The following is a 57,671-nucleotide window of genomic DNA, read 5'->3' as shown; positions in this document are numbered from 1 at the left end:
CGCGGGACATCACCACCGACGATCACCGCTACCAGTCGATCTTCGCCTCGCGGTGGGGTTATCCGTGGCTGCTCGCCCCGTTCGTGGGGGTCTTCGGGCTCGGCGCCGGACTGCGGGCGTGCGCGCTGCTCATCGCCGCGGCGTGCGTGCTTCTGGTGTATCCGGTGCTGCGCGCAGCGGGCGCCGGGCGCCGGGCCCCAGTCGCCGGTCAAGTCGCGCTGGCCGCAAGCCCGTTGGGCTGGTGGGCCGTGCAGCCGCTCACGGAGGGTCCCGTGCTCGCGTGCGTACTGGGTGCGCTGTGGGGGGTGGTCCGTCTTGTCCGCGGGCAGGGCGCGCGGGCCACGAGCGCCGCGGTCATCGGCCTGGCACTCGGCGGCTGCTTCCTGCTGCGGTACTCCAGCGCGCTGCTGCTCGCGGGGGCGCTGGCCGTGGCCGCGGCGGCTACCGCAGTCCGCAGGCGCAGGAGGAGGGCGACAGGCACCGCAGGGACAACGGAGACCACAGGGACAGCAGGAGCCTGGCACGCAGCCGCGGTCACCGGCGCGGCGGCCGTGGCGATGGCCGCCGCCATCGCGGTGCTGCGGCTCCCGACTGCGGAGATCACCTTGCAGGACACCTTCACGGTGCACTTCCGGCGGCCGCCGGTGCCGGACCCGTGGGCCCGGCTGTGGGACCTGAACGTCGAGCTGTGGCGGCACTGGTGGGGCGAGCAGGCGGCCCGCCCCTACTTCCTGGCGCTGACCGCACTCGCCTCCTGGGCACTCCTGCGCCGGGCACCGTCCCTGGCGGTCCCGGCGGCGGCCTGCGCCCTCGTCGGGGTGGCGCAGGTGGCCGGGCATCCCCTCCTGTCGGAGGCGGACCGGCTCGGTGCCCTGATGTGGCTGCCGGTCGTCCTCGGGCTGCCGCTGCTGCCCGCGGCCTGGGCCGCCCGTGCCACGCCTTCGCAGGTGCCGGTCCAGGAACAGCGCTCTGCGTCCGCCCCGTTGAGTGTGCGCTGAGCCTCTGAGTCAGGCGCGCCGCGCCCCGGCGAGTGACCTGGCCCCGTCGGCCGCCGCCCGATCCGCGTGCTCCGCCTGCTGCGTCACCGACAACCGCACCGTCGCGCACCGCTGCGCCGCCGCGAGCACCGCATCCGCGACCTCGACGGTGCGCAGCCCCTCGGCCAGCGTGACGATCCCGGTGCCGCAGTCGCCGCCCGCACCGCTCTTGCCGGCCACACCGCTCTTGCCGGCCACCGCGTCACGGAAGGCCTCGTGCTCCACGAGCAGCGGCTCCCGCTTGGCCGCCGCGAAGCGGATCATGTCGCCCTCGCTGACGCCGCGGAAGGCGGCGATGGCCTCCCACTCGGTGGCGACGGCGCCGTTCGCGTGGAAGGTCAGGTCCGCCGTGAGGGTGTCCGCGACGAAGCAGCCGCGCTCGCCCGTCACCGCGGCGAAGCGCTCCTTGAACGGGCTGAGCCAGTTGACGAGATGGCTGACGAGCGTGCCGTCGGCGAGATCCCCCGTGACCGTCACCATGTCCTCGTGCGGACGGCCGGACTTGGTGAGCGTACGGGCGGACACACTCGCGTACGGCTGTCCGGTCACCCAGGCCGTGAGGTCGATGTCGTGCGTGGCGAGGTCCTTGACCACGCCGACGTCGGCGATGCGGTGCGGGAAGGGGCCCTGGCGGCGCGTGACGACCTGGAACAGTTCGCCGAGTTCGCCCGCCTCCAAGCGGCGGCGCAGGTTCTGCAGCGCCGGGTTGAAGCGCTCGATGTGCCCGACCCCGGCCACGAGTCCGGCCCGCTCGAAGGCCTCGACGAGGCCGCGCGCCGCCGCCGGAGTGTGCGCGAGGGGCTTCTCGATCAGGGCGGGGACCCCGTGCGCGGCGAGCGCGAGCCCGATTTCCTCATGCAGGGCCGTGGGGCAGGCGACGACGGCGTAGTCGAGCCCGAGGGCGAGCAGTCCGGGAAGATCGGCGACGACGGGCGCCCCGCGGGCCGCGCCGTGCGGATCGCCCGCCGGGTCCATGACGCCCGCCAGCTCGACACCGTCCAGGCCGGACAGGACGCGGGCATGGTTGCGGCCCATGGCGCCCAGGCCGACGAGGCCGGCACGCAACGGGCTCACGCGTCCGCCTCCAGGTCCGCCATGACCTCGTTCACGGCCTCGGCGATCCGCCTCAACTCGCCTTCGCCGACCCCTGGATGGACCGGCAGCGAGAGCACCGCCTCGCACGCCCGGTCCGTCTCGGGCAGCGGCGGGCGCGCCGGGTCGTTGTACGGGCGCAGCCGGTGGATCGGCGTCGGGTAGTAGACGGCGCAGCCGATGCCGCGCTCCCGCAGCGCGTCGGCCAGCGCATCCCGGTGCCCGCCCGGGACCCGCACCGTGTACTGGTGGTACACGTGCTGGACACCGTCCCCGGCCTGCGGGGTTCCTACGGATTCCAGGAGCGAGTCGAGGGTCTTGGCGTTCGCCCGGCGCCGCTCGGTCCACTCGGGCAGCTGCCCGAGCTGCACACGCCCGATCGCCGCGGCCACGTCCGTCATCCGCATGTTGGCGCCGACGATCTCGTTGGCGTAGCGCTCCTCCATGCCCTGGTTGCGCAACAGGCGCAGGGTGCGGGCGAGTTCGGAGTCGTCGGTGGCGATCATGCCGCCTTCCAGGGCATGCATGTTCTTCGTCGGATAGAAGCTGAAGGCCGCCGCGCTGCCGAAGCCGCCGACGGGCCGGCCGTGCAGGAGCGCGCCGTGCGCCTGGCAGGCGTCCTCGACGATGGCGAGGTTGTGCCGCCCGGCGAGCTTCATGATCCGGTCCATGTCGGCGGGGTGGCCGTAGAGATGGACCGGCATCACGGCCACGGTGCGCGGGCCGATCACGGCGGCCGCGGCGCTCGGGTCCAGGCAGTACGTGACGGGGTCGATGTCCGCGAAGACGGGTTCGGCGCCGACCAGGCGTACGGCGTTGGCGCTGGCCGCGAAGGAGAACGACGGCACCACGACCTCGTCGCCGCGGCCGATGCCGAGTGCCATCAGGCTCAGCTGGAGCGCGGAGGTCCCGGAGTTCACGGCGACGCAGTGCAGCCCGTCCACGAGCTGCTCGCCGAACTCCTCCTCGAAGGCGGCCACTTCGGGCCCCTGGACGACCCGCCCGCTGCGCAGCACCCGTACGGCGGCTTCGATCTCGGCTTCACCGATCACCGGCCGGGCGGCCGGAACGGCTGGGGCTGACCCGCTCATGGATTGGGCTCCATTCGGCAGCAAGGAGAGCTGGGAAACTGGCGAGCTCTCAACTGCCGCCGAGCACCGGATGTTTTGACCGCTGTCATCCGATCCACCCCAATTGATGATGCATACGATGAAACGACCTGACCGGGCCCCACCGCCCCGGGATCACACCCCGAACACCGCCCGCACCACCCGCTCGGAGGCCCGCCCGTCCTCGTACGGGCAGAAGCGCGCGCGGAACGCCTCGCGCAGTTTCGTCGTCTCCTCGGTGTCCCAGGTGCCGTCCCGCAGCAGCCCGATCAGCTCGTCCTCGGTCTGCGCCACCGCGCCCGGGGTCTCCCCCGCCGCCCCCGACAGAAGGTCGAAGTAGGCGCCGCGGGCGAGCCGGTAGGCCTGCCAGTCGGGGGCATAGGTGATGACGGGGCGGTCCAGGCACGCGTAGTCGAACATCAGCGAGGAGTAGTCCGTGATCAGCGCGTCGGCGGCCAGGCACAGGTCCTCGACCCGGGGATGGCCCGTGACGTCGAGGATCTGCGGATGGGCGGCGAGCTCCGCCGACGAACCGTAGAAGTAGTGGGCGCGGACCAGGACCACGTACGAGGGGCCGAGCGCGCGCACTAGGCGGAGCAGGTCGAGGCGAGGCAGGAAGCCCTTCTGGTAGTCGCGGTGGGTCGGCGCGTAAAGGAGAACCTTGCGGCCGGGCTCGATGCCGAGCGAGGTGCGGATCCGCGCCAGGTCGTGCGCGGTCGACGTGAAGTAGACGTCATTGCGCGGATAGCCCAGCTCCAGGGCCTGGTACGCGGAGGGGTAGACCCGCTCCCAGATCTCCGTGGAGTGCGGGTTGGCGGAGAGGCTGTAGTCCCACTGGTCGGTGTGGTCGAGCACCTTCTGGAAGCTGATGCCGTGCGTGCCCGCCGGGTAGCGGCGCTGGTCGAGGCCCATCTTCTTGAGCGGGGTGCCGTGGTGGGTCTGCAGGTAGACCTGGCCGGGGCGCTTGACGAAGCCGCCGGGGAAGGACGCGTTGTTGATCAGGTACGTGGCCCGGGCCATCGTCTGCCAGTAGCGGCGCGAGCCCTCGATCACATACGGGACGCCGGTGGGCACCTTGTCGCGGTGGCGGCTGCTGACCACCCAGACGCCCTTGATGTGCGGGGCGAGTTCGCGGGCCTTCTCGTAGATCGCCAGGGGGTTGCAGGCCGGGCCGCGGTTCCAGTACGCGCTGTAGACGGCGAGGTGCGGGTCGAGTGCGCGGCGGCGGTCGGCGCGGTAGGCCAGCTTCATCACCCGTGCGCGCAGCCGCTTCTTGTGCCGCGCCATCGCCGAACGGGCCGCCCGCACCCGCCCGTTGGCCGTACGCAGCGTCTCGAACGCGGTGTACGAGCCGGCGGCGAGCGCCCGCTGGGCGTCCCCGGACGGTTCGTGCCCGGCCGAGCGGTAGGTGCGGTGCAGACGGGCCGCGGCGCGGAAGAAGTCGGCGCGGTCGCCGGGCCGGATCCGGCCCGGGTCGGCCAGGACGGCGAGCAAGTGCTCCATGGCGTACGGGAAGAGGCGCGGCCCGTACGGGGAGCCCAGGAGCCGCTCGTACCGGTCGGTGATCGCGAAATGGGCGCGGCCCGGCGTGGTGGAGTGGCTGCCGCCGCGGCGCAGGCGCCAGCGCACACAGATGCGGTCGAGCAAGCGCAGGCGTTCGCCCGCCAGGAGCGTGGCGCGGTGCACGGGGATCACGTCCTCGTACGGGCCGTCGTCGAAGCGCAGCGCGTGGGTCACCCAGAAGGAGCGGCGGATCACGCGGTTCCAGGCCGCGGGAGTCACCGCCAGCGGATCCGCGCCCTCGGCGAGCCGGTCGCCGCCCGGCCGTACCGTCTCCCACCAGTCGACCCGGTCGTGACCGAAGAGCAGCACATCGGCCATCACGTCCAGGGCGTCGTCGATCGCGTCGAGGGCGCCAGGAAGCAGCAGATCGTCGCCGTCGAGGAAGAGCAGGAACTCGCCCTCGGCGTGCTCGGCCCCCGCGTTGCGCGCGGCGCCGGTGCCGCCGTGCCGTTCGAGCCGGACGATCCGGACGCGTGGATCACGTTCCGCATACTCGCCGGCGATGGCGGCCGAGGCATCCGGCGAACAGTCGTCGACGACGATCAGTTCGAGATCGCGAAAGGACTGCTCCAGGACGGATTCCAGGCATTCGCGCAGGTAGCCCTGGACTCGATAGGCGGGTACGACAACAGAGAAGCGGGCCATGCCTCACGAAGGTAGTCATGTCCACGGGCACTGTCGAAGACATCGCAGGCCGTTGCGGAAAGGTTCCACTACGGAATGCGGCGGCTGCGGTGTGCCTAATACGGCAATAGACCTCCGTTCTCTCACTCGATCCAGGGAATGCGCGACACGGAGTTGACGGAAACGGGCAAACAGGGCGAACGGCACCACCGGTCTCGCTCTGCGCAGAAAGGTCCGCCCCGTGCAGCACAGCCCCGCCTCCGCACACCCCCCGCACACCTCCGCCGCATCCCTGCCCCGCCTCACCGTCGTCGTCCCGATCTTCAACGTCGAGGAGTACCTCGACGACTGTCTGCGCTCGATCGCGGCACAGACCCTCAAGAGCCTCGACGTCGTGCTCGTCGACGACGGCTCCACCGACGGCAGCCCGCGAATCGCCCAGGCCTTCGCGGCCCGCGATCCGCGCTTCCGCTATGTGCGGCAGGAGAACGCGGGCCTGAGCGCGGCCCGCAACACGGGAGTGCGCCGGGCGGATCCGCAGGTGGAATTCCTGACCTTCGTGGACAGCGACGACATCGTGCCGCCCGACGCGTACGAGCGGATGGTCGCGAGCCTGGACGCCTCGGGCTCCGACTTCGTCAGCGGCAACGTATGGCGGCTGAACGAGCGCGGCCGGCAGCAGGCCTGGCAGTACAAGTGGCTGACGAAGGACCGCACCCGCACCCACATCACGCGCGACCCCGAGCTGCTCGCGGACCGCGTCGCCTGGAACAAGGTGTTCCGCCGCGCGTTCTGGGAAGCCCACTCGTTCACCTTCCCCGAGGGCCGGCTCTACGAGGACACCCCGGTGATGATCCCGGCGCACTTCCTCGCGGGCGCCGTCGACGTACTCGCCAACCACGTCTACTACTGGCGCGTGCGCGAGGGTTCGATCACCCGGCGGCGCACCGAGGTCAAGGGCGTACGGGACCGGATCCACGCGTGCGACACGGTGAGCCGGTTCCTGGGCGAGCGATTCCCGCAGCACAAGCGGACCTACGACCTGTCCTGCCTGCGCGACGACTTCGTCTACTTCCTGCAAGGGCTGCCGATGGGCGGCCCCGAGTACCGCGCGGCCTTCCTCGAGGACACCGCCGCCTTCCTCGACCGCGCGAACTCCTCCCTGATCCGTGAACTGCCGGTCGACCTGCGGATCAAATGGCAGCTCGTACGCGAAGGACGCACCGCCGAACTCATCGAGCTGCTCTCCTTCGAGCAGCGCAACGGCACCGCGTTCGAGGTGCGCGGGGGCCTGCGCCGACGGGCCGCGTACCCGGGCATCGAGGGTGTGCCGCGGCGGCTCTCCGGCCTCAGGAAGGGCGAACTGCCCGTCGTGGCAAGGGTGAGCGAGGCCCACTGGGACGAGGACGGCAAGCTGCGGATCAGCGGATACGCGTATGTCCGCAACCTCGAAGCCACCCGCCCCGGCCACTCCGTCAAGGCAGGCCTTCTCAAGTCCGCGCACAGCCGCGGCCAGTTCCGGCGCGTGCCGACGCGAACCGTCCCGCGCACCGAGGCGACCGTCAACTCCGGCCAGCAGCTGCACTGTTACGACTACTCCGGCTTCGAGATGAGCATCGACCCCGAGCAGCTGAAGACCGGTGGCCGCTGGCGCCCCGGCAACTGGCTGCTCGGCGTGGTCGTCGCGGGCCACGGCGTCGTGCGCCGCGCGGCGGTGCGCGCCCTGGACGGAGCGTCCGCGCAGTCCGTCGTACGGGAAATCGGCGACGGGCAGCGCCTGGTGCTCGGCTACTCGCAAGGACGTCTGGTGCTGCGCGTCCAGGAGTACGCCGCCCGGGTCGAGGGCCATGAACGCGACGGCGACGACCTGGTGCTGCGCGGCCGGCTGCGCGGGCAGGCGCGGCCCGAGCAGCTGCGCCTCACGCACGGCGAGCACTCCTTCGACTACCCGCTCACCAGGGCCGGTGACGCGTTCACCGTTCGCGTACCGCTGATGGACCTGGAGCAGGTGCCGCCCACCCCGCACCGCGCGCCCAAGGAGGTCGAACCGCAGCACGGCGACCGCTGGAGCGCCAACCTCGTCCTGCCGGACGGCACCCTCAAGTCCCTTGCCGCGACCGCCGATCTGCCGCCGGGCCGCTATGCCACCGGCCGCGCCCGCTACGCCGTCGGCCGCGAACTGTGCGCCACCGCCAACGACAACGGACAGCTGGTCCTCGAACTGACCCGGCAGCCCGTGGCCGACGTGGCGCACTGGTCCGACGAGGGCGTCCTGGTCGTCGAGGGCACCGCGGCGCAGGACAGCTGGGGCCCGGCGGACCTGATCCTGCGGCACAGCACCGACCTCACCGAAGTGACCGTCCCCCTCGAACGCCCCCGCACTCCCGGCGCCGCGCGCGCGGAGGGCGCCCCCACGGCCGGCCGCTTCCGCGCCCGGATCGTGCCGGCCACCGCGCACAGCGGCCTGCCGCTGCCCGAGGGCCGCTGGTACCTGTTCCTGCGCGAGAAGCACGAGGCGACGGGCGACGGCGTGCCGGTGCGCGTCCTCGCCTCGCTCGGGGCCGCGCTGCCGGCCGCGCAGGAGTGCGACGGCCGGGAGTTCAGCATCGGCCGGCGCTTCGGCGACCGGCTGCTCATCGACTCGGGCCCGGCCCTCGCCGCCACCGAACGCGGCGCCTACCGCCAGGCGAAGCTGCGCACCCGTCACTACCCGGTCCAGCGCGCCCTGCCCCTGCGCGACGCGATCCTCTACCTGGACGGCGAGTCACCCCGCGCCGTCCACGAGGAACTCCTGCTCCGCGGCGCCGACTTGGAGCACCTCTGGGTCACCGACGACCAGCAGACCAAGGTCCCGCCGGCCGCCCGCGGCATCGCCCGCGGCAGCCGCGAATGGTACGAGGCGCTGGCCCGCGCCCGGGTGATCGTCGCCTCGGACCACCTGCCCGACTGGTTCGAGCGCCGCGAGGGCCAGCGGGTCGTGCAGACCTGGCACGGCACCCCGCTCAAGCGCATCGGCCTCGACCTCACCGACACCCTCTACGCCGACCACTCCCACCTCGACGCCCTGCCCCGCCTGTCCGCGCAGTGGAGCGTCCTCGTCTCGCCCAGCCGGCACGCCTCCTCCGTACTGCCGCGCGCGCTCGCATACGAGGGCGATGTCCTGGACGCCGGATCGCCGCGCAACGACGTCCTGTTCGCCGAGGACCGCACAAAGATCGCGGACCGGGTGCGCGCCGAACTGGGCCTCTCGCCCGAAGACGACCGCCGGATCGTTCTGTACGCCCCCACGTACCGCGACCATCTCGCCCACGCAGCGGGCCGCTTCCGCTACGAGGCGGCGCTGGACTTCCCGGCCCTGGAGCGCGCACTCGGCGAGGACCACATCCTGCTCGTCCGCCGCCACCCGCTCGCCGCGGGCCGGCTCCCCGGCGCGCACGCCCCCTTCGTACGGGACGTGACCACCTACCCGAACGCGGCCGAACTCCTCCTGATCGCGGACGTGTTGATCACCGACTACTCGTCACTGATGTTCGACTTCGCGCACACCGGCCGCCCGATGCTCTTCCACACCCACGACCTGGAGCACTACCGCGACACGGTGCGCGGCTTCACGCTCGACTTCGAGGCGGCCGCACCGGGCCCGCTGCTCACATCCACCGGCGAGATCGTGGACGCCCTGCGCGATCTGGACGCGATGGCGGCCCGGCACGCGGACGCGTACGCGGCATTCCGCCAGGCGTACGGCGATCTGGACGACGGGCAGGCGGCGGGACGGGTCGCGGACTGGATCCTGGCGTGAAGTCGGCGCGTGTGGGAGGGGAGACGGAGCCACGGGTGGGCGGGGGGACGGAGCCTGGCGACCTGGATAGCCGGACAGACCCCTCCCGCCCGGGGGCCGAGCCCTTCCAAGGCTATCGGCGCCCACTGACAATCGGCCCTCCCCACGGAGCGACCGCCGTCCTCGGCGGGCTGCGGTCTCTGCGCCCGAGTCCGTATCTCGTGTTCGGGACGCTGTTCTGGGTCCTGATGTCGGCCGCCGCGTGGCGCGTGCCGATCTGCTGCGACTTCGGCCAGCACGCGGCGGTGGTCGAACGCCTCAAGGCCGACCTCCTCGACCCCGCGCACCCGATGGCCGCGGCACCCGGCGACGGCAGCGCGTACTACTCCCCGTACGCCGTCCTGCAGGGCCTGTTCGCCAAGGTCACCGGGCTCGCGGGCTGGCAGGTCGTCAAACTCTCCGGACCGGTCAACCTCCTGGTGCTGCTCACCGGCATCGGCCGCTTCGTGAGGACGCTCACCCCCAGCCGCTGGGCGCCGCTGCTCGCGCTCGCCTGCATGGTGCTGCTCTGGGGCACCAAAATGGCCTGGTGGAGCGGGTACTTGGGCCTGATGTCCATGACCGGGCATCTGCCGTTCCCGTCGACCTTCGCGATCGGCCTGATGTTCTGGGCCTGGGCCCTGACGGCCCGGCTCGCGCGCGACGGCGGCCCACTTCTCTCGTACGCGGGGCTCGGCGCCCTGTGCGGGGCGATCCTGCTGATCCATCCGATCTCGTCGGTGGCGGCGATGATCGGCGTGGTCGCGTTCGTGCTCGGCTGGTCCCGGCGGCCGGCTCCCGGGTGGGCCCTGACGGCCGCCGCAGCGGCGGTCGTCGTCCTGGCCTGGCCGTACTACTCGGTCTTCGCCCTGCTCGGCGACGGCAGCGTGGACGGCATCCACCGCCAGCTGTACGACGCGATGCCGCAACGTTTCTGGCTGGCCTTCCTCGGGCTCCCCGCACTCGTCGCGCGCTTTCGGCGCGACCGGCGCGATCCGCTGGTGCTGATGTTCGTGCTCGGCGCCGCGACCATCGCGTACGGCTGGGTCTCGGGGCAGTACACGTACGGGCGGATCATGGGACTCACGCTGGTCCCGCTCCAGTTCGCCCTCGCCGTCGAGCTGACCGGACCGCGGCCCTGGACCTGGGGGCGACGGGTGCTCGCCGCTCTGTGCGCCGCCGCGCTCGCGCTGAGCCTCTTCTCGGTGCAGGCCGGCGCGGTGGTGCCGCGGGCGTGGGATCCGGTGGGCTTCGACCAGCCGCCGCGCTGGCCCTCGTACAGCTGGGCGGCGCAGCGCATCGCGCCGGGCGAGGTCGTCCTGACCACCAGCTACCGCGCCACGCGCTCCCTGCCCGGATACGGTCCGAACCTGGTGGCGCCCGCCTGGCCCGACGCCTCCATGACGGAGCCGGAACGGGCCCGGCGCTCGCGTGCGGTGGCCCGCTATCTGGCTTCCGATGCGACACCTGCCGAACGTGCCGCGATCGTCCGGCAGTTCAAGATCCGCTGGCTGCTGCTCACCCCCGACCAACGCGTACCCCGCGAGGCGCGCGTCGTGGCATGGGGGCCGCGGACGGGTGAGGTGCTGGCGCGGGTGGGGTGAGGTGAGGTGCAGGCGCGGGTGGGGTGAGGTGCCGACGTCGGGCGGGGTGAGTGGATGCTCACGGGGTGGGTGGGTGAGTGCTCACTGAGGTGGGTGAGTGCTCACTGAGCTCAGTGAATGCTCACCCACCTCGGTGAACACTCACTCACCTCGCCCGCGCCGAACGCCCACTCCGGTCAGTGAACACTCGCCGACCCCACACTCAGTGCCCCTGCAACGGCGGCAGCTCAACCTCCCCGGGCGCACCGGCCGAGCCCACCCCGGGCGCACCCGCCGACCCCACCTCCGGCTCGCCCGAGCCCACACCCGGCGCACCCACCGACCCCACCCCCGACTCACCCGAGCCCACACCCGGCGCACCCACCGACCCCACCCCCGACTCACCCGAGCCCGCCCCCGACGCCTCGCCCCGCCCCCGGCTCTTGTCGTACGCCTCGAGTACCGGATCCACCACCGGCACCGGCTTGCCCGCAGGCCAGTCGATCGGACGCTCAGGGGCCCTGCGGACGTACATCCGCAGCACGCCACTGCGCTCGGGGAACTCCCCGCGCAGCACGAACTGTTCGTTGATCACGGACAGCTTCGCGGCCTCCGTGGCCGACGACGGGTTCCAGGCCGCGTCCGTCGCACCGCGCTCCGCGAGCAGCCAGACCCGGTCCACCTTGGCCAGCCTGCGGCGCAGTTCGATCGCGTCGGTCTCCTTGCCGTACGGCGCCCCGGACGCGGACGGCGGCGTCTGCAGCGCCAGGTCCTTCGTGCCGGCGAAACCGGCCGGGTAGGTCAGCGCGTGCCGGCGGACCTCCGCCGGCAGGAACAGGACCGGGTCGCCGGGCACCAGTTCCCGCGCCGCGAGCCGGGCCACCGCGGCCATGTCGTCCGGCCGCCCTTCGGCCGTGGCCTGCGCCCGGTGCTGCGGCAGCTGCCACAGGCAAGCCGCGGCCACCGCCGCCGCCCCGGCCAGCGCGGCGGCCGCGCGGTGCGGCGCCCGGCCCGGCGGCAGCAGCCGGCGGACCACCGCGGCACAGCGTTCGCCGCCCGCCGCCGTGAGCAGCGGCACCCCGGCGAGGGCGAACAGCACGGAGCCGGGCCGTACGGTCTGCGCGGTCGCGAGGAGCAGCGCGGGTGGCACCAGGGCGAGGGGCAGCGCGAGCGTGTTGAGGGAAATCCGGCCGGTGCGCGGCAGCGGTGCGTTGAGCGCGATGCAGCCCAGGAGCAGGACCGCGGTGATCACGAGCGGCGCGGGACCGGCGAAGCTCCGGAACAGCCCTTCGGCGCCGCCCACGCCCGCCTCAGTTGAAACGGCCTCACCCGAACCCGCCCCGCCCGTCCCCCCGTACAGCAGACCGATCAGCGGGAGCAGCGCGGTGAGTGCGGCCGCGCCCGCGACCGTCCAGCCGCGCCACAGGTCCGCGGAGATCCGGCGCCACGAGACGAGCAGCGTGACGGCGTGCGCGGCGAGCAGCAGCGCCGCGAGCGGATGCAGATACGCGGTGCAGCCGACGACCGCGCCGTAGCGGCACCAGTCACGGGGCCGGCCGTGTTCCACCGCGCGCAGGAACAGCCAGGTCGCCGCGGCGGCCCCCGCGCAGACCAGGGCGTACGGGCTCCCGTCGGTGGCGTAGTACCCGGTGGCCGGCGTGACCGCGTAGAGCAGACCGGCCCAGAGCCCGACCCGGGCGCGCACGAGGCGGGCGCCGATCGCGGCCACGAGCCCGGCGGTCAGCGCCACCGCGAGCACCGACGGCAGGCGCAGCATCACCTCGCCCGGGTGCAGCTGCAGCACGAAGTGCATCAGGACGTAGTAGACGCCGTGCACCGCGTCGGCCGAACCGATCAGCTGCGCGAGCTCGGGCAGCGAGCGCTGCGCCGCCTGGAACGTGACGCTCTCCTCCCGCCACATCGACCCCCGGTCGAGCCCCCACCAGCCGACCGCGAGCGCCGCCAGCGAGGAGGTCACCACGGCGGTGACGGCCGGGCGGACGAACAGCAGCCGGGCGAGAGTGCGCAGATGACCGGACGGCACGGCCCCGGTCAGGGCGGCGGCCGGGGCCGCACCCGGGTACGTGTGGTGCGCGGAGGCGGACGGAGTGCCGGTGAAAGCGGAGGCCTGCGAGCGGTACATGGGGTGGAGTTTGTGCGATTAACGCACGATTACCGCGCATTGACGTCACCTTTACTAGGACAATTCATGCTTGCGGCTAGCATTTCGGACCATGGAACGCGTGCCATCTCCCCCGCCACACCCCCTGGAGCCCCAGGTCTGCGTGGTGGTCATCGGCTACAACGACTCCGCCCATGTGGCCGACGCGGTCCGCTCCGCCCTCGCCCAGGGCCCCGCCGTGCGCGAGGTGATCGCGGTCGACGACTGCTCGGTCGACGACAGCCGCGAGGTCCTGCACCGGCTCGCGGCCGAGGAGCCCCGGGTCCGGGTGATCGCCCGCAGCACCAACAGCGGCGGCTGCGGCACCCCGCGCAATGACGGGATCGACGCCTGTACGTCCCCGTATGTGATGTTCCTGGACAGCGACGACGTGCTGCCGCCGGGCGCCGTGGACGCGCTGCTCACGGCCGTGACCGAGCACGACGCGCAGGTCGCGGCCGGTCTGTGTGTGCGTCGTGAGCTGCCGTCGGGCCGCGAGGTGCCCTGGGAGCCCGATCTGTACGACACCCCGGCGATCGTCGAGCACCCCTCGCGGCGGCCGCGCCTGGTGCATGACACCCTCTGCGTCAACAAGCTCTACCGCACGGACTTCCTGCGCGAGCACGGCATCCGCTTCCCCGACGGCCGCTATGTCTACGAGGACTTCGTGTTCAGCGCACGGATGCTCGCGGCCGGGCCGAGGGTCGCGGTGATCTCCAACCACGTCTACGTCTGGCATGTGCGCCGCGCGGCCGCCAAACTGTCGATCTCCCTCGACCGCGCCGGGATCGCCAACTGGCAGGCGCGGATGGACGCGCACCGTGAGGCGGTCGGGATCCTGACCGACGCCGGCGAGAAGGAGCTGGCGAAGGCGGCGCGCGCCAAGTTCCTCGATCGCGGCCTGCGGATGTACACGCGCGAGCTCGACCAGCGCACACCCGAGTACCGCGCCGAGTGGTGGCGGCTCACGCGCGCCTATCTCGCCACCTTCGACGAGGCCGACCTCGAACGCACACCGGCTCCCGGACGGGTGATCGCGCGCGTGATCCTGGCCTCGCCGGTCCCGGTCGATCTGCCGCGCCTGAAGCAGGTAGCGGCCCGCCCCGCCCGTCTCGTACCGCCGTACGCACGGGACACCGACGGCCGGCCCCTGTGGTCCGAGCAGCTCCCCCAGGTCGGCTTGGAGCATCTCCTTGTGCGGCCGATGCGGCTGCTCCCGCTCACCGTCGACGCCGGTCTGCTGCCGCGGGCGCGGGGCTCGGTGCTCACGCTGCGGCTTTACGAGCTGTACGGACGCGTCGCCGCGGCCGGTCCCACCACCGTGGACGTCGACCTGCGGGACCGGGCGGGCGTGGCGCGCGGGATGCGGCGGACGGCGGCCTGGCGCCCGGAGGCCGCTTCGCCCGCACCGGACGGGAGTTGGACCGCCGAGGTGCTGCTCGACCTCGGCGCGCTCGACCCCTCGGCCACCGTGTGGGACCTGCGGCTGCGGGTGCGGTTCGCGGACGGCACGTACCGCGAGACCGCCGCACGCGCGGTGGCCGGACCCGGGGTGCTGCGCCGTACCGCCGTACGCGATCTGCGGCGGGGCGTGCGCCTGGTGCAGCCGTACGCGACGAACGGCGGGAACCTCGCGGTGCGGGTCGCGCCCGGGGTGCGCGGGGTGGCCCAGGTGGTGCGGCGGCGGGTGCGGCGCGTGCTCAGCCGGTGAGGTGCAAGGGCGGGTAGCGCGCCGAAGCCTGCGGCGCGCGGGGGCCCGGAGCGCGGAGGCCGGAAGCGAGAAGGGGCCGGAAGCGAGAAGGGGCCGCGCCCCTTGCGGGCTGCGGCCCCTTCAGCAGGTGCGGGACACGCTACTTGCGCGCCGCCTCCGGGTGCAGGCGCACCCAGCCCGCCCAGGCCGACGTGATCATGTCGCGGACGTCATGACGGGCCTTCCAGCCCAGCTCGGCGGTGATGCGGTCGGCCGAGGCGACCACACGGGCCGGGTCGCCGGCGCGGCGCGGGGCGATCTCGGGCTCGACCTCGTGGCCGGCGACCTCGCCGATCAGGTCGACGAGCTCGCGGACCGAAACGCCTTCGCCGCGGCCGATGTTGACCGTCAGATCGCTGCCGGGCGCCGCGGCGAGCTTGCGGGCGGCGGCCACATGGGCGTCGGCCAGGTCGGCGACGTGGATGTAGTCGCGGACGCAGGTGCCGTCCGGCGTCGGGTAGTCGGCGCCGAAGATCCGCGGGGCCGCGCCCTCGGTGAGCTTCTCGAAGACCATCGGGACCACGTTGAACACGCCGGTGTCGGCGAGTTCGGGGCTCGCCGCGCCCGCCACGTTGAAGTACCGCAGGGACGCGGTCGCGATGCCGTGGGCGCGGCCGGCCGCGCGGACCAGCCACTCGCCCGCCAGCTTGGTCTCGCCGTACGGGCTCATCGGCAGGCAGGGGGTGTCCTCGGTGACGAGGTCCACGTCGGGCATGCCGTACACCGCGGCCGACGAGGAGAAGACGAAGGAGCGCACACCGGCGGCGGCGACGGCCGCGAGCAGGACGCGCAGGCCCTCGATGTTCTCGTGGTAGTAGTGCAGCGGCAGTTCGACGGACTCGCCGACCTGCTTCTTGGCCGCGAGGTGGACGACGCCCGTGATGCCGTGCTCGGCGATCGCCCGGTCGAGCTTCTCCCGGTCGAGCACGGTGCCCTCGACGAACGGCACACCCTCGGGCACGCGCTCGGCGATCCCCGACGACAGGTCGTCGAAGACCACGGCCTGCTCGCCGGCCGCGAGCAGGGAACGCACGACGTGCGCCCCGATGTAACCGGCGCCGCCGGTGATCAGCCAGGTCATGCTCACCCTGCTTCCGTAGCGTTTTGTTCCAGTTTGTTCGACGCTTGGCGCGCGCCCGGGGTTCCGGACTCGACGCTTTGCGTGTGCCCGGGGTTCCGAACGCCCGCGCTCGGCGCGCGCCCGGTGTTCCGGACGCGCGCCCTCAGGTCCCGGACCCCGGTCCCTGCATCACGCCCGGCCCCTGCATCGCCCGCAGCCCCGCCGCGGTGGCCGCGGTCAGCCGGTCCAGATAGCCCTTCGGCAGTGGCACGCGCGTGACCACCGAGCGCCAGTAGAGGGGCCCCGAGATCAGATCGAGCGCGAGCTCCTCGTCCACGGACTCGCTCAGCTCGCCACGGGCGACCGCGGCCTGGACGATACCGCTGGCCACCGAGTGCTGGCCCTCGCGCAGCGCCTTCTCCAGGGCCTCGCGGATCTCCGGATTGCGGGCCGCCTCGGCCTGCAGGTCCGGGATGATCTGGCCGGCCACGGGGTGGCGCAGGGCGCGCGAGGTGACCTCGTAGAGCAGGCGCAGATCGCCTTCGAGCGAGCCGGTGTCGGGGGCGGGCAGACCCTGGACGGCGACCGCCGAGACCAGGTCGAGCACCAGGTGCAGCTTGGAGCGCCAGCGGCGGTAGACGGCGGTCTTGCCGACGCCCGCGCGGCGCGCGACGCCCTCGATCGACATCCGGCCGTACCCGACGGCGGCCAGCTCCGCGAAGACCGCCGCACGAATGGCTTCGGTCACATCCTCGCGCAGCACCGCGGCCCCGGCCGGAGCCCGGCGACGGGCCGGCTTGGCCGCTGCGGCACCGGCCGAGGCGGGGTCCGGGTCGGCGGTGGAGTTCGAGAACTGCTCGGCGGTCATGCGGCACAGCATACGTCCGATACGACGAAACGGTTGCGTTCCGACGTCGATTCGTCCTACGCTCCACGCAGCGACGATACGGGTCCGTCCCGACGTAAAAGCGAGGTAAGTCAGTGAGTCAAGTGCTCGAGGCGCCGCCGGAACGCACGGCCACGCCCCCGACGCCGTCCGCGCCCTCCGCGCAGGAGCTCGCCGCGCGTTACGGGCTCTCCGTGAGCAACGCCCGCCCCTCACTGGGCAGTTATGCGAGCCAGCTGTGGCAGCGCCGGCACTTCATCACGGCGTTCGCCACGGCCAAGCTGACGACGCAGTACAGCCAGGCGAAGCTCGGCCAGCTCTGGCAGGTGATGACCCCGCTGCTCAACGCGGCCGTGTACTACCTCATCTTCGGCGTCCTGATGGGCGTCAAGCGCGGGGTGCCGGACTACATCCCGTTCCTGGTCACGGGCGTCTTCGTGTTCACCTTCACGCAGTCGTCGATCATGGCGGGCACCCGGGCCGTGGCCGGCAATCTGGGCCTCGTACGGGCGCTGCACTTCCCGCGGGCCGCGCTGCCGATCTCGTTCTGCCTCCAGCAGCTGCAGCAGCTGCTCTTCTCGATGGTCGCCCTCGTCGTGATCGTCCTGGGCTTCGGACTGCCGGTCACGCCGAGGTGGCTCCTGGTGTTCCCGGCCCTGGTGCTGCAGTCCGTGTTCAACGCGGGCCTCGCGATGATCGTGGCCCGGCTGTGCGCCAAGACCCCCGACATCGGTCAGCTGATGCCGTTCGTGCTGCGCACGTGGATGTACGTGTCCGGCGTGATGTTCTCGCTGCAGCAGGTCACCAAGGGCAAGCACGTACCGCACGCGGTGCACTTCGCGCTGGAGCACAATCCGGCGACCCTCTTCATCGACCTGATGCGGTACGCCCTGATCGACAGCTTCCACGCGAACCAGCTCCCGCACCACGTATGGGCCTGGGCCCTCGGCTGGGCCCTGTTCGTGGGCATCGGCGGGTTCGTCTACTTCTGGAAGGCAGAGGAGACCTACGGCCGTGGCTGACACCTTGCTCAATCCCCAGGTCAAACGCTCCGACGTCCCCGCACAGCGGACCGGCGAGCGCACACCGACCGTCATCGCCGACGGAGTCGACATCGTCTACCGGGTCGTCGGCTCGGGCACCGGGCGCGGCAGCGCCACCTCCGCACTGAGCCGGATCATCGGCCGCGGCAAGCGCCCCGGCGTGCGCGAGGTGCACGCCGTCAAGGGCGTCACCTTCACCGCGTACCGCGGCGAGGCCATCGGCCTGATCGGCACCAACGGCTCCGGCAAGTCCACCCTGCTGCGCGCCGTCGCCGGCCTGCTGCCCTGCGAGAACGGCCGGATCTACACCGACGGCCAGCCCTCCCTGATGGGTGTGAACGCCGCCCTGATGGACGATCTGACCGGCGAGCGCAATGTGACCCTCGGCTGCCTGGCCATGGGGATGTCCCGTGAGCAGGTACGGGAGCGCTATGACGAGATCGTCGACTTCTCGGGGGTCAACGACAAGGGCGACTTCATCTCGCTGCCGATGCGCACGTACTCCTCCGGCATGAAGGCACGGCTGCGGTTCTCGATCGGCGCGGCCAAGGACCATGACGTCCTCCTGATCGACGAGGCGCTCGCGACCGGCGACGCCCGCTTCCAGAAGCGCTCGGAGGCCCGCATCCGCGAGCTGCGCGCCAAGGCGGGCACGGTCTTCCTGGTCAGCCACAGCAACAAGTCCATCCGCGACACCTGCGACCGGGTCCTGTGGCTGGAGAAGGGCGAGCTGCGCATGGACGGGCCCACCGAGCAGGTCCTCCAGGAGTACGAGCGCTTCACGAGCAGGTGACCCTGCCCGCGATCCAGGGCCGCGACGTCCACCACCTTTGAGCCGTGACCGCCGTCACCCACGACTCGTAGAACCCAAATAGGACAATTAGCCTCTTCTTGTCGGGGGCAGCCCTCGCCCCCAGCAAGGAACGCACCCGATGGGACTCACCAGCAAGACGCTGCTGCTGCTCACGGTCCTCGTGGCGATCGCGCTCTTCGCGCTCACCATGTGGCTGTGGCCGCGCCTGGCCAGGCGCAGCGTCCGCGCGCTGCTCGGCCGCTTCGCGCTGCTCGTCTGCACGCAGCTCGCGGTGCTTTCCGTGGTCCTGCTCTATGTGAACGACAAGTTCGAGTTCTACGCCTCCTGGGACGACCTCTTCGGCGACGACCAGGGCCAGGGCGTGGTCCAGGAGGTGGGGCCGGGCGGCAAGCTCGTGTCCCTCCAGTCGGACCAGGCCCTCGCCGGCGGCGGCCGCCTGGAGTCCGTGAAGATCACCGGACCGACCACGAGGATCGCCGCGGACGCCAAGGTGTATCTGCCTCCGCAGTACTTCCAGAAGGGCAACAAGGACAAGAAGTTCCCGGCCATCCTCGCGATCACCGGCTACCCGGGCACGGTCGACGGGATGATCAACCAGCTGGGCTTCGTGGACACCGCTCGCGACAAGGCCCGTACGGGCAAGATGCCGCCCGCGGTGATGATCTTCATCCGGTCGGCGGTGACCCCGCCGCGGGACACGGAGTGCGTGGACGTGCCCGGCGGCCCCAAGGTCCTGACGTACTTCGCGAAGGACCTGCCGAAGGCGATCACCCAGCACTACCGGGTCGGCACCGGAACCAAGCAGTGGGGCGTCACCGGCTACTCGACCGGCGGCTACTGCGCCCTGAAGCTGCCCATGACCTTCCCCGAGAGCTTCACCGCGGGCGCCGCGCTCTCCCCGTACTTCGCGGCGAAGACCGACGACACCACCGGCGATCTCTTCCACGGCGACAAGAAGCTGGAGCAGGAGAACGACCTGATGTGGCGGATGGAGAAGCTGCCGCAGCCGCCCGTCTCCCTGCTCGTGACCAGCAGCGCCAAGGGCGAGTACGACTACCAGCACACCCTGGCCTTCCTCTCGAAGCTCAAGGAGGGACCCATGCGGATGGCGCGGATCATCCTCGACGAGGGCGGCCACAACTTCAACACCTGGAAGCGCGAGGTGCCGGCCGCACTGGTCTGGCTCGGCGACAAGCTCGACAAGCCCGCAAAGGCGTGAGGACCGAACGGTGAAGCTGAGCGTGATCGTGACCGGGCCCGATGTGCAGGGCCATCTGCGCGAGTGCCTGGACAGTGCGGCGGCCCAGTGCGGCGCCGATGCCGAGCTGATCGTCGTGCCCGCCGACGAAGACGCCCGGTCCCAGTGCGACGGTGTCGCCGCGAGGGTGCTCCCGGTGGAGCCCTCCGTACCGGCGGCCCGGCAGGCGGGCGCGGCGGCGGCAGGCGGTGAGTGGCTGCTGTTCCTGGACAGCAAGGACACGCTGCTCCCGGACGCGGTCCGCACCCTCGTCGAGCACGCCGACAGCCCCGCGGACGTACTGCTCTTCGACCATGTACGGGCCTACTGGTGGGACCCGGCACGCCCCAGCACCGACACCAGGATCCTGGCCGCGGCCGGCCCCGAGGCACGCAAACCGGCCACCGTGCCCACGCTGCTCGACATCACCCCGATGCTCGGCAACCGCGCGCTGCGCGCCGCGTTCTTCCGCGACCATCTCGACAAGGGCCTGTTCGACGAGCCGTCCCCGGCCGGTGAACTCACCACCGCCTACGCCACGTTGCTACTCGCCGACCGCGTCGCCTGCCTCGACGCGGCGCTGCTCGCCGAGCGCCGGCTGCGCCGCGCGAGCCTGCCGCAGCTCACCCCCGAGGAGCACTGCGAGATCTTCGAGGAGTACGAGGAGATCTGGGCGCTCGCCGAGAACGCCCCGGCGTCCGTACGCGGGGTGCTCTACGACCGGATGACGGCCGAGTATCTGCGCATCATCGCCCGCCCCGGCCTGCTGCCCGAAGAGCTGGCCCCCGAGTTCTTCCGCCGCGCCTCCGAGCACGCCGTCCGCTTCCGGCCCGCGGGGCACACCGCCCCCGACGGTCTCGCCGGAGTGCGCCAGAACCTCCTGGTCAAGGGCCAGTTCACCGCGTACCGGACGCTGCAGAAGGCCAATCGCCGCCAGCGCGATCTGACCGCGACGCTGCAGACGAGGAAGCGCAAGCTCGGCGCGAGCGTGCGCCGCCGCCGCTACGAGAAGGCGCGCAGCCTGCCGGTCGACCGGGAGCTCGCGCTGTTCTCCGCCTACTGGGACCGCGGCGTGGCCTGCAACCCGGGCGCGATCGCCGCGAAGCTCGCCGAACTCGCCCCGGAGATCCACCCGGTGTGGGTGGTGGGTGCGGACAACGTGCCGCTGCTTCCGGCGGGCACCGACCACGTGGTGCCGGGCAGCAAGCGCTACCTCGACGTCCTGGGCCGCGCCGGCTTCCTGGTGAACAACGTCAACTTCCCCAACCTGCTGGTCAAGCGCCCCGAGCAGCGCTACGTCCAGACCCATCACGGCACCCCGCTCAAGCGGATGGGCCTGGACCAGATGGACTTCCCGGCGTCCTCCAAGGGCGTCAACTTCCGTGCCCTGCTCGCCCGGGTGGACGCCTGGGACTACAGCCTCTCGGCCAACAGCCACTCCACCCGGATGTGGGCGCACGCCTACCCCTCGCACTACACCCCGCTCGACTACGGCTATCCGCGCAATGACGTCTTCTACCGCGCGACCGCCGCCGACGTACGGGCCGTCCGCGCGAAGCTCGGCATCGCCCCCGGCAAGCGGGCCCTGCTGTACGCGCCCACGCACCGCGACTACGAGGCCGGCTGGACCCCGCGCCTCGACCTCGCCGCGCTCGCCGAGTCCCTCGGCGAGGACACCGTGCTCCTGGTGCGCGGTCACTACTTCTACGGCGGTTCCGCCTCGCCGCTGGCCCGGCTGCGCGGCACCGGCCGGGTCATCGACGTCTCCGCATACGACCCCGTCGAGGACGTCTGCCTCGCGGCGGACGCGCTGATCGCGGACTACTCCTCGATCCAGTTCGACTACGCCAACCTCGACCGGCCGATCGTGATCTACGCCGACGACTGGGAGATGTACGCCCAGACCCGCGGGGTCTATTTCGACCTGCTCGCCGAACCGCCGGGCCAAGTGGCCCGCACCCAGGACGAGTTGACCGAGATCCTGCGCGGCGACGCCTGGCGTGACAGTGGCGCCGCGAAGCTGCGGGCCGCGTTCCGGCAGCGCTTCTGCGAGTTCGACGACGGCGCGGCCGCCGAGCGCGTGGTGCGCCGGGTCTTCCTCGGCGAACGGCCCGAGGCCCTGCCGAAGATCATCCCCGTCGAGGACCGTACGCCCGCACCGACCCCGGAAGAAGCAGCCTGATGAGTGCCAAGCCCGACGTGACCGTCACGGTGATCGTCTACAACGACGCCGAGCGGCTGCCGCGCGCGGTGGCCTCGCTGCGCGAGCAGACCCACGGCAACATCGAGATCATCATCAGCGACGACTGCTCCACCGACCACACCCCCGAGGTGGCACGGCAGTTGGAGGCCGATGACCTGCGCGTGCGCTATCTGCGCCTGCCGGTCAACAGCGGCGGCTGCAGCGCACCGCGCAACCGGGCCATGGAGATCGCGCGCGCCCCGTATCTGATGTTCCTGGACAGCGACGACGAACTGCCGCCGCGCGCCGTGGAGTTGCTGCTCGCCGCGCATCGCGAGCGCGAGATCGACTTCGCGATGGGTCAGGTGGAGCGGGTCCGCGTGGACACCGGCAGGCGCAGCCTGTGGATGCCGGACCTGGTCGCGGAGCGCCGTACGGTCGAGGGCATCGACGCCGAACCGCGGCTGCTCTTCGAGCACCTGTCGACCTCGAAGATGTACGCCAAGGACTTCCTCGACCGGCACCAGCTGCGCTTCCCCGAGGGCATCCACTACGAGGACCAGCTGTTCTCGGCACAGGCGTACTGCCTGGCGAAGGCGTTCACGATCGTGCCCGAGCCGGTCTACCGCTGGTACATCGAGCCGTTCGCGGCCGCGGGCGCCGCCTCGATCTCCAACCAGCGGCACAAGATCAGCAACGTACGGGACCGTATCCACGTCCAGACGCTCATCGACGAGTTCCTGGAGTCCAGCGGGCACGGCGGGTTGCGCGAGGACAAGGACTACAAGTTCCTCAAGCACGACTTCCGGATGTACGCGGGTGATCTGCCGTTCCGCGACGAGGACTGGATCCGTTCGTTCGCCGGCGCGGTGGTGCCCTATCTGGAGTCCGTCTCCCCCGCCGCGCTCGCCCGCCTGCCGCGCGCCGAGCGCGTGGTGATCCAGCTCCTGCGCGACGGCCGGTACACCGATGTCCGGATCGCCGCGCGCGGCATGGGGCACTCGGTGGCGCCGCGCGAGACGGTCACCGACGAGAGCGGCCGGGTGTACTGGGGGAACCGCATCCCGGTCACCGAGCAGACCAAGGGCGAACTCGACCTCGGTGACGAGGAGTTGTCGACCCGCCCGTTCACCACGGCGCACTTCCGCCACGAGATCACCTCGGTCACGGCCGGCGCCCCCGGGACGCTCGACCTCGTGATCCGCACGTACGACCCGGGCCGCCAGCTCGCCGTCGGCCCGCATGTGGCCGCCGTGCACATCGCCCCGGGCGGCCACCGCCACACGCAGCGCTTCCGCCTGGACGTGGTGGGCCCCGGAGTCTACGAGGGTTCCGTACGCCTGAATCTGTCGGCGGCCGAGCTCCCCGTACAAGGCTTCACAGGCGTACGCCACCCGATCCTGGAGCTGGAGCAGGACCGGCAGCGCAACACGGGCCTGCTGCTCGCACCCCTGGACTTCACCCCGCTGACCACGGTGGTGCGGCCCCGCTTCGGGGTCGCGCACCGCGTCACCGTGGAGCCCGAGGGGCGTAACTCCGGCCGCCTCCAGGTGCGTTGGGAGACGACGGGCCCGGTGGCGAAGGCGCTGCGCCCGGTGAAGCGGCGGGCCGGCGCGCTGCGCAAGATGGCGCTGCGCTGATCCATGTCCGTACTCACCGCCCCGTCCCGGTCCCCGCACGCCCTCGACACACCCCGCAGAGGCAGCGGCCGGCTCCGCATACTCGACGGCCTGCGGCTGCTCGCCGCGCTGCTCGTCGTGCTCTTCCACTACACCCGCCTGGGCGGCTGGCCCGCAGCCGAGGGGACCTTCCCCGTGCTCGGCGTCATCGCCCCGTATGCCTGGCTCGGCGTCGAACTCTTCTTCCTCATCAGCGGGTTCGTCATCTGCATGTCCGCCTGGGGCAGGCCGCTGCTCTCCTTCGTCCGCAGCCGCGTGGTCCGGCTCTTTCCCGCGTACTGGTTCTGTGTGCTCGCCACCGGAGCCGTCCTGCTGCTGCCGGGACTGCCCGCCGACGGCGACCGGCCGACGGTCAGCCAGGTCCTCACCAACCTGACGATGGTGCAGAGTTCGCTCGGCGTGGACGACGTCGACCGCTCGTACTGGACCCTCTGGTCCGAGCTGCGCTTCTATCTGCTCTTCGCGGTGGTGGCCTGGCTCGGTGTGACCCGCCGGCGGGTCGTCGCCTTCTGCTGGCTGTGGACGCTGGCCGCGGTGCTCGCCCCGGCGTCCGGCCTGCCGGTGCTCTCGCTGCTGGCCAACCCGCTGTACGCGCCCCTGTTCATCTCGGGCATCGCCTTCTACCTGATCCGCAGGGACGGCCCGCGCCAGGGCGCGCCCTGGGCGCTGCTCGGCGTGAACTGGCTGCTCGCGCAGCACAGCATGATCGAGGTGGCCAAGGTCTACAGCACGGCCTCGCACCGGATGTCATGGACCGTGTGCGTGGCCGTGGTGACGGCGTTCTATGTACTGATGGCGGCAGTGGCGCTGGGATACCTCGACCGGGTCGACTGGCGCTGGCTGACGACCGGCGGGGCGATCTCGTATCCGCTGTATCTGATCCACCAGGCGATCGGTGTGCGCCTCATCCACCTGTGGCGCGAGCACGTCCCGCCCTGGACACTGCTGCTCACCACCGTCGCCGCGATGGTCGCGGTGGCCTGGCTGATCCACCGTTACGTGGAGAGGCCGGGCGGGGCGCTGCTGCGGCGGGCGTTCGGCTGAGGTTCTACGCGGCGTCCACGACCCGGTAGAGCACCTGCCCGTTCGGCCCGACGGCCACCTTCTCCAGCGCGGGATCCGAGGCCTGCAGTCCCCCGTCGCTGCGCCACTGGAGCACCCATCGCGCCCCGTAGCGCTGCAGTGCGTCGAGGCGCTGCGCGCGGGAGCTGCCCGGCGCGAAGTACTCGGCCACCGTGGCCAGTCGCTGCTCCTGGTCCGGCAGGAAGAAGTCCGGGTAACCCGGCGCGACCGTGTAGGGCCCGTACGCCGGGATCTGGCGAGCCGCCCGCCCCTTGACCATCACCGTGTCCCCGTACGGCACATAGCGCGTGATCCACGCGTATCCGGCCCACGGCTGCCTGGTCTTCTCCCGTACGGCCGGCGGCAGCGCGTCCTGGCGCACCACGTAGCCGAGCACACCCGCCTGCGTCCACGCGCCCGCGACCAGCGCCGCCGCGACCACCGCGGCGAACGCGTTGCGCACGAGCCGGGTGCCGCCCGTGACCATGGCGAGCGCGGCGGCCAGCTGGGCCGGGAGGAGCACGGCGGGCAGCGCCCTGCCCCAGGAGTAGTGGCCGGTCAGCCAGCCGGCCGTCACCATCAGCGCCCCAAGGGCGAAGAAGACCACCAGCGGATCGCGGCGGTCCCGCCGCAGACGCAGGACGAGGGCAGCTACACCGATCAGGGCGAACCCGAAGTGCGGCAGCAGGCCGGTGTACAGCGGCCGGTGGATCTCCTCGAGGCCGCCCACGCCGAACAGCCCGAAGAACGAGTAGTACGGCCACCCGACGAGCAGCACCAACCCGGCCGTCATGCCCGCCCCGAGCCGCAGCCAGACCGCGCGTCCCGGCCACGGCCGCGCCCCGAGCAGCACCCCGAGCGCACCGAAGGTGGCGACCACGCCGGTGAACTGGTGGCTCAGCATGATCACGGCCCACATCAGGCCGAGTCCGATGCTTGCGGGCCAACTCGCCGACGAGCGCACGGCCTTGGTGAGCAGCGCCCAGAAGTGGAAGGACAGGCCGAGCGCGAAGGTGCTCGGGTAGGCCAGGGTGAGCGCCAGCGAGTTCAGGCCGGGAAAGCCGCTCCACTCGAAGACGACCGGGCCCCACAGGAGCAGCACGCAGAGCACGGCGAGGGCGGGTGCGGAGCGGCGCCGCGTGAAGGTCCGTACGAAATGCGGAATGCCGGTGAGCAGCAGGGCGAGCGAGACGAGAGCGGCGATCCGCAGCACGGTGAACGTGCCGAGTCCGGTGGCCTTCGCGAGGATGCCGAGCAGCAGCATCCACGGCGAGTAGTACGGACTGTCGCCGGTGGCGTCCACCATCGGGTTCCCGGGCGACAGCAGATCCGTGCGCAGCCGCTCGACGGTCGCCGCGTGGATCCCGAGGTCGCCCACCCAGGGAAGGCGGACCACGACGAGCAGCAGCAGCGCCCCGATGAGCAGCACCGCCGCACGCGACACCGCCCGCGCCGCGGCCGAGTCGGCGGCGGGCGCGAGCGGTGGGGACGCTGCGGGACGGTGCGGGGCGGGCGCGGCGGGCCGTTCGGCCGCGGTGCCCGTCACTTCATGCCCGCTGCGCGTCATGCTGGAAGACCCAGGTCCGGTACACCAGGAAGCGGAACGCGGACGCGAGCACGATCGAGCCGGCCTTGGCGATGTTGGAGCCGAGCGGCCCGTCCATCGCCATGCCGTGGTACGCCACGTAGAACAGGCCGCTCTCGACGGCGACGCCGATCCCGCTGAACACGAAGAAGAGCAGGATCTGCTGCCGGGTCCGCTTGGCGCGGTCCCGGTAGGCGAAGAAGCGGAAGCCCAGGTAGTTGGTGCCCATGGCGATGCAGCTGGCGAGGACCGTGGCGGTCATCGCGCTCCAGTCCAGGCCGTGGAGCAGCAGATTGAAGACGACGAAGTTCACGCCGACGCCGCTGCCGCCGACGATCGCGAACTTCGTCAGCTCCTTGGCGTACCGGACCATGCGGCGCGTACGCAGCCGTGGCGCCGCCTCCGGCAGCGCCACGGTGGGGGTGTCCTGCAGCGTCGTCATCGTGGAATGCTCACCAACTCGTCTCTGCGCGGGGGCTGTTCAGCGCCGGCCCCGGGCGGCGGCGCGCAGCTTCCACGGCATCGCCATGGACTCCAGCTGCACCGCGAAGTTCATCTTCGACTCGCCGACCGTGCGGTCCTCGAAGTGGATCGGCACCTCCATGACGCCGAAGCCGCGGCGCAGCGCCGCGTACTTCATCTCGACCTGGAAGCTGTAGCCCGCGCTGCCGACCGACGCGAGGTCGATCGCCCGCAGCGTGTCCGCGCGCCAGAGGTTGAAGCCGCCGGTGATGTCGCGGACGCGGGTGCCGAGGATGGTGCTCGCGTAGGCGTTGGCCCAGCGCGAGAGCAGCTTGCGGTGTGCGCCCCAGGCGTCGGACAGCGAGCCGCCCGGCACATAGCGGCTGCCGACCACGACGCCGGCGCCGGTGGACAGCGCGACGCCGAGCATCTCGCCGATCTTCTCGGCGGGGTGGCTGCCGTCGGCGTCCATCTGCAGCACATAGCGGGCGCCGTTCTCCACGGCGCGGCTCATACCCGCCGCGTAGGCGCGACCGAGGCCGTCCTTCTCGGTGCGGTGCAGGACGCGCATCCGTACGCGCGAGGTGTTGTAGCGCTCGGCCAGGGACTCCGCGAGGTCGCCGGTGCCGTCCGGGCTGGAGTCGTCCACGACGAGCAGGCTCAGGCCCGGCAGCTCCTCGCCGAGAGCCATCAGCGTCTCGACCATCCGCGGCAGACTGCCCGCTTCGTTGTACGTGGGCATCACGACGGTCAGCGCCGTGTCCGCCCAGGCTGCGGGCAGCGGCATCGGTGACTCGGTGGTCTTCGTCAGCATCTGGAGGTCCCTTGGCGCGCGTACACAATCGGACCCACCTTAACCCAAATGCCCGATTTAACCGCATAAAGGCGACGTGAGAGCGCTCGCCAGCGGCGTCTCGCCCCGCCGTACAACGGCGGAGCGCCCCGAAGCCATGGGCTCCGGGGCGCTCCGCCGGGTGCTGTGTCCGGTGACGCGGGTGCGCTACCCCGTCACGAGTGCGTGCGCAACAGCGTCCTCATCGTGCGCATCGCCACCGACAGGTTCGCCAGATCGAACGAGTCCGAGCCCTGGATCTCGTCCAGGGTCGTCTTCGCGCGGCCCAGGATCGCGGCGTTCTTCTCCTGCCACGACTTGAAGCGCTGCTCGGGCGTCGAGCTGCCGTTGCCCACCGACAGGACGTCCGACGTGAGCGCCGCGTGCGCCGCGTACAGGTCCTCGCGGATCGCCGCGCGGGCCATGGACGACCAGCGGTCCGTACGGGGCAGGGCGCTGATCCGGTCCATCAGCTGCGTGATGGTGAGCCGGTCACCGAGGTCGTAGTAGACCTCGGCGACGGCCATCGGGTCCTTGCCCACGCGGTCGGCGATCAGCACGATGTCGAGCGTCGGGAACGCCGAGGAGAACCCGGCCACGCGCTGCGCGAGCTCCTCGGGCACGGCGGCCGCGGTGAGCTCCTCGAAGATCTGCTGGTACCACTCGAGGTCCGCACCGCGCAGGAGCTTCGGCAGCTCGGCCCACACCTGGTGGACGCCCTCGCTGAAGAACCCGATGGTCTCGGCCAGTTCGAGCGGCTGCGGCCGGTTGTTGAGCAGCCAGCGGGTGCCGCGCTCGACGAGCCGGCGCGAGTGCAGCCGGATCCGGGTCTGGACGTCGGCGGCCACCACGTTGTCCAGGGCCTCGACCGCGTCCCACACCTCGGAGAGCCCGAAGATCTCGCGGGCCGCGGTGTGCGCCCGTACGACCTCTTCGAGCGAGGCGCCGGTCTCCTCGCGCATGCGGTGCAGGAAGCTGGTGCCGCCCGCGTTGACCGTGTCGTTCACCAGGACCGTCGTGACGATCTCGCGGCGCAGCGCGTGCGCGTCGATCTGCTCGGTGAACTTGGCTCGCAGCGCCGTCGGGAAGTACGCGTGCAGCAGGCTCTGCAGATAGGGGTCGTCGGGCAGATCGGTGGAGATCAGCTCCTCGGCGACGGTGATCTTCGTGTACGCGAGGAGCACCGCCGTCTCCGGCTGCGTCAGACCCAGGTCGTGGCCGAGCCGCTCTCGGATCTGGCGGTCGGTCGGCAGGAACTCCAGGGCCCGGTCGAGCCGGCCCTCGCGCACCAGCGTCCGCATGAAGCGCTGCTGGGCGTGGACCATGCTGGAGGACTGGGCGAGGGCGTTGGCCAGGGCGGTGTTCTGCGCGTAGTTGTTGCGCAGGACCAGTCGGCCGACCTCGTCGGTCATCTCGGCAAGGAGCTTGTTGCGCTGCTTGACCGTCATGTCGCCGTCGGCCACGACCGCGTTCAGCAGGATCTTGATGTTCACCTCGTGGTCGGAGGTGTCCACGCCCGCGCTGTTGTCGATCGCGTCGGTGTTGACGCGGCCGCCGGCCTGCGCGAACTCGATGCGGCCGAGCTGGGTCAGACCCAGGTTGCCGCCCTCGCCGACGACCTTGACCCTGAGGTCGGCGCCGTCCACGCGGATCGAGTCGTTGGCCTTGTCGCCGACATCGCCGTGCGACTCCGCCGAGGACTTCACGTACGTGCCGATGCCGCCGTTCCACAGCAGGTCGACCGGCGACTTGAGGATCGTCTGCATCAGCTCGGCCGGGGTCATCTTGGCGATGCCGGACTCGATGCCGAGCGCCTCGCGGATGTGCGTGTTGAGCTGGATCGCCTTGGCCGTACGCGGGAAGATCCCGCCGCCCGCGGAGAGCAGCTCGGTGTTGTAGTCGGCCCAGGAGCTGCGGGGCAGCTCGAACAGGCGGCGGCGCTCGGCGTAGGAGACGGCCGCGTCCGGGTTCGGGTCGATGAAGATGTGCCGGTGGTCGAAGGCGGCGACCAGGCGGATGTGCTCGGAGAGCAGCATGCCGTTGCCGAACACGTCACCGCTCATGTCACCGACGCCGACGACCGTGAAGTCCTCGGTCTGGGTGTCGACGCCGAGCTCGCGGAAGTGCCGCTTCACGGACTCCCAGGCGCCGCGGGCGGTGATGCCCATGCCCTTGTGGTCGTAGCCCGCGGAGCCGCCGGAGGCGAAGGCGTCGCCGAGCCAGAAGTTGTACGACTCGGCGACCTGGTTGGCGATGTCGGAGAACGTCGCCGTGCCCTTGTCGGCCGCGACCACCAGGTACGTGTCGTCCTCGTCGTGCCGTACGACGTCGGCCGGGGGCACGACCTCGCCGGCCACGAGGTTGTCGGTGATGTCGAGCAGCGCCGAGATGAAGGTCTTGTAGCTGGCGACACCCTCGGCCAGCCACGCGTCACGGTCCTTCGCGGGGTCGGGCAGCTGCTTGGCGACGAAGCCGCCCTTGGCGCCCACCGGCACGATGACGGTGTTCTTCACCATCTGCGCCTTGACCAGGCCGAGGATCTCCGTACGGAAGTCCTCGCGCCGGTCGGACCAGCGCAGGCCGCCGCGCGCGACCTTGCCGAAGCGCAGGTGCACGCCCTCGACGCGGGGCGAGTACACCCAGATCTCGAACGCGGGACGCGGCGCCGGCAGGTCCGGGATGGCCTGCGGGTCGAACTTCATCGAGACGTAGGAGTGCGGCTTGCCGCCCGCGGCCTCCTGGAAGAAGTTCGTGCGCAGCGTCGCCTTGATGACCACGAGGAAGGACCGCAGGATCCGGTCCTCGTCGAGGCTGGCCACCTGGTCGAGGGCACCGTCGAGCTCTTCGAGCAGCCCGTCGGTCAGCTCGGTGCCGGCCCGCTGGCGGTCCGGGGACATCCGCGCCTCGAAGAGGCTGACCAGCAGGCGCGTGGTGTGGACGTTGTTGCGGAGGGTGTCCTCCATGTAGTCCTGGCTGAACGTGGCACCCGCCTGGCGCAGGTACTTCGCGTACGCGCGAAGCACCATCGCCTGCCGCCAGTTGAGACCGGCGAGCAGCACGAGCGAGTTGAAGCCGTCGTTCTCGGCCTCACCGGTCCATACGGCGGCGAAGGCCTGCTGGAAGCGCTCGCGGGCGTCGTCGGCGAGATAGCCGCCGTTGCCGTTCGCCTTCGGCATCCGCAGACCGAAGTCGTAGATCCAGGCGTTGGTGCGGTCGTTGCAGCGCAGCTCGTACGGACGCTCGTCGACGACCTCGCAGCCCAGGCGCTGCAGGACCGGGAGCACCGCGGAGAGCGAGACCTGCTCGCCGGAGCGGTAGATCTTGAAGCGGCGCTCGCCGGGGCCCGCGCCCACGGGCTCGTACAGCGAGAGCGCGAAGTCCTGGTCGCTCTGGCCCAGGGCTTCGAGGTGGACCAGGTCGGCGACCGCGGAGCGCGGCGAGTGGTCGGCCTTGTAGCCCTCGGGGAAGGCGCCCGCGTACTTGCGCAGGAGCTCGGCCGCGCGCTCCTCGCCGCACTCGGCGTTCAGCGCCTCGGCGAAGCCGTCGGCCCAGGAGCGGGCGGCGTCGACCAGGCGGCCCTCGATGCGCTCGGTGTCGGCGTCGGTCAGCGCGGGCAGCTCGGTGCCGGGCGCGACACGGACCACGAAGTGCAGCCGGGAGAGGATCGACTCGGTGTTCCAGGCGGTGAAGTCGACGCTGGCACCGCCGAGTTCCTCCTTGAGGATGTCGATGATCCGCAGCCGTACGCCGGTCGTGTAGCGGTCGCGCGGCAGGTAGACGAGCGCCGAGTAGTAGCGCCCGTACTCGTCCTTGCGCAGGTAGAGCCGCAGCCGGCGGCGCTCCTGCAGGTACAGGACGCTGGTGGCGATGGTGCGCAGCTCGTCGATCGGCGTCTGGAAGAGCTCGTCGCGCGGGTACGTCTCGAGGATCTGCAGCAGGTCGCGGCCGTCGTGGCTGTTGGGCGAGAAGCCGGCGGCCTTGAGCACCTCGTCGACCTTGCGGCGGATCACCGGCACACGGCGCACGGACTCGGTGTACGCGGCGGAGGAGAACAGGCCCAGGAAGCGGCGCTCGCCGACCACGTTGCCCTCGGCGTCGAACTTCTTGACGCCCACGTAGTCGAGGTAGCTGGGGCGGTGCACGGTGGCGCGGCTGTTGGCCTTGGTCAGCACCAGGATCTTGTGCTCACGGGCCTTGGCGCGGGCGTCGGCGGGCAGCCGGTTGAAGGAGGGGCTGACCGGGTGGGCCTCGTCGCCGCCGGAGTGCTGCGGGTCGGAGCGCAGGATGCCGAGGCCGGTGCCGGGCACGGCGGCGAGCGAGTCGTCGTCGGTGAGGTCGTACTCGCGGTAGCCGAGGAACGTGAAGTGGTCGGCGGCCAGCCAGCGGAGCAGCTCGCGGGCCTCCTCGATGTCCTGCTCGCGCAGATCGTCGGCGGTGGGCTCCGAGGGCAGGTCCTCGGCGATGCGCAGCGCGGCGTCGCGCATCTTCTCCCAGTCCTCGACGGCCTCGCGGACGTCGGACAGGACACGCAGCAGGTCGGCGGTGATCTGCTTGAGGTCGGCGCGGTCGGTCTCCCGGTCGATCTCGACGTGGATCCAGGACTCGACGAGCGTCTCGTGCCCGGCCTCCGCGGCCGCCTGCGCCGCGGTGTTGTCGGCGATGACCTCGATCAGCTTTCCGGTGACATCACGGCGTACGACCACCTGGGGGTGGATCACGACATGGATGCCGCGGCCCTGGCGGGACAGCTCGTTGGTCACCGAGTCCACGAGGAACGGCATGTCGTCCGTGACGACCTCGACGACCGAGTGGCTGGAGGTCCAGCCGTTCTCCTCGACGGTCGGGGTGTGCACCCGGACGTTGGCGGTGCCCTGCGGCCGGTTCTCGGCCAGGCGGTAGTGCGAAAGAGCGGCGCCGAAGACATCGACCGGGTCGCGGTCGGTCAGATCCTCGGGCGCCGTGTGCAGGTAATAGCGCTGGAGATACGTGAGGACGGTGTCGCCGTCCGGCTTGTCGCCCTCACGCGCGGCACCGGTCGGGAGCTGCCCCCCGACCGGGCTGTGCTCAGCGACTCGGGCGGCCCTTGCGAGCAGCTCGGCCTTGGCTTCGTCCAGCTTGGTCTGCATGTCCTCTGCTCCTGTCAACGCGCCGTTGCGTGACGTAGAAGGAATGGATCGAACTCACGACAATTAGGACACAACGTCACGCCCGGGGTGAGGGTCGCAGTCGACGCTATGCCGCAATCCGAAGAGCAAGGGGCGTAATCGGCCAATGTCGTAGGCCCGCCCCGCGAGGTGATCCACGCCGCATCCGACGCCCGGCGGTCGGCCGGGCGAAGGCAGGGGGCTCCGATGCCCCCGCGGCTTATCGCACTGATCACGCCCTACAGGCTATCGCCCTCCCCCGGGGGACCGGCATGTGCCGTATGGGCACAAAAGCTGGGGGTGAACTTTGACGTTCCGGACAGCGACGCGGGGCACGGAAGGGGCGTATCGGACGGTTTCTGTGACGGCCCCTCTTGGCAAACCCCCGCCGCGGAGGCACGTTGACCGAGACGGCCCGGGCCGTCGGACCGGGTGCCCGGGGTCCATGTCCTGAGGTTCACGCCTGAGGGGAGCGGGAGCGACGATGTCAGCAAAGATCCTGATCGTGACGGGTGACGCGGCGGAATCCCTGGAGGTCCTCTACCCCTACCAGCGGCTGCGCGAAGAGGGCTACGACGTGCACATCGCGGCACCGGCCCGCAAGAAGCTCCAGTTCGTGGTCCATGACTTCGAGCCGGGCTTCGACACGTACACGGAGAAGCCGGGCTACACCTGGCCGGCCGACCTGGCCTTCTCGGAGGTCGACCCCGGGCAGTACGTGGCCCTGGTGATCCCCGGCGGCCGCGCGCCCGAGTACCTCCGCAACGACCCGGAACTGCGCAAGATCCTCAAAACCTTCTTCGACGCCGACAAGCCGGTCGCCCAGATCTGCCACGGCCCCCTGCTCACGGCGGCCATCGGAAGCCTCAGCGGCCGCCGCGTCACGGCGTACCCGGCCCTGGAGCTGGACATGCAGTCCGCGGGCGCCACGTTCCAGGACGCGGAGGCCGTCGTCGACGGCACCTTGGTCTCGGCCCGCGCCTGGCCGGACCACTCCCGGTGGATGCGGGAGTTCCTGACGGTGCTGCGGGCCAAGGCGCCGGTGACATAACAGCCCCTGCGGCGCTTGAGCAGATCTTTCAGCCCCTGCGGCGTTTGAGCAGATCCGAACGAAGTTCGGATGCGGGGGCGCAGGGGGCGAAGCCCCCGCATGCCCACCCACCCGGGGGTCCGGGGGCGAAGCCCGCGGTTTCGGGAAGGGGCGGGGCGGGGAGAAAAGCCCGCCGCAGGCGCCACCACCCCGCACCCGGACCGGACCCCTCACGCCACCAGCCGCTCCGCCTCCGCCACGGCGTCGGCGAGGGTGTCGACGACGGGCACCCCGGCGACGGCCAAGCTGGCCCGACTGTGCGACCCCCCGGTGTACAGCACGGCGAGCGCGCCCACATGCGCCGCGGCCAGCGCGTCGTCGACAGCGTCACCGATCACGACGGCCCGTGCGGGATCGACCTCGGACAGGGCGGCCAGGTGCCGAGCCATCTGCAGCGCCTTGCCGTCCGTGGAGTCCCCGACGCGCCCGTCGACCCGTACGAACCGCTCCTCGATCCCATGCGTCCGCACGATCGGCAGCAGCCGGTCATGCGGCGCGAGTGAGCACATCGACTGCGTCAGACCGGCGTCCTGCCACTCACCGAGCAGCCGGTCGGCCCCGTCCGCAAGACCCGCGGACTCGGCAAACGCCCAGTAGTGCCGGTGGAACGCCTCGTCCATGACGACCCACTCCTCGGCGGTGGGCAGCCGCCCCATGAGCCGCTCGTAGAACTTGGGCACGGGCACGCAGTACAGCTCCCGGTACCGCTCCAGCGTGATCGGCGCGAGCCCGATCTCCGCGAACGAGGCGTTGGTGGCCTGGATGACGGCGTCGATGTCGTGGAACAGCGTCCCGTTCCAGTCCCACACGATGTGCGCTTGCTTCCCCATGCAACGACCGTACCCACTCCCACCGACAACAGGACCACCCTGCCCGTCACACGGACAGGGCCCGCGGAATAACCGGCCGCCGCCCACCGTTCGGCTGATATAGTTGAACAATCAACAACAAGTGAAGGTGAGCAGCCATGCAGTTCGGGATCTTCACCGTCGGCGACGTCACGGTCGACCCGACGACCGGCCGCGCCCCCTCGGAGCACGAGCGGATCAAGGCGATGCTGGCCATCGCGCTCAAGGCGGAGGAGGTCGGCCTCGACGTCTTCGCGACCGGCGAGCACCACAATCCGCCGTTCGTCCCGTCCTCGCCCACGACGATGCTCGGCTACATCGCCGCCCGCACCGAGCGCCTGATCCTGTCCACCTCCACCACGCTGATCACCACCAACGACCCGGTGAAGATCGCCGAGGACTTCGCGATGCTCCAGCACCTCGCGGACGGCCGGGTCGACGTGATGATGGGCCGCGGCAACACCGGCCCGGTCTATCCGTGGTTCGGCAAGGACATCCGCGACGGCATCGACCTCGCCGTCGAGAACTACGCCCTCCTTCGCCGCCTCTGGGACGAGGACGTCGTGACCTGGAAGGGCAAGTTCCGTACGCCGCTGCAGTCCTTCACCTCCACGCCCCGCCCGCTCGACGGCGTCGCGCCCTTCGTCTGGCACGGCTCCATCCGCTCCCCCGAGATCGCCGAGCAGGCCGCGTACTACGGCGACGGCTTCTTCCACAACAACATCTTCTGGCCGGCGTCCCACACCAAGCAGATGGTGAGCCTCTACCGGCAGCGCTACGCCCACTACGGGCACGGCACCCCGGAGCAGGCGATCGTCGGCCTCGGCGGTCAGGTGTTCATGCGGAAGAACTCGCAGGACGCGGTGCGCGAGTTCCGCCCGTACTTCGACAACGCGCCGGTGTACGGACACGGCCCTTCGCTCGAGGAGTTCACCTCCCAGACCCCGCTGACCGTCGGCTCCCCGCAGGAGGTCATCGAGCGCACCCTGTCCTTCCGGGAGTACGTGGGCGACTACCAGCGCCAGTTGTTCCTGATGGACCACGCGGGCCTGCCGCTCAAGACCGTCCTCGAACAGCTCGACCTGCTCGGCGAGGAGGTCGTCCCGGTGCTGCGCAAGGAGTTCGCGAACCTCAAGCCGGCGAACGTGCCGGACGCCCCCACCCACGCGGCCCGTGTGGCTGCCCGGAACACGGAGGTCGGGACCGCATGAAGCTCGTCGTCGTCTCGGCGGGACTGAGCTCGCCCTCGTCCACACGGCTGCTCGCCGACCGCCTCACGGCGGCCACGCTGGGGCAGGTGGACGCCGAGGCCGAGGTGATCGAACTGCGCGATCTCGCCACGGAGATCGCCCAGCACTTCGTCACCGGCTTCCCGCCCGCGCGGCTCGCCGCCGCACTCGACGCGGTGGCGGCGGCCGACGGACTCATCGCGGTCACGCCCGTGTTCGCGGCCTCGTACAGCGGTCTGTTCAAGTCGTTCTTCGACGTCATCGACAAGGACGCGCTGACCGGCAAGCCGGTACTCGTCGGCGCGACCGGCGGCACCGCCCGCCACTCGCTGGTCACCGAGCACGCGCTGCGCCCGCTCTTCACGTACCTGCGCGCCCTCGTCCTGCCGACCGCCGTCTACGCGGCATCCGAGGACTGGGGAGCGGAAGGGCTCGCGCAGCGCATCACGCGGGCGGGCCGGGAGCTGGCGCGCTTCATGGCCCCGTCCACGGACGAATCCTCCGAGGACACTGCCGGCCGGTCCACGAACGAAGCCGGCCCGTCCGCGACCGCAACGGCAGCCGCGGCCGCCCCGGACGTCGACACCGCCGCGGCCATCGCGCCCCGCTCCCTGCACGGCGCGATCACCTCGGTCGACCCGGCCGCAGGCTTCGAGGTCGTCCCCTTCGCCCAGCGGCTCGCGGCTCTCCGCCCGGCGGATTAGCCATCTGTACGCGTACGGGCGAGAGGCCGGCGCCCTGCGGCCCTGCAGCCCGTACGCGTACGAACAAAGCTCAGCCGATCAGGTTCGGGATCTCCTGCGTCGCGAACCACAGCAGCTCGTGGTCCTCGGCGCCGTCCACCGTGAACTGGGCGTCGTCATCGCCCTGGTCGGCCGCTCCCAGCGCACCCGCCGCCGCCGCGACATCCGCCACCGCGTCATCGGCGTCGACATGCACCGCCGCCGCCTTCGCCAGCGGTACGGCCTTCGCGAGGCGGACCTCGCCGAGCGCTCCGGGGTCGAGTCCGCGGTCGGGGTCGACCGACGCATCGGCATCCGGCACGTCGACCGCCACGACCACCCGGCGCGGCACGGCCGCGGGGTCCCCGGCCAGGAGCCGCAGAGAGGCCGCGGCTGCCCTGTTGAGCGCCGCGTACTCCAGCTCCTCGATGTCGTCGGACACGTACCACTCCCGCAGCGCGGGGGTCACCGCGTACGCCGTCAGCGGTCCCGGTCCGAGCTCGGCCGCCTTGTAGGCCTGCGCGAGACCGGCAAGGGTCAGGGGGACGTAGACACGCATGGAGCCGCCGCTTTCGTCATCGGGATGAAGATTCCCCAGTCGCGTGGGAAGGCCTTCAGGATACGTGCGGGAGTCCCCTTTCGAGCGGCCGCCAGAGCAACGCGAACCGTCAACCCGGCGCCCCTTCCGGCCATGCCCAGCCCCACCGCCTCGGCGCCCGGCCACCCTGATAGGTGAACTCCCCCGAGGCCCCCGCCCCTGCGGGCCGGCGATTGCGGCCACACCCCGACCGCCCGTACAAGATCCCCAGGAGCTACCGCCGGGTAACAACGCCCGGCCAGGCAGAACGGGGACTTGCCATGACCGGAAACACGGCCCACCCGACGTATCGCCGCAAGCCCGCACCCCGCGGCCCGGCCTCCCGGCGCGACCCGCGCCGCCCGGGGGAACCCCGCCGCGTTCCCGTGCAGCAGCGCCCGGCGGTCATCCGCTACTGGTTCGCCGAGCGGCTCCTTGCCGTACTGAGCGGCCAGCGTCCCGTGCACTGGATGCTCAGTCACACCGTCGGCGACGCCTACGAGCAGCTCGCGATGCTCGCCCCCCGCAGTCCGCTGCGCACCCGGGGCACCCGCCCTGTCATCCGCGACTGCGGCGAACACCGGCCCGAGGACGGCGTGATCGAGGCGTTCGCCCGGATCGCCGCCGGCGACCAGCTCAGGGCCATGGCCTTCCGCCTGGAACAGGGCACCGACCTGCGCTGGAAGTGCGCCGCCATCGAGGTCGGCTCACCGGCCTGAGGCACCCCGTACGACAGCGAACCGAAGCCGCAGCGCACAAACGAAACCGGGGCCCCGCACACCTGCGGGACCCCGGCCACGTACTGCCGATACCTACTTCTTGCGGCGGCGCCCGCCGCCCTTCTGCGCCTTGCGACGCTCCGCCCGGGTCATCCCGTCCGCAGCCGACCGCACCGGTCCGCCCGGACCGTCCTCGATCAGGTCGCCCTCGACGACGCCACCCTCACCGTCGACGCTCGGCGCCGAGAAGTGCAGACCGCCACGGCGCTGCGGGGCCTCCAGGCCCTTGGCGCGGATCTCGGGGCGCGAAGCACCCGCCGGGACCGCGTCCTCCTTGTCGAGGGACGGCTTCGCGTCCTCGACCGGGACCTCCTCGACCTGCTGCTCGACCTGGACCTCCAGGTTGAACAGGTAGCCGACGGACTCCTCCTTGATGCCGTCCATCATGGCGGTGAACATGTCGAAGCCCTCGCGCTGGTACTCGACCAGGGGGTCCTTCTGCGCCATCGCGCGCAGGCCGATGCCCTCCTGGAGGTAGTCCATCTCGTAGAGGTGCTCACGCCACTTGCGGTCGAGCACGCTCAGCACGACCCGGCGCTCCAGCTCACGCATGATCTCCGAGCCGAGCTGCTCCTCGCGCGCGTCGTACTGCGCGTGGATGTCCTCCTTGATCGCGTCGGAGATGAACTCGGCGGTCAGACCGGCGCGGTCGCCGACCTCCTCCTCGAGCTCCTCGACGGTGACCTTCACCGGGTAGAGCTGCTTGAACGCGCCCCACAGCCGGTCGAGGTCCCAGTCCTCGGCGAAGCCCTCGGCGGTCTCCGCCGAGATGTACGCGTCGATCGTGTCGTCCATGAAGTGGCGGATCTGCTCGTGCAGGTCCTCGCCCTCCAGGACGCGGCGGCGCTCGCCGTAGATGACCTCGCGCTGGCGGTTGAGCACCTCGTCGTACTTCAGAACGTTCTTACGCGTCTCGAAGTTCTGCTGCTCGACCTGCGACTGCGCCGAGGCGATGGCGCGGGTGACCATCTTGTTCTCGATCGGCACGTCGTCCGGCACATTGGCCATGGCCATCACGCGCTCGACCATCTGCGCCTTGAACAGACGCATCAGGTCGTCGCCGAGCGACAGGTAGAAGCGGGACTCGCCCGGGTCGCCCTGACGGCCGCTGCGACCGCGCAGCTGGTTGTCGATACGGCGGGACTCGTGCCGCTCCGTACCGAGGACGTAGAGACCGCCGAGGTCCTTGACCTCGTCGTGCTCGTCCTTGACCGCCTGCTCGGCGCGCTCCATCGCGGCGGGCAACGCGGCCGCCCACTCCTCGATGTGCTCCTCGGGGTCGAGGCCCTGCTGGCGCAGTTCGGCCTCGGCGAGGTCCTCGGGGTTGCCGCCGAGCTTGATGTCGGTACCACGGCCGGCCATGTTGGTCGCGACCGTGACGGCGCCCTTGCGGCCGGCCTGGGCGACGATGATCGCCTCACGGTCGTGCTGCTTGGCGTTGAGCACCTCGTGCGGGATGCCGCGCTTGGAGAGCTGCTGCGAGAGGTACTCGGACTTCTCGACCGAGACGGTGCCGACCAGGATCGGCTGGCCCTTCTCGTGCTTCTCGGCGATGTCGTCGACGACCGCGTCGAACTTCGCCTTCTCCGTGCGGTAGATCAGGTCCGACTGGTCCATGCGGACCATGGGCCGGTTGGTCGGGATCGGCACGACGCCCAGCTTGTAGATCTGCTGGAACTCGGCGGCCTCGGTCATCGCCGTACCGGTCATGCCGGACAGACCGCTGTCGTAGTCGTCGCGCTTGTAGAGGCGGAAGAAGTTCTGCAGGGTGATCGTGGCGAGCGTCTGGTTCTCGTCCTTGATGTCCACCCCTTCCTTCGCCTCGATCGCCTGGTGCATGCCCTCGTTGTAGCGGCGGCCGGCGAGGATACGGCCGGTGTGCTCGTCGACGATCATGACTTCGCCGTCGATGACGACGTAGTCCTTGTCCTTCTTGAACAGTTCCTTCGCCTTGATGGCGTTGTTCAGGTAGCCGACGAGCGGGGTGTTCACCGACTCGTAGAGGTTGTCGATGCCCAGCCAGTCCTCGACCTTGGCGACACCGGACTCGTGGATGCCGACGGTGCGCTTCTTCTCGTCGACGTCGTAGTCGCCGGTCTCCTCGATGCCCTTCAGCGGCTGGCCGGCCTCGCCCTTCTTCAGGCGCTGGACCAGCTTGGCGAAGTCGGCGTACCACTTGGTGGCCTGGTCGGCCGGGCCGGAGATGATCAGCGGCGTACGGGCCTCGTCGACGAGGATCGAGTCGACCTCGTCGACGATCGCGAAGTTGTGGCCGCGCTGGACGAGCTCGTCCTTGCTCCAGGCCATGTTGTCGCGCAGGTAGTCGAAGCCGAACTCGTTGTTCGTGCCGTACGTGATGTCGCACGCGTACTGCTCACGGCGCTGGGCCGGCGTCATGTTGGCGAGGATGCAGCCGACGCTCAGGCCCAGGAACTTGTGGACGCGGCCCATCATCTCGGAGTCGCGCTCGGCCAGGTAGTCGTTCACCGTGATCAGGTGAACGCCCTTGCCGGACAGGGCGTTGAGATACGCGGGCAGGGTGCCGACGAGGGTCTTGCCCTCACCGGTCTTCATCTCCGCGACGTACCCCATGTGCAGGGCGGCGCCGCCCATCATCTGCACGTCGTAGTGCCGCTGTCCCAGGACGCGCTTGGCGGCCTCGCGGACGGTGGCGAAGGCCTCGGGCAGCAGGTCGTCCAGGCTGTCGCCGGACTTGCCGCCGCTCTCGACGTACTCCTGGTAGCGCTCCTTGTACTCCTCGGTGAGGGCACGGAGCTCGGCGTCGGAGAGGCCTTCGAAGTCCTCTTCGATGGAGTTGACCTGGTCCGCGATGCGGTGCAGCTTGCGCAGGATCTTTCCTTCGCCTGCACGCATGAGCTTGTTGAAGACGGACACGAGGGTTGGTCTCCTTGCCGGTCGGGCGGCCTGGGCGGTCGTTTTGTGGTGGTGCAGGAACGGTAGGCGCACCCACCGCAACGGCCATCGTATGCGAGACGCCCGCCACCTCGGGAGGTCCACCATCAGGTCCAACGGACAGGGGCCGCAGAAGGTGCCGGGCACCCCTGTGCCTGCTCGTCCCCGCCGTGCCCCGGCCCGCCCCAAGCCCAGAGCGAAAACCTCTGGCCTCCGCTCACCGCCGCAGCAAGAATCCGCTGATGGATCACGTCACGCTCACCACCGACCGCCTCACCCTCGAGCCCCTCGGCCCGCAGCACATCGACGCCGTGTACGCGGCGTGCCAGGACCCGGAGGTCGCCCGCTGGACCACCGTCCCCGTGCCGTACCGCCGCGAGGACGCGGAGATGTTCGCCGGCACGATCGCCCCCGAGGCCTGGGCCACCGGCAAGGAGTACTGCTTCGCCGTGCTGGACAAGGAGGGCCGGCTCGTGGCGGTCACCGGCCTGATGGAACGGGTGGGCAACGCCCGCGAGATCGGCTTCTGGGCCGTCAAGGAACACCGCGGCCGTGGCTATATGACGGAGGCCGTGCGCGCGGTGACCCGCTGGGGCTTCGAGGAGCTGCGCGTCGACCGCATCGAGTGGAAGGCCGAGGTCGGCAACCACGCCTCGCGCAAGGTCGCCGAGAACGCGGGCTTCACCATGGAGGGCACCCTGCGCTCGGCCCTCCTCAACAAGGGCACCCGCACCGACTGCTGGGTCGCCTCGCTGCTGCCGGGCGACCTCGGACTGCCGTCGCAGGATCCGTACGTGCCTTCGGAGGGGTGAGGCTGCGGTCCGTTCGCCCGGCCACCCCGTCACTGGGCCGGAAACAGTCCCCTCCCGCCCGGGGGCCGAAGCCCTTCTCAGGCTATCGGCGACCACTGACAGCGCCGCTGCCCGGCCGACAACTGCACGGCCCCGCACGCCGATTGTCAGTGCCGGCTCGTACCGTACGTGCATGACCTCCACGCCCGACGTCGCCCTCTCCGCCGACGACGCCCGCCGTATCGCCCTGCGCGCCCAGGGGTTCCTCGGAGCCCCCGACCGGCGCGCGGGCGTGCGCGGAGTGCTGCGCCACCTGGGGTCGGTCCAGCTCGACACGATCTCGGTGCTCGCCCGCTCCCATGAGCTGATCCCGTACGCGCGCCTCGGCGCGGTCGGCCGCAGGACGGTCGAGGACGCGTACTGGACGCCGGGCCCCTCGGGCGAACCGCACGCCTTTGAGTACTGGTCGCACGCCGCCTGCATCCTGCCCGTCGAGGAGTGGCCGCTCTTCGCGTTCCGCCGCCGCGCGTACCGGGGCCGCCCGCACTGGAACCACCAGCTGGCCGACGGCGCGTACGAGCAGGTCATCAAGCAGCTGCGGACCGAAGGCCCGCTCACGGCCACCGAGCTGGGCGGCGCGAAGAACAAGGGCGAGTGGTGGGACTGGTCCGACTCCAAGATCGCCGTGGAGCGCGCGCTGATGTACGGCGAGGTGGTCTGCACCGAGCGCCGCAGCTGGAAGCGCGTGTACGACCTGGCCGAGCGCGCCGTCCCCGACCGGCTGCTCCATGACGACCTCGACGACCACGAGTGCCTGCGCCGTCTCGTACGGCAGTCCGGCGAGGCGCTCGGCGTGGGCACGCGCGCGGACATCGCCGACTATCACCGGCTCAAGAGCGAGCAGTTCGACGCGGTGGTGGCGGACTCCGGCCTGGTCCCGGTGGAGGTCGAGGGCTGGGGCAAGCCCGCCTGGGCCGACCCGGCGGCGCTCGCCGGCACGCCGCGCGGCCGCCACCGCACCACGCTCCTGTCCCCCTTCGACTCCCTGATCTGGGAACGGGCCCGTACGGAGCGGATCTTCGGCTTCACCCACCGGCTCGAGGCGTATGTCCCCAAGCCGAAGCGGGTGTACGGCTACTTCGCGATGCCCCTGCTCTCCGGCGGCCGGCTGCTCGGCCGGGTGGACCCGGCGCGCGAGGGCAGCACGCTCGTGGCCCGGCATGCCTCGCTCGACACCGCAAAGGCGGTGGAGCCGATGGCCGCGGCGCTGGTGGAGGCCGCGAGCTGGGTGGGCTGCAGTTCCGTACGCGTGGAGAAGGTCACCCCGGTGGAGCTGCAGGCACCGCTGACCGCGGCGGTGAAGACACTCACCGCGTAGGCGTTACGGGGGGCACCGCCGCCTAACCGGCTCTCACCAGATCTCACCGGATCTCGAGAATCTTCTCCCGCATCGCGTAGACCACGGCCTCCATCCGGGAGTGCAGCTGCAGCTTCTCCAGGATGTTGCGCACGTGGTTCTTCACGGTGTTCTCGGAGATGAAGAGCTCCTTGGCGATATCCCGGTTGTTCATCCCGGTCGCCACCAGCTTCAGGACTTCGAGCTCGCGGTCGGTCAGCCGCGGCGCGGGCACAAGCCGGCGTTCGTCGGTGCGCTGGATCATCGACTTGAACTCGGTGAGCAGCTTCGAGGCCATCGACGGACTGATCTGCGACTGCCCGTCCGCCACCGCGCGAATGGCCGTGGCCACCTCGTCGGTGGAGATCTCCTTGAGCAGATAGCCGGTGGCGCCGGCTTTGATCGCATCGTAGAGATCGGCCTCTTCATCGCTGATCGTCAGCATGATGATCTTCGCGCTGGGGGCCACTTCCTTGATCGAGGTGCAGGCCTCGATGCCGCCGCGCTTGGGCATCCGTACGTCCATGAGGACGATGTCGGGCAGCAGATCCGCGGCCTTGTCCACGGCCTCCGCGCCGTCCCCGGCCTCACCGACCACCTGGATGTCCTCCTCCTGCGCGAGGACGATCTCGAGGCCCCTGCGGAACAAGGCGTGGTCGTCCACGACAAGCACCCGGATCGGTTCCTTGCGCGCGGCGTCCAGGTCGGCGTTCTGGCCGATGCCCGCTCCGACGCGAGCGCCGTCACCGGCGTCCGCGTCACGCATCGGTCCGAAACTGTCCGCCATCGTTCCTCCCCCTGAAGGCCGAGGCCTGTGTGGTCCGCCAACCCGCTTCGGCAGTAAGCGGGTTGGTCTGCGAAGGCCATGATTTCATGCCGGGACGCCGGCGCAGTGCCCCAAGGGGTCGCACACCGGTGCCCCCGGGGGCGCTTGTCCGTCCCCAGGGGCACCGAACGGTGGATCACCGTGGCACATCAGCCGCCGAGCGCACCGCCCGCACCGGGCGACCCGTCCGAATCGGCCTTGGCCACCATCGGGTCCGTGTTCAGGTGGATCACGCCGTAGTCGTACGCGTGTCGCCGGTAGACGACGCTCGGTTCCTTGGTCTCGGAGTCGACGAACAGATAGAAGTCGTGCCCGACCAGCTCCATCTCGTAGAGCGCCTGGTCGAGCGACATCGGGGCCGCCACGTGCGTCTTCTCGCGGACGATCAGCGGGCCTTCGCCCTGGATCTCGAGCGAGCCGATGCGCTTGGTGGGTACACCCTCGTCCTCGTCGGTGACAGGCGTGCCGTCCCCGTTGAGCGTCGCGGCGCCCGGGATACGGTCGGCCACCTCGGCCGCCGACAGCCTGCCGTTGCCACGCCGGGTCGAGCGCTTGCTGTGCTGCTTGCGCAGCCGGGCTTCGAGCTTCTCCTGTGCCAGATCAAGCGCCGCATAGGGGTCGCTCGCGGATGCCTCGGCCCGGATCACCGGTCCGCGCGAACGCAGAGTGATTTCCACCCGGTCGCTGCGGTCGGCCTGACGGGGGTTGGGCTCCTTGGACACCTCGACGTCGAGGCTGATCACCTTGCCATCGAGCTTCTGGATCTTCTCCAGCTTCAGCTTCTCGGCCACGTGCTTGCGGAACCGCTCGGGCACCTCGGTCTTGCGGCCCTTGACGACGATGTCCACGCAGAACTCCGTTCCCGGATAGCTCCGCTCGCTACAGGCGGAGCATCTCCCTTTTGCACCAGACTCCGGTGAGCCCCGGAGCCTCGGACTCGGTGACTTCCACCTCCTCCTCCCCCGTGGACAAGATCTCCACCCCACCGCTTACGGGTGATTGACGAGACCTCTCGGCAATCACGGCAGCGCGGCATTCGGATATACGAGGCGTACATCCCGGAAAGATTCTTCGAAGCTTCTCCGGAGTCCTCACAACCGAACATATCTCGCCCGGACGTATGTCGTCACCCTCTACTGCCGCGTACCTCCGTTCAGGTGAAAGCGCACTCTCACTACCTGCAACGATGCAAGTTCTCAGTCAGTTCCGGTTTATTTCGAAAGAATCCGGTGAAGCGGCAACGACCGCGGCCTGTGTTCGATGCATTCCCCCGCTTCCCGCACTCCTCGCACTTTCCGCGCCCGCCGTGCGGACCGCCCTTTGTGCCGGCGCTACGGCGCGCAATGCACGGGCCGCTTCGGTCAGTGATGCGCCGGTGGTCATGAGGTCGTCCACCAACACCACCCGTCCCGCGGCCAACAACCGTTCCCTGCCCGGAACTACGTCCAGTGCACCCGTCAGGTTCATCAGCCTCCGTCGCGCGTCGAGACCCGACTGATCCGCCACCGCCCGCCGCTGCCGCAACACGGGCAGCACCCGCGCCGGCACACCGTCGCGCCGCAGCGCCCGGCTCGCGGCCAGGGCGATCCGCCGCACCGGGTCGTGCCCGCGCGCCGCCGTGGCCCGCCGAGCCGAAGGCACGGGCACGAGCAGCAGCGGCCCTGCCGGCGGATACGCGGCCGCTCCCGCACGCACCGCACCGGCAAGCGCCTCGCCCAGCGCTCCCGCCAGGACCAGGGCGCCCCGCTCCTTGTGCGCGAGCAGCACCGCGCGCACCGCGTCCGCATAGGGCGCCGCCGCGTGCACGGCGGGCAGCCCCGGCGGCGCGGGCATCGGGCGCACCCGCCGCGGCACGGCTCCGTACAGCGCTCTGCGACAGGGCTCGCACAGCGTCGTACGGGCGCGACCGCAGCCACCGCAGTCGGCCGGCAGCACCAGGTCGGTGAAGTCCTGCCACCACCCCCGCATGTCCCCACTGTGCCAAGGACGATGAAGTCCGGCCACCCCTGTGGATAACTGCACGGAACGTGACCGTGCTGTGGACAACTCCCCACGGGAAACGGGAGGTTGAACGACTTCAGGCCTCAGGCCTCACCCCGGATAGACCGGAGCGGCCCCCTCCTTGACCACCAGCTTCCAGTCCTCGCCCTCGGCACGCCGGACGATGCCGTCCTTGGAGTGCGCGACAAGCGCCAGCTGCTGGTTCTCGGAAGCCGCGACCGAAGCGACCTCGTTCAGACCCGGCAGCGAGGTCACATCGGGCAGCGAGCCGTCACTCTGCACGAACCGCATCTGCTTCACCCCGTCGGCCTCCTTGCCCACCACGAGCAGCCGGCTGCCGCCCGCCCAGGACATGGCCGAGACCTCCATGTTCGGTGCGGCGGCGCGCAGTTCGGTGACGGCGATCTCCGGCGTACCGCCGTTGCTCCGGTGCTCGACCCGGCCGATCCGCAGCCCGGTCCTGCCGTCCTGCTCGACGAGCAGCGCGATGCGCACCCCGTCCGCAGCCACCCGTACCGCCTTGATCCGGCCTTCGCCGTCCTCACCCAGCTGCCGGTCGAACTCGACCTCGACCGGGTCGCCCTGCCCCTTGTCCAGCCACAGCAGACGCGGGTTCTTGGGATCCTGGTCGGCCACCCACAGGTCGCCGCGCCCGTCCCAACTGGGCGCGGTGAGCCGCTCGCTCTCCTTGGCCGCCTTGCTTGTCACCTTGGCCTTGTCCAGCTCGGCGCCCTCGTAAAGACCGCCGACGAACAGCGAACTCCCGTCCCCGGACACGCCCGCGCCCCACTTCTCGTCACGCGAGACGGCGGCCGAACGCAGCTGCTGCTTGCCCGAACCGATCCCACCCGGCACCGGTTCGACCACGGACTGGTTCTTCGGCATCCGCACCAACTGGTGCTTCTTGTCGATGAAGTACTGGTGGTCGGGCTCCCCCGCCGGGTCGGGCGCCAGGGCCAGGGCCCCCGCCTTGTCGAGCACGCACAGCGAGGACTCCCCGTCCGAACGCAGCAGCTCCACCTGGTCGATCCCGGACGGCTTGGCCAGGTTGTCGAGCGTGAAGTAGATCTGGGCGGCCATCTTCCTGCAAAGATCCCGCTTGATCCCGTTGGCCTTGCTGTTCAGCGGCACCTGCAGCCGCTTCTGGTCGTCGGGGCTGAGTTCCTTCGTGCCCTTGCGCAGAGCCGTACCGCTCGGGAAACGCGAGGAGACCACCGGATCGAGCCAGCTCGTGGGCCCGGCGAGCAGCGCCTTGACCACATCGGCCAGCGGCGGTTCCGGATCGCCGCGCACATAGACGGGATCGGCCACCAGGGGCGGCGGCTGCGGCTGGTCGTCGCCCGCGGGCGCCATGTTGGACGCGAAGTAGTACTTGTTGACCGACTCGTACAGCCGCTGGAAGTCGGACTCGCCGAGCACCACACCGACCGGCGGCTCGGAGATCCGCCACTGGCCGGACTTCCCGCCCTCCTTCACGAGCTGGATGCTCTCGTTGTACCGCTTGGCCTCGGGCTGGTAGGCGTGGTCGGCGTCGATCGTCGCCACGGACTCGCCGCTCAGCTCGTAGCCGTAACTGACCGCGGTCTCCTGCTCCTGCACAGGGCTCAGCGCCCGCGTCTTCGGGCCCTCCTCGAGAACCGTCGTCAGACTCTCGGGATTCCAGCTCTTCGCCGCTTCGGCCGTGAGGTACTTGCGCGCGATCGAGTAATCGGGGTCGTTGCCGGTCAGGGTCTGGAGGAAGCCGTCGATGATCTCGTTGGGGCGGGCATTCGCCTTGGGCGGCGCCGCGTACACCCGGACCAGCGGCTCGTTCGGCGATGCGTTCACCGCCTCGGGCTCACCACTGGTCGGCATCGACGCACAGCCTGCGAGCAGCACACCGCCACAGCCGAGCAGCGCGAACTTCCGCACCGCGAGCCGCCCGCGCCCCACACGTTCAGCGCCCACGGCTGCCCTCCCCTTCGGTCACGCTCTCGTCCGCCTCCGCTGCGTCCGTCCCCTCCCGTACGGGGAGTTCGCCCGGCTCGTCGTCCCGGTTGCGGGTCGGGCGGGGTACCACCCGGGCACCGTTGCCCGGCAGCGCCGTCGGGTCCACGGAGTTGCTGCCCCGCGGGGGTGTGGAGGCGGTGTGGGGTATCGGCCCCGGCACGCGCTCCTGGGCCTGCGCCGGGACGGTGGCGCGCTTGCTCTGGCCGCCCGAGGGCAGCCCGGCCTCGCTCAGGCCACGGTTGCGGCGCGAGTCCTCCGGCTCCAGCGGTATCGGCGATCCGCGCAGCGGCTCGTCCGCGGTGCGTGGCAGCGTGAGCCGGAACTGCGATCCGCCGCCCGGCTCACCCCAGGCCTGCAGCCAGCCGCCGTGCAGCCGGGCATCCTCCAGGGCGATCGACAGACCGAGGCCCGTGCCGCCGGTGGTGCGGGCGCGGGCCGGATCGGCACGCCAGAAACGGTTGAACACCCGGGTAGCCTCGCCCGGCTTCAGACCCACTCCGTAATCGCGCACGGCCACCGCCACGGCGCCGCCGGCCGAGGCCAGGCGCACCACGACGTCCTTGCCGTCACCGTGCTCCACCGCGTTGACCACGAGGTTGCGCAGCACGCGCTCGACACGGCGGGCGTCCGCCTCCGCTATCACCGGCTGGCTGTCGCCGACGATCCGGACCCGGCTGCCCTTGCGCTCGGCCAGCGGCTCGGCGCCGCCGACGACCCGCCGTACGACCTCGCGCAGATCTATCGGCTCCGCCTCCAGGGCGGCCGCACCCGCGTCGAAGCGGCTGATCTCCAGGAGATCGGCGAGCAGCGACTCGAAACGGTCGAGCTGATCCGTGAGCAGCTCGGCGGAACGCGAGGTGACCGGGTCGAAGTCGACGCGGGCCTCGTGGATGACATCCGCGGCCATACGGACGGTCGTCAGCGGAGTGCGCAGCTCGTGCGAGACATCGGAGACGAAGCGGCGCTGCATCCGCGAGAGGTCCTCGAGCTGCTGGATCTTCAACTGGAGGTTCTGCGCCATCTTGTTGAAGGCCTCGCCGAGGCGCGCGATGTCGTCCTCGCCGGTGACCTTCATCCGCTCCTGCAGCCGCCCGGCCGACAGGCGCTCGGCGATCCCGGCGGCCATCCGCACCGGCGTCACGACCTGCCGTACGACGAGCCAGGCGATGGCGCCGAGCAGCACCACGACGAACAGCCCCGCGGTCGCGAGGGTGCCCTTGACCAGCGTCAGGGTCTCCTCTTCCTGCGTGAGCGGGAAGACGTAGTAGAGCTGGTACGGGTTTCCCTCGACGTCGTCGAGACGCTTGCCGATGACGAGCCCGGGCTCGGGGGCTCGGTCCTTCGCCCCGTAGACCACGGTGGAGAAGCTCTGGAAAGCGCTTGAATGCTTGTCGATCTTCTGCTGCAGCGCCACGGGCACGGTCTCGGGGGACAGGCCTCCGGATGCGCGCGGCAGCCGGTTGCTGCCGGCTCCGCCGTCCGCGGTGGACGCGATGGCCAGCACATGGAAGGCGTTCTGCCCGCCGCTGGCCAGCTGCTTCACCGTGTTGGTCAGCCACTCGTTGACCTCGGCGCCCGGACCGCCGCGCGTGGCACTTTCCGAACTCTCGGCCCTGGACGGAGCCGCGAGGCCCTCCGCGACCTTGAAACCGCCGGTGGCCTGGATCTGCGCGGCGTTCTTCTTCGCCTCGAGCAGACCGTTGCTCACCTGGCTGATGACGACGAAGCCGAGCACCAGCACGACGACCACGGACATCAGCAGGGTGCTCGCGACCACCCGCAGCTGAATGTTGCGCCGCCACAGCCGCATCACGGGCAGCAGCGGACGCCGCACCCAGCGCGTGAAAAGCCGCAGGAAGAGGCTGCTCTGCACCCCGTCCTGAAGCAGTAGTCCGCCCCTGCGGAACTGACCGATCAGGGACGTGCGCCCACGAGGGCCCACCGGCCGCTCCGGACGCCGGCCCTGCTGCCCGGACGCCGAAGCGGCACTGTCCCCGGGCACGTCAGCTCGGTCCGGCCTTGTAGCCGACGCCACGCACGGTCACCACGATCTCGGGGCGCTCGGGGTCCTTCTCGACCTTCGAACGCAGCCGCTGCACATGCACATTGACCAGACGTGTGTCCGCCGCGTGGCGGTAGCCCCACACCTGCTCGAGCAGCACCTCGCGGGTGAACACCTGCCACGGCTTACGGGCCAGCGCGACCAGGAGGTCGAACTCGAGCGGCGTGAGCGCGATCGACTGGCCGTCGCGCTTGACCGAGTGGCCGGCCACGTCGATGACGAGGTCACCGATGGTCAGCTGCTCCGGAGCGGGCTCCTCGGACCTCCGCAGCCGCGCCCGGATACGGGCGACGAGCTCCTTCGGCTTGAACGGTTTCACGATGTAGTCGTCGGCGCCCGACTCGAGCCCGACCACCACGTCCACGGTGTCGCTCTTGGCGGTGAGCATCACGATCGGCACGCCGGACTCGGCCCGGATGAGACGGCAGACCTCGATGCCGTCCCTGCCGGGCAGCATCAGGTCGAGCAGCACCAAATCGGGCTTGGCCTCCCTGAAGGCAGCCAGCGCCTTGTCGCCGTCAGCTACGAACGACGGCTCAAAACCTTCTCCCCGCAGCACAATGCCGAGCATCTCGGCCAGCGCGGTGTCGTCGTCGACGACAAGGACTCGTCCCTTCATAGACGACATCATCCCATTCTCGTAACGGTGGAGTAGGCCCTGGTGAGGTAGGTCACGGGCCCGTGACGCTAGTCGCCCGGAGCAGTCACTGTCTGCCCCTGTGCACGGCCGTCGACACACAGACCCACCAGCGTGCCGAAAGGATGCACACAACCGCGGAGTTCGGCCGAAACCTCACCCCTTCCGCACACCTCCCGCCTCCTGCCGCCCTCGCGCACACAGCTCCGCCAGGGCATCGGCAGTGACCGGAGACACCACCCCGTGCTCGGTGACGATCGCCGTCACGAGCTCCGGCGGTGTCACATCGAACGCCGGGTTGTACGCCTGCGTGCCCAGCGGCGCCAGCGGGATCCCTCCCCCGGGCTCGCCCCCGGCCGCCGCCTGCGGCGCCGCGAACTCCGTCACCTCGTGCCCCGGCCGCTGCTCGACCTCGATCGCGGCCCCGTCCGGGGTGTCCTCGTCGACGGTGCTCAGCGGCGCGACCACGATGAACGGCACATGGTGATAGCGCGCGAGCACGGCGAGCGGATAGCTGCCCACCTTGTTCGCCACCGCCCCGTCCGCCGCGATACGGTCCGCGCCGATCAGCACCGCGTCCACCTCACCCGCCGCGAACAGCGAGCCCGCCGCATTGTCGGTCAGCAAGGTGTACGGCATGTCATTGCGCGCCGCCTCGTACGCGGTGAGCCGGGCGCCCTGGAGCAGCGGGCGGGTCTCGTCCACCCAGAGCCGCCGCAGCCGGCCGGCCCGGTGCGCCTCGAGCGCCACGGCGAAGGCCGTGCCCTCGCCGCCGGACACCAGCGCACCCGTGTTGCAGTGCGTGAGGATCCGGTGCGCTCCACCGGTCAGCAGCTCGTCCAGCAGCTCGAGCCCGTACCCCGCCATCAGCCGGGCGGCCTCCGCGTCCTCACGGTGCAGGGCGCGCGCCTCGGCGAGCGCCGCCGCAGCCGCCTCGTCCTGGCCGGCACCGTCCTCCAGCGCCTTCCGGTACGCCTCGCGCGCACGCTCCACGCCGCGGGCGAGGTTGACCGCGGTGGGCCGCGCGGTGGCCAGGGCGTTGGCCGCCTCGTCGACGTCGAAGCCGCGCACCGCGGCCAGCGCCACTCCGTATGCGCCCGCGATCCCGAGCACCGGAGCGCCCCGCACCGCAAGCGTCTGGATCGCCTGCACGAGAGCAGGCGCGTCGGTGCACACCCACTCGACTTCCTCGGCCGGCAGCCGGGTCTGATCGAGGAGCACGAGCACCGGGCCTTCGGGGGGCTCCTCCCAGCGGATCGCAGGGATGAACTCGGGCTGTCCGTTCTTGAGTGGTGGTGCGTACTGATCAGCCATCCGCCCAGTCTGCCCCGTACCCGACGGACAATTGAAGCTGCACAGCCGTTGGAGTGCCCCGCCTGCCCGGTCCACGAACGGGTACACCGTGGCACGATGGCTGCCAAGCTGCCGCCGCGAACGCGGACGGGCACCGTGAAGGAGCGATGATGAACGACACTCCGGGCTGGGCCTCGCCCGGATCTGCCCCCGCCGATGGACAGCCCGACGGGCAGCCCTCGGACCAGGATCGCGCCGTGCCCCGCCCTTCCCCGCCCGCCGAGCCGCAGGACGCCGCCCAGGACAAGTGGTCCAAGAAGCAGCCGCCCGCAGGACAGTGGTCCGCTCCCGGCTCGCCCGGTCAGCAGCCCACCCCAGGACCGCAGCAGTGGGGCGGCCCCTCCGTCCCGCCCGGCCGGGGTCCCGGCTGGGGCGGCGGCTGGAACGCCCCGCCCGCGGCGGCCAAGCCCGGTGTCATCCCGCTCCGCCCGCTGGGCGTCGGCGAGATCCTCGACGGCGCGGTCTCCACGATGCGCGCCCACTGGCGCACCGTGCTCGGCATCTCCCTGACCGTGGCAGTGATCACCGAGATCGTGGCAATCCTGCTGCAGGGCTTCGTCCTGAACAGCAGTGCGAGCACGGAGGTCCTGGAGGACCCCAACGCCACGGTCAGCGAGCTGCTCAGCGCCACCGCCACCGTCATGCGCGACACCGGTGTCCTGCTGCTGCTCTCCCTCCTCGCCACCTTCGTCGTGACGGCGCTGCTGACGATGGTCACCAGTCGCGCGGTGCTCGGTAAGTCCGTCACCATCGGCGAAGCCTGGCGCGACGCCCGACCGCAGGTACCGCGCCTGCTCGGCCTGACCTTCCTGCTTCCGCTGATGGGAGCCGGCATCGTCGCGGCCGGCACCCTGCCGGGCGTCCTCGTGGCCCTCGCCGGCTCCTCGGAAGGCGGCGCGACACTGGCCATCCTCGGCGGCCTCGCCGCAGCGGTCGTGGCGATCTGGCTCCTGGTCCGCTTCTCCCTGTCCTCGCCGGCCCTGATGCTGGAGAAGCAGACCATCCGCAAATCCCTGGCCCGCTCGGCGAAGCTGGTCAACCGGTCCTGGTGGCGGGTCTTCGGCATTCAGCTGCTCGCCGCGATCCTCGTGAACATCGTGGTGTCGATCATCGTCATCCCGTTCACGTTCCTCGCGGGCGCACTGAGCGGAGACGGAATCAGCGGATTCCTCGAAGCCAGTGGCGATGCCGGCTGGACCTTCCTGATCGTCACCGGCATCGGCTCCGTGGTCGGCTCGATGCTCGCGTTCCCGATCACCGCGGGCGTGAGTGTCCTGCTCTACATCGACCTGCGGATCCGTCGCGAGGCCCTCGACCTGGAGCTCGCCCGCGCGGCAGGTCTCAAGGAGCAGTCCGGCCCTGGTACCTCCGGCCAGCAGCCCGGGAGCTGATGCGGTGATCCTGTCGGGGGGAGTCACGCGTACAGCAGCGCTGCGCCCGTTCACCGGCGAGGAACCACCGGTGACGATCCCACGCGATCCGGCACGGGAGGCCGCGGAGCGCGAACTCTCCGACCCGCGGTACCACCAGAACGATCCGAGCCTGGTCGAGCGCCTCCTGGACCGCCTCTGGGAGTGGGTCGGTGACCTCTTCAGCGCCGCGTCGGGAGCTGCCCCCGGCGGCGCGCTCGGCCTGTTCGTCATCCTCCTGTTCGTCGTGCTGCTCGTGGCCGCCCTGTGGTGGCGGCTCGGCGCCCCGCGCCGCTCCCCCACCGGCTCGGCCCATCTGTTCGACGACCGCCCCCGCAGCGCCGCCGAACACCGCGCCGCCGCCGAAGCCCACGCCGCGGCCCAGCGCTGGACCCAGGCCGTACAGGAGCGCATGCGCGCCGTCGTCCGCTCCCTCGAGGAACGCGCTCTGCTCGACGAACGCCCCGGACGCACGGCCGACGAGGCCGCCGCGGAGGCGGGCCGCGCCCTGCCCGCCCACACGGACCGACTGCGCGCTGCAGCCCGCACGTTCGACGACGTCACATACGGCGGCCGTACGGCGGACGAGTCCGCGTACCGACGCCTCACCGATCTGGACCGCGACCTCGAGCAGACCCGGCCCGCCCTCACCGGAGCCGCCCAGGGGGCCGCCGAATGACCGAGGCCATCCGCGCCGGCACCTCGGCCTCTCCCACCGCTCGCCAGGTGTGGACCCGCTCCCGCGGACTGCTGCTCGCGCTCGCCCTGCTGTTGATCGCCGGCGTCGTCATCGCGGCCGTCCGCTCCAGCGAACAGCACGGGCGTCTCGACCCGCGCTCCTACGACCCCTCCGGCAGCCGTGCGGTCGCCGAACTCCTCAAGGACCGCGGCGTCGACACCCGCGTCGTCACCACGACCGACGCGGCGGCCGAAGCGGCGGGGCCGGACACGACCCTCCTGGTCACGTCCCCCGACCTCCTCACGGAGAAGCAGCAGACAGCGCTGCACGATTCGACGCAGAACTCCGGCGGCCGCACCGTCCTGCTCTCGCCCGGGGCCCCTTCCGTCGAACGGCTCGCGCCTGGCGTGACGGCGTCGCTGCCGGGCTTCGACTCGGCGCTGCAGCCCGGCTGTCCGCTCCCGGAGGCCGAACGCGCCGGCGACGCCGACACGGGCGGCATGCGCTACACCGTCACCGACGAACAGGCCACGGCCTGCTACCCGGAGGACGGCGAGGCGACGCTGGTGCATCTGCCCACCGGCGACGGCGACACCGTCGTGCTCGGCGGCCCTCGCCTCCTCTACAACGACCTGCTCGACGACCGCGGCAACGCCTCGCTCGCCCTTCAACTCCTCGGTTCCCGCCCGCATCTGGTCTGGTACCTCCCCTCGCTGGACGACACCGCAGCCACCGACGGCGGCGACCGCAGCTTCTTCGACCTGATCCCCTCCGGCTGGCTCTGGGGCACGCTTCAACTCGCCCTGGCGGCAGCCCTGGCCGCCCTCTGGCGCGCCCGCCGCCTCGGCCCCCTGGTCGCGGAACGGCTGCCCGTGGCCATCCGCGCCTCCGAGGCCGTCGAAGGCGGAGCCCGCCTCTACCGCAAGGCCAACGCCCGCGACCGCGCCGCCACCGCGCTCCGCACGGCGGCCCTCACCCGCCTCGCCCCTCTCGTCGGCGTCCCGCCCTCCCATGCCACCAGCCCGGAGGAGATGCTCCCCGCGCTGTCCTCCCAACTCCCCGACGGATCCACGGACCTGCACTCCCTCCTCTTCGGCCCGCCTCCCGGCGACGACGCCGCACTGATCGCCCTTGCCGACCAACTCGACGCCCTCGAAAGAGAGGTACGCACCTCATGAGCGCCCCGATCTCCGACACCCCCGGGAACGCGGATCGCGCCCGCGCCTCCCTGGAGGCCCTGCGCGCCGAGATCGCAAAGGCCGTGGTCGGCCAGGACCCGGCGGTCACCGGCCTGGTGGTCGCCCTCCTGTGCCGCGGCCATGTCCTGCTCGAAGGTGTCCCCGGCGTCGCGAAGACCCTTCTCGTCCGCGCACTGGCCTCGGCCCTCGAACTCGACACCAAGCGCGTCCAGTTCACGCCCGACCTGATGCCGAGCGATGTCACGGGTTCACTGGTCTACGACGCCCGCACAGCGGAGTTCTCCTTCCAGCCCGGCCCTGTCTTCACGAACCTCCTGCTCGCCGACGAGATCAACCGCACCCCGCCGAAGACCCAGTCCTCCCTCCTCGAGGCCATGGAGGAACGCCAGGTCACCGTCGACGGCACCCCCCGCGCGCTCCCCGACCCGTTCCTCGTCGCCGCCACCCAGAACCCGGTGGAATACGAAGGCACTTATCCCCTCCCGGAAGCACAGCTCGACCGCTTCCTCCTCAAACTGAACGTCCCCCTGCCCTCTCGCCAGGACGAGATCGCCGTCCTCAACCGCCACGCGGAAGGCTTCAACCCCCGCGACCTCACGGCCGCAGGACTCCGCCCCGTCGCCGGCCCGGACGACCTCGAGGCAGCTCGAACTGCCGTGGCCAAGACAGCCGTCTCCCCCGAAATCACCGGTTACGTGGTGGACATCTGCCGTGCCACCCGCGAATCCCCGTCGCTCACCCTTGGTGTCTCACCGCGAGGCGCTACCGCTCTGCTCTCCACCGCACGCGCATGGGCCTGGCTCACCGGACGCGACTACGTCACGCCAGACGACGTAAAAGCCCTGGCCCTGCCCACCCTTCGGCACCGCGTCCAACTCCGCCCTGAGGCAGAGATGGAAGGCGTCACTGCCGACTCCGTCATCACCGCGATCCTCGCCAACGCCCCTGTCCCTCGCTGAGGTCGAGACCCATGGCACTCACTGGTCGGGCCGCCCTGCTTGCGGCCCTGGGCTCCGTCCCCGTAGGTCTGCTCGCTCCCAGCTGGACGGGCATGATCGCTGTCAACTCACCCCTCGCACTCGCAATGATGTGCGACTACGCCCTCGCGGCGCCAGTACGTTCGCTCCGTTTCACCCGTTCTGGTGACACATCAGTTCGACTTGGTGACGCCGCAGACGTCACGCTCACCATCGAGAATCCCTCGCGACGCCCGCTGCGCGCCCAACTCCGCGACGCCTGGCCGCCGAGCAGCTGGACACCCGGGACCGAGACGGCCGCATCCCGCCACCGCATCGATGCTCCCCCCGGGGAACGCCGCCGCGTGACGACCCGCCTCACCCCTACCCGACGAGGCGACCGCGAGGCGGAACGCATCACCATCCGCTCCTACGGCCCTCTCGGACTCCTGACCCGCCAGGGCAGCCACAAAGTCCCCTGGACCGTGCGGGTTCTGCCGCCGTTCCACAGCCGCAAGCACCTGCCCTCCAGGCTCGCACGCCTGCGTGAACTGGACGGCCGCACCAGCCTGTTGACCCGCGGCGAGGGCACCGAGTTCGACAGTCTCAGGGAGTACGTGCCAGGCGACGACACCCGTTCGATCGACTGGCGCGCAACCGCCCGCCAGTCGGCGGTGGCCGTCCGCACTTGGCGACCCGAACGCGACCGCCGCATCCTCCTGGTCCTTGATACGGGTCGCACGTCCGCCGGACGCGTCGGCGACGCACCGCGCCTCGACGCCGCCATGGACGCCGCTCTGCTTCTCGCCGCCCTCGCCACACGGGCCGGGGACCGCGTGGACCTCCTCGCATACGACCGGCGCGTCCGCGCCCTCGTCCAGGGCAAGGCAGCCGGCGACATCCTCCCGTCGTTCGTGAACGCAATGGCCACACTCGAACCGGAACTGGTCGAGACCGACGCCCGAGGCCTCGCATCCACCACGCTGACCACGGCACCACGCCGTTCCCTGGTCGTCCTCCTGACGAGCCTGGACGCCGCCCCCGTCGAGGAAGGGCTGCTCCCCGTGCTGCCCCGCCTGACCAAGGGCCACACCGTAATCGTCGCCGCCGTGGCCGATCCTCGTATCCAGAAGATGTCCACAGCGCGCGGCACAGTGGACGGTATCTACGACGCGGCATCAGCAGCTCAAGCCCAGGCAGAGCGCCGCCGCACGGCAGAGAAGCTCACCCGGCACGGCGTCACGGTGGTCGACGCCGCACCGGACGAACTCGCCCCTGCTCTCGCAGACGCATACCTCGCGCTCAAGGCCGCCGGCCGGCTCTAAGCGCGAGGGGCACCATGCCCCAAATGCATACCGCCCCCTAAACGCAGAAAACCCCCGCACCGAATGGTGCGGGGGCTTTTCTTTAAAATTAGTTCGGCGGCGTCCTACTCTCCCACAGGGTCCCCCCTGCAGTACCATCGGCGCTGTGAGGCTTAGCTTCCGGGTTCG

The 57,671-nt window shown here is 70.9% G+C and carries 41 protein-coding genes and 1 rRNA gene (1 of these 42 running past the window's edge); 21 read left to right on the top strand and 21 right to left on the bottom strand.

Translation table 11 applies throughout. The features are described 5' to 3' along the window. Positions 1 to 998, top strand: partial view of a glycosyltransferase family 39 protein gene (locus H9Y04_RS37125; protein WP_187818604.1) — the 3' portion only. 340 nt of this gene lie to the left of the window's left edge; 998 of the gene's 1,338 nt are visible here — the last part of the coding sequence; its start codon lies beyond the left edge, outside the window; the stop codon is at positions 996 to 998. 9 nt (positions 999 to 1,007) lie between these two features. Here H9Y04_RS37125 and H9Y04_RS37120 read toward each other — a convergent pair whose 3' ends face one another. The 3 genes from H9Y04_RS37120 to H9Y04_RS37110 form a co-directional block, all read right to left on the bottom strand. Further along, on the bottom strand, positions 1,008 to 2,072 hold the full coding sequence (locus tag H9Y04_RS37120) for a Gfo/Idh/MocA family protein (protein WP_214662021.1): 1,065 nt from the start codon (positions 2,070 to 2,072) through the stop codon (positions 1,008 to 1,010). 35 nt (positions 2,073 to 2,107) lie between these two features. Further along, positions 2,108 to 3,220 (bottom strand): DegT/DnrJ/EryC1/StrS family aminotransferase, encoded by a 1,113-nt coding sequence (locus tag H9Y04_RS37115; protein ID WP_187818602.1) that lies wholly within the window; start codon positions 3,218 to 3,220, stop codon positions 2,108 to 2,110. A 153-nt stretch (positions 3,221 to 3,373) separates the two neighbouring features. Next, on the bottom strand, positions 3,374 to 5,446 hold the full coding sequence (locus H9Y04_RS37110) for a bifunctional glycosyltransferase/CDP-glycerol:glycerophosphate glycerophosphotransferase (RefSeq protein ID WP_187818601.1): 2,073 nt from the start codon (positions 5,444 to 5,446) through the stop codon (positions 3,374 to 3,376). Between the two features lie 220 nt (positions 5,447 to 5,666). Between H9Y04_RS37110 and H9Y04_RS37105 the strand changes: the two genes are divergently transcribed. Continuing rightward, complete coding sequence (locus H9Y04_RS37105; protein ID WP_308801639.1) at positions 5,667 to 9,224, top strand: bifunctional glycosyltransferase/CDP-glycerol:glycerophosphate glycerophosphotransferase; 3,558 nt, start codon at positions 5,667 to 5,669, stop codon at positions 9,222 to 9,224. Between the two features lie 200 nt (positions 9,225 to 9,424). After that, complete coding sequence (locus H9Y04_RS37100; RefSeq protein ID WP_308801638.1) at positions 9,425 to 10,846, top strand: hypothetical protein; 1,422 nt, start codon at positions 9,425 to 9,427, stop codon at positions 10,844 to 10,846. Positions 10,847 to 11,048: 202 nt separating this feature from the next. Here H9Y04_RS37100 and H9Y04_RS37095 read toward each other — a convergent pair whose 3' ends face one another. Further along, the gene (locus H9Y04_RS37095) at positions 11,049 to 12,968 is read right to left on the bottom strand and encodes a glycosyltransferase family 39 protein (protein ID WP_187818600.1); all 1,920 of its coding nucleotides are present in this window, start codon (positions 12,966 to 12,968) and stop codon (positions 11,049 to 11,051) included. Between the two features lie 91 nt (positions 12,969 to 13,059). On the opposite strand from H9Y04_RS37095, the gene H9Y04_RS37090 reads away from it, so the two are divergent. Continuing rightward, the gene (locus H9Y04_RS37090; protein WP_187818599.1) at positions 13,060 to 14,697 is read left to right on the top strand and encodes a glycosyltransferase family 2 protein; all 1,638 of its coding nucleotides are present in this window, start codon (positions 13,060 to 13,062) and stop codon (positions 14,695 to 14,697) included. A 139-nt stretch (positions 14,698 to 14,836) separates the two neighbouring features. Here the strand turns inward: H9Y04_RS37090 and galE are convergent, their stop codons facing one another. Together galE and H9Y04_RS37080 are read right to left on the bottom strand one after the other, a co-directional pair. Beyond that, positions 14,837 to 15,817 (bottom strand): UDP-glucose 4-epimerase GalE, encoded by a 981-nt coding sequence (gene galE / locus H9Y04_RS37085; protein WP_187818598.1) that lies wholly within the window; start codon positions 15,815 to 15,817, stop codon positions 14,837 to 14,839. 142 nt (positions 15,818 to 15,959) lie between these two features. Further along, positions 15,960 to 16,676 (bottom strand): TetR/AcrR family transcriptional regulator, encoded by a 717-nt coding sequence (locus tag H9Y04_RS37080; RefSeq protein ID WP_187818597.1) that lies wholly within the window; start codon positions 16,674 to 16,676, stop codon positions 15,960 to 15,962. A gap of 101 nt (positions 16,677 to 16,777) precedes the next feature. On the opposite strand from H9Y04_RS37080, the gene H9Y04_RS37075 reads away from it, so the two are divergent. The 6 genes from H9Y04_RS37075 (at position 16,778) to H9Y04_RS37050 (ending at position 24,681) form a co-directional block, all read left to right on the top strand. Further along, complete coding sequence (locus H9Y04_RS37075; protein ID WP_187818596.1) at positions 16,778 to 17,704, top strand: ABC transporter permease; 927 nt, start codon at positions 16,778 to 16,780, stop codon at positions 17,702 to 17,704. Then, positions 17,697 to 18,518, top strand: coding sequence for an ABC transporter ATP-binding protein (locus H9Y04_RS37070; RefSeq protein ID WP_438818201.1), 822 nt, complete (start codon positions 17,697 to 17,699; stop codon positions 18,516 to 18,518). The genes H9Y04_RS37075 and H9Y04_RS37070 overlap by 8 nt, the downstream gene beginning before the upstream one ends. 139 nt (positions 18,519 to 18,657) lie before the next feature. Next, positions 18,658 to 19,758 (top strand): alpha/beta hydrolase, encoded by a 1,101-nt coding sequence (locus H9Y04_RS37065; RefSeq protein WP_187818595.1) that lies wholly within the window; start codon positions 18,658 to 18,660, stop codon positions 19,756 to 19,758. Between the two features lie 10 nt (positions 19,759 to 19,768). Next, entirely contained in the window at positions 19,769 to 21,958 is a 2,190-nt protein-coding gene (locus H9Y04_RS37060; RefSeq protein ID WP_308801634.1) for a bifunctional glycosyltransferase/CDP-glycerol:glycerophosphate glycerophosphotransferase, read from the top strand. Beyond that, positions 21,958 to 23,598 carry a glycosyltransferase family 2 protein gene (locus H9Y04_RS37055; RefSeq protein ID WP_187818594.1) on the top strand — a complete coding sequence of 547 codons (1,641 nt, stop codon included), beginning with the start codon at positions 21,958 to 21,960 and terminating at the stop codon, positions 23,596 to 23,598. Before H9Y04_RS37060 ends, H9Y04_RS37055 begins: the two co-directional genes overlap by 1 nt. Positions 23,599 to 23,601: 3 nt before the next feature. After that, on the top strand, positions 23,602 to 24,681 hold the full coding sequence (locus H9Y04_RS37050) for an acyltransferase family protein (protein ID WP_187818593.1): 1,080 nt from the start codon (positions 23,602 to 23,604) through the stop codon (positions 24,679 to 24,681). 4 nt (positions 24,682 to 24,685) lie between these two features. Here the strand turns inward: H9Y04_RS37050 and H9Y04_RS37045 are convergent, their stop codons facing one another. The 4 genes from H9Y04_RS37045 to H9Y04_RS37030 form a co-directional block, all read right to left on the bottom strand. Further along, positions 24,686 to 26,266 carry a putative glycosyltransferase family protein gene (locus H9Y04_RS37045; RefSeq protein ID WP_236071933.1) on the bottom strand — a complete coding sequence of 527 codons (1,581 nt, stop codon included), beginning with the start codon at positions 26,264 to 26,266 and terminating at the stop codon, positions 24,686 to 24,688. Further along, positions 26,247 to 26,726: a GtrA family protein gene (locus tag H9Y04_RS37040; RefSeq protein WP_187818592.1), complete on the bottom strand. Its 480-nt coding sequence runs from the start codon at positions 26,724 to 26,726 to the stop codon at positions 26,247 to 26,249. The genes H9Y04_RS37045 and H9Y04_RS37040 overlap by 20 nt, the downstream gene beginning before the upstream one ends. Before the next feature lie 39 nt (positions 26,727 to 26,765). Further along, positions 26,766 to 27,560, bottom strand: coding sequence for a polyprenol monophosphomannose synthase (locus H9Y04_RS37035; protein WP_187818591.1), 795 nt, complete (start codon positions 27,558 to 27,560; stop codon positions 26,766 to 26,768). Between the two features lie 194 nt (positions 27,561 to 27,754). Further along, positions 27,755 to 32,704: an NAD-glutamate dehydrogenase gene (locus tag H9Y04_RS37030; RefSeq protein ID WP_187818590.1), complete on the bottom strand. Its 4,950-nt coding sequence runs from the start codon at positions 32,702 to 32,704 to the stop codon at positions 27,755 to 27,757. A 502-nt stretch (positions 32,705 to 33,206) separates the two neighbouring features. Between H9Y04_RS37030 and H9Y04_RS37025 the strand changes: the two genes are divergently transcribed. After that, positions 33,207 to 33,773 (top strand): DJ-1/PfpI family protein, encoded by a 567-nt coding sequence (locus H9Y04_RS37025; protein ID WP_187818589.1) that lies wholly within the window; start codon positions 33,207 to 33,209, stop codon positions 33,771 to 33,773. A 209-nt stretch (positions 33,774 to 33,982) separates the two neighbouring features. Here H9Y04_RS37025 and H9Y04_RS37020 read toward each other — a convergent pair whose 3' ends face one another. Continuing rightward, entirely contained in the window at positions 33,983 to 34,642 is a 660-nt protein-coding gene (locus H9Y04_RS37020) for an HAD family hydrolase (RefSeq protein ID WP_187818588.1), read from the bottom strand. A gap of 137 nt (positions 34,643 to 34,779) precedes the next feature. Between H9Y04_RS37020 and H9Y04_RS37015 the strand changes: the two genes are divergently transcribed. Continuing rightward, a complete protein-coding gene (locus tag H9Y04_RS37015; protein WP_187818587.1) occupies positions 34,780 to 35,871 on the top strand; it encodes an LLM class flavin-dependent oxidoreductase in 1,092 nt (363 codons plus the stop codon). After that, positions 35,868 to 36,593: a CE1759 family FMN reductase gene (locus H9Y04_RS37010; RefSeq protein WP_187818586.1), complete on the top strand. Its 726-nt coding sequence runs from the start codon at positions 35,868 to 35,870 to the stop codon at positions 36,591 to 36,593. Before H9Y04_RS37015 ends, H9Y04_RS37010 begins: the two co-directional genes overlap by 4 nt. Before the next feature lie 70 nt (positions 36,594 to 36,663). Here H9Y04_RS37010 and H9Y04_RS37005 read toward each other — a convergent pair whose 3' ends face one another. Beyond that, positions 36,664 to 37,170: a DUF6912 family protein gene (locus H9Y04_RS37005; protein ID WP_187818585.1), complete on the bottom strand. Its 507-nt coding sequence runs from the start codon at positions 37,168 to 37,170 to the stop codon at positions 36,664 to 36,666. A 299-nt stretch (positions 37,171 to 37,469) separates the two neighbouring features. Between H9Y04_RS37005 and H9Y04_RS37000 the strand changes: the two genes are divergently transcribed. Then, positions 37,470 to 37,907: an Rv3235 family protein gene (locus H9Y04_RS37000; protein WP_187818584.1), complete on the top strand. Its 438-nt coding sequence runs from the start codon at positions 37,470 to 37,472 to the stop codon at positions 37,905 to 37,907. A gap of 93 nt (positions 37,908 to 38,000) precedes the next feature. On the opposite strand, the gene secA is transcribed toward H9Y04_RS37000, so the two are convergent. Further along, positions 38,001 to 40,862, bottom strand: coding sequence for a preprotein translocase subunit SecA (secA, locus tag H9Y04_RS36995; RefSeq protein ID WP_187818583.1), 2,862 nt, complete (start codon positions 40,860 to 40,862; stop codon positions 38,001 to 38,003). A gap of 260 nt (positions 40,863 to 41,122) precedes the next feature. On the opposite strand from secA, the gene H9Y04_RS36990 reads away from it, so the two are divergent. Both H9Y04_RS36990 and H9Y04_RS36985 read left to right on the top strand, forming a co-directional pair. Beyond that, entirely contained in the window at positions 41,123 to 41,692 is a 570-nt protein-coding gene (locus H9Y04_RS36990; protein WP_187818582.1) for a GNAT family N-acetyltransferase, read from the top strand. 172 nt (positions 41,693 to 41,864) lie between these two features. Further along, positions 41,865 to 43,049 carry a winged helix-turn-helix domain-containing protein gene (locus H9Y04_RS36985; RefSeq protein ID WP_187818581.1) on the top strand — a complete coding sequence of 395 codons (1,185 nt, stop codon included), beginning with the start codon at positions 41,865 to 41,867 and terminating at the stop codon, positions 43,047 to 43,049. Positions 43,050 to 43,092: 43 nt separating this feature from the next. Here the strand turns inward: H9Y04_RS36985 and H9Y04_RS36980 are convergent, their stop codons facing one another. The 7 genes from H9Y04_RS36980 to mtnA all read right to left on the bottom strand — a co-directional run bounded on the left by H9Y04_RS36980 (position 43,093) and on the right by mtnA (position 51,896). Then, complete coding sequence (locus H9Y04_RS36980; RefSeq protein WP_187818580.1) at positions 43,093 to 43,854, bottom strand: response regulator; 762 nt, start codon at positions 43,852 to 43,854, stop codon at positions 43,093 to 43,095. Between the two features lie 188 nt (positions 43,855 to 44,042). After that, the gene (gene hpf, locus H9Y04_RS47850; RefSeq protein ID WP_308801627.1) at positions 44,043 to 44,741 is read right to left on the bottom strand and encodes a ribosome hibernation-promoting factor, HPF/YfiA family; all 699 of its coding nucleotides are present in this window, start codon (positions 44,739 to 44,741) and stop codon (positions 44,043 to 44,045) included. Between the two features lie 352 nt (positions 44,742 to 45,093). Beyond that, a complete protein-coding gene (locus tag H9Y04_RS36970; RefSeq protein ID WP_187818578.1) occupies positions 45,094 to 45,861 on the bottom strand; it encodes a ComF family protein in 768 nt (255 codons plus the stop codon). A gap of 123 nt (positions 45,862 to 45,984) precedes the next feature. After that, positions 45,985 to 47,841 carry an LpqB family beta-propeller domain-containing protein gene (locus tag H9Y04_RS36965; RefSeq protein WP_308801625.1) on the bottom strand — a complete coding sequence of 619 codons (1,857 nt, stop codon included), beginning with the start codon at positions 47,839 to 47,841 and terminating at the stop codon, positions 45,985 to 45,987. Next, the gene (gene mtrB / locus H9Y04_RS36960) at positions 47,831 to 49,885 is read right to left on the bottom strand and encodes an MtrAB system histidine kinase MtrB (RefSeq protein ID WP_187818577.1); all 2,055 of its coding nucleotides are present in this window, start codon (positions 49,883 to 49,885) and stop codon (positions 47,831 to 47,833) included. The genes H9Y04_RS36965 and mtrB overlap by 11 nt, the downstream gene beginning before the upstream one ends. A gap of 1 nt (position 49,886) precedes the next feature. Then, positions 49,887 to 50,576 (bottom strand): two-component system response regulator MtrA, encoded by a 690-nt coding sequence (gene mtrA / locus H9Y04_RS36955; protein WP_187818576.1) that lies wholly within the window; start codon positions 50,574 to 50,576, stop codon positions 49,887 to 49,889. A gap of 162 nt (positions 50,577 to 50,738) precedes the next feature. Continuing rightward, positions 50,739 to 51,896: an S-methyl-5-thioribose-1-phosphate isomerase gene (gene mtnA, locus H9Y04_RS36950; RefSeq protein ID WP_187818575.1), complete on the bottom strand. Its 1,158-nt coding sequence runs from the start codon at positions 51,894 to 51,896 to the stop codon at positions 50,739 to 50,741. 149 nt (positions 51,897 to 52,045) lie between these two features. Between mtnA and H9Y04_RS36945 the strand changes: the two genes are divergently transcribed. From H9Y04_RS36945 to H9Y04_RS36925, 5 genes are read left to right on the top strand one after another with little or no spacing between them, the layout of a single operon-like run. Beyond that, complete coding sequence (locus H9Y04_RS36945; RefSeq protein WP_187818574.1) at positions 52,046 to 53,326, top strand: DUF7847 domain-containing protein; 1,281 nt, start codon at positions 52,046 to 52,048, stop codon at positions 53,324 to 53,326. A gap of 4 nt (positions 53,327 to 53,330) precedes the next feature. Further along, a complete protein-coding gene (locus H9Y04_RS36940; RefSeq protein ID WP_187818573.1) occupies positions 53,331 to 54,023 on the top strand; it encodes a DUF4129 domain-containing protein in 693 nt (230 codons plus the stop codon). Beyond that, on the top strand, positions 54,020 to 55,201 hold the full coding sequence (locus tag H9Y04_RS36935) for a DUF4350 domain-containing protein (protein ID WP_187818572.1): 1,182 nt from the start codon (positions 54,020 to 54,022) through the stop codon (positions 55,199 to 55,201). The genes H9Y04_RS36940 and H9Y04_RS36935 overlap by 4 nt, the downstream gene beginning before the upstream one ends. Further along, entirely contained in the window at positions 55,198 to 56,181 is a 984-nt protein-coding gene (locus tag H9Y04_RS36930; protein WP_187818571.1) for an AAA family ATPase, read from the top strand. Before H9Y04_RS36935 ends, H9Y04_RS36930 begins: the two co-directional genes overlap by 4 nt. Positions 56,182 to 56,192: 11 nt before the next feature. After that, a complete protein-coding gene (locus H9Y04_RS36925; RefSeq protein WP_187818570.1) occupies positions 56,193 to 57,503 on the top strand; it encodes a DUF58 domain-containing protein in 1,311 nt (436 codons plus the stop codon). A 91-nt stretch (positions 57,504 to 57,594) separates the two neighbouring features. On the opposite strand, the gene rrf is transcribed toward H9Y04_RS36925, so the two are convergent. After that, a 5S ribosomal RNA gene (gene rrf, locus H9Y04_RS36920) occupies positions 57,595 to 57,671 on the bottom strand; the annotation flags it as partial.

It is taken from the genome of Streptomyces polyasparticus (assembly GCF_014493765.1).
In the GTDB taxonomy this organism is placed as follows: domain Bacteria; phylum Actinomycetota; class Actinomycetes; order Streptomycetales; family Streptomycetaceae; genus Streptomyces; species Streptomyces polyasparticus.
Note: the sequence above shows the minus strand (reverse complement) of the source record. Positions and strands in the feature narration are given on the sequence as shown.

What these genes read in the sequence shown, in the direction of transcription:
- H9Y04_RS37120 (WP_214662021.1), bottom strand. Translation starts at nt 2,072, where the DNA reads ATGGGCCGCAACCATGCCCGCGTCCTGTCCGGCCTGGACGGTGTCGAG.
- H9Y04_RS37115 (WP_187818602.1), bottom strand. Translation starts at nt 3,220, where the DNA reads ATGAGCGGGTCAGCCCCAGCCGTTCCGGCCGCCCGGCCGGTGATCGGT.
- H9Y04_RS37110 (WP_187818601.1), bottom strand. Translation starts at nt 5,446, where the DNA reads ATGGCCCGCTTCTCTGTTGTCGTACCCGCCTATCGAGTCCAGGGCTAC.
- H9Y04_RS37095 (WP_187818600.1), bottom strand. Translation starts at nt 12,968, where the DNA reads ATGTACCGCTCGCAGGCCTCCGCTTTCACCGGCACTCCGTCCGCCTCC.
- H9Y04_RS37090 (WP_187818599.1), top strand. Translation starts at nt 13,060, where the DNA reads ATGGAACGCGTGCCATCTCCCCCGCCACACCCCCTGGAGCCCCAGGTC.
- galE (WP_187818598.1), bottom strand. Translation starts at nt 15,817, where the DNA reads ATGACCTGGCTGATCACCGGCGGCGCCGGTTACATCGGGGCGCACGTC.
- H9Y04_RS37080 (WP_187818597.1), bottom strand. Translation starts at nt 16,676, where the DNA reads ATGCTGTGCCGCATGACCGCCGAGCAGTTCTCGAACTCCACCGCCGAC.
- H9Y04_RS37065 (WP_187818595.1), top strand. Translation starts at nt 18,658, where the DNA reads ATGGGACTCACCAGCAAGACGCTGCTGCTGCTCACGGTCCTCGTGGCG.
- H9Y04_RS37055 (WP_187818594.1), top strand. Translation starts at nt 21,958, where the DNA reads ATGAGTGCCAAGCCCGACGTGACCGTCACGGTGATCGTCTACAACGAC.
- H9Y04_RS37050 (WP_187818593.1), top strand. Translation starts at nt 23,602, where the DNA reads ATGTCCGTACTCACCGCCCCGTCCCGGTCCCCGCACGCCCTCGACACA.
- H9Y04_RS37045 (WP_236071933.1), bottom strand. Translation starts at nt 26,266, where the DNA reads ATGACGCGCAGCGGGCATGAAGTGACGGGCACCGCGGCCGAACGGCCC.
- H9Y04_RS37040 (WP_187818592.1), bottom strand. Translation starts at nt 26,726, where the DNA reads ATGACGACGCTGCAGGACACCCCCACCGTGGCGCTGCCGGAGGCGGCG.
- H9Y04_RS37035 (WP_187818591.1), bottom strand. Translation starts at nt 27,560, where the DNA reads ATGCTGACGAAGACCACCGAGTCACCGATGCCGCTGCCCGCAGCCTGG.
- H9Y04_RS37030 (WP_187818590.1), bottom strand. Translation starts at nt 32,704, where the DNA reads ATGCAGACCAAGCTGGACGAAGCCAAGGCCGAGCTGCTCGCAAGGGCC.
- H9Y04_RS37025 (WP_187818589.1), top strand. Translation starts at nt 33,207, where the DNA reads ATGTCAGCAAAGATCCTGATCGTGACGGGTGACGCGGCGGAATCCCTG.
- H9Y04_RS37020 (WP_187818588.1), bottom strand. Translation starts at nt 34,642, where the DNA reads ATGGGGAAGCAAGCGCACATCGTGTGGGACTGGAACGGGACGCTGTTC.
- H9Y04_RS37015 (WP_187818587.1), top strand. Translation starts at nt 34,780, where the DNA reads ATGCAGTTCGGGATCTTCACCGTCGGCGACGTCACGGTCGACCCGACG.
- H9Y04_RS37010 (WP_187818586.1), top strand. Translation starts at nt 35,868, where the DNA reads ATGAAGCTCGTCGTCGTCTCGGCGGGACTGAGCTCGCCCTCGTCCACA.
- H9Y04_RS37005 (WP_187818585.1), bottom strand. Translation starts at nt 37,170, where the DNA reads ATGCGTGTCTACGTCCCCCTGACCCTTGCCGGTCTCGCGCAGGCCTAC.
- H9Y04_RS37000 (WP_187818584.1), top strand. Translation starts at nt 37,470, where the DNA reads ATGACCGGAAACACGGCCCACCCGACGTATCGCCGCAAGCCCGCACCC.
- H9Y04_RS36990 (WP_187818582.1), top strand. Translation starts at nt 41,123, where the DNA reads ATGGATCACGTCACGCTCACCACCGACCGCCTCACCCTCGAGCCCCTC.
- H9Y04_RS36985 (WP_187818581.1), top strand. Translation starts at nt 41,865, where the DNA reads ATGACCTCCACGCCCGACGTCGCCCTCTCCGCCGACGACGCCCGCCGT.
- H9Y04_RS36980 (WP_187818580.1), bottom strand. Translation starts at nt 43,854, where the DNA reads ATGGCGGACAGTTTCGGACCGATGCGTGACGCGGACGCCGGTGACGGC.
- H9Y04_RS36970 (WP_187818578.1), bottom strand. Translation starts at nt 45,861, where the DNA reads ATGCGGGGGTGGTGGCAGGACTTCACCGACCTGGTGCTGCCGGCCGAC.
- mtrA (WP_187818576.1), bottom strand. Translation starts at nt 50,576, where the DNA reads ATGATGTCGTCTATGAAGGGACGAGTCCTTGTCGTCGACGACGACACC.
- mtnA (WP_187818575.1), bottom strand. Translation starts at nt 51,896, where the DNA reads ATGGCTGATCAGTACGCACCACCACTCAAGAACGGACAGCCCGAGTTC.
- H9Y04_RS36945 (WP_187818574.1), top strand. Translation starts at nt 52,046, where the DNA reads ATGAACGACACTCCGGGCTGGGCCTCGCCCGGATCTGCCCCCGCCGAT.
- H9Y04_RS36935 (WP_187818572.1), top strand. Translation starts at nt 54,020, where the DNA reads ATGACCGAGGCCATCCGCGCCGGCACCTCGGCCTCTCCCACCGCTCGC.
- H9Y04_RS36930 (WP_187818571.1), top strand. Translation starts at nt 55,198, where the DNA reads ATGAGCGCCCCGATCTCCGACACCCCCGGGAACGCGGATCGCGCCCGC.
- H9Y04_RS36925 (WP_187818570.1), top strand. Translation starts at nt 56,193, where the DNA reads ATGGCACTCACTGGTCGGGCCGCCCTGCTTGCGGCCCTGGGCTCCGTC.